We start from the raw sequence: 54181 nt of genomic DNA, 5'->3' as shown, positions 1-54181 counted from the left end.
TGCCGACTATCTCGCCCGGCTGCTGTCTGCGGCCGGTCCCGGCACGCGGCGCGATCTCTATGTGATCGAGGCGGCGCCCGGCGCGCCGCATCTCTCTGCGGGCCATCTCTCTGCGGCACATGGGCCGGGCACGCGCGAGCATGTGGTGGTGATGTGCGGCCGCGCGCGTCTGGGGCCGCGAGGCCGCGAGGTCGAGCTTGCCGCCGGCGACTATGCCGCCTATCCGGCGGACGCCCCTCACACCTTCGAGGCCTTGGTGCCCGACACCCGCGCCGTGCTGATCATCGAGCACAGCTAGGGCCGGCAGATCATCCCTCTATCGCATGGCGCAGGGCGGCGAGCGCCAGCAGCCGCGTCGAATCGAGCGTCGGCAGCGGCGAATTGCCGTCATTCATCAGCAGCGGGATTTCCGTGCAGCCGAGCACCACGGCATCGCATCCGTCCTCGCGCGCCATGCGGCCGATGACCTGCTGGAAATAGGCCTCCGCCGAGGGTTCCAGCCTGCCGCGCACCAGTTCGTCCATGATGATGCGGCCGATCTCGGCCCGCTCCGCCCTTGTCGGCAGCACGGTCGCGATGCCCTGCCTGCCGAGCGCCTGCGGGTAGACGTCGCTCTCCGTCAGCCACACCGTGCCGGTCAGCGCCAGCCGTCGGAAGCCGCGCCGCGCGGCCTCTTCCGCCACCACCTCGGCGATATGGAGAAAAGGCAGGGGCAGGCGCTCCGCCACATGGGCCAAGCCCTGATGGATGGTGTTGTCCGGGCAGATCAGCAGTTCCGCGCCGGACGCCTTGAGCCGCCGGGCGCTGTCGAGCATCAATTCGCCGACGAGATCGGCGCGCCCCGCCTCCAGATGACGGACATACTCAGTGAGCGGCTGCATGTGCAGGCTGACCGGCGGATTGCCATGGGGCCCAAGCAGAGCTTCGGCTTCCGCGCACAGGGTGCGGTAGCACTCCGCCGCCCCTTCCGCCGAACAGGCGATGATGCCGACATGCCGTGCCATTTCCGCGGTCCATCCATTTCTTCGTACAATAGTTCATTATATCGAACGATAGTACCGGTCAATGGGGCGGGGCGGATCTGCGCTCACACCTTCCGGGCGACAGCGCGGAAAACGAGTTCCCACAGGCAGGTGGCGCCGCTCGCCTGCCGCTCCTGGCGCAGCCGCTCGTCCAGCGTGTCCGGATCGGCGCTGGCCATGTCGGTAATGCCGAAGCGCTCGAGCCGGGGCATCACCGCGCGCACGATCATGCCGACCGGATAGCTGCTGTCCGGCGTCAAAAGGTTCGCCTCCGCCCGCAGGCTCTCGACGGCAAGGCCCGCCGCGCTCATCACCTCGTGCAGCGTCAGCCCCATGTCGAGCCGCGCGCCTTCCCGCCGCAGCATCTGCGCCAGCCAGTCGCGCACCTCGTCATGCAGGGGCAGGGGATGGCGCCCCGGCACCAGCTTCGAGGCGTCGTGCTCGTGAAAGGCGACGACCCCGCCGGGCTTGAGGGCGCTGCTGATCGCTTCGACCGCCGCGACCGGATCCTGCTGGTATATCAGCACCCTGCGGCCGACGACGGCGTCCAGCGTGCCGTGGCCGGGAAGCTCCGCGTCGAAGCCGCCCTCGATCACCGTGACGTTGGCAAGGCCCTCGTCCGCCGCCATCCGCCGGGTCATCTCCAGCATGGCGGGATCGCGGTCGACGGCCAGCACCCAGCCTTGCGGCCCGACGCGGCGGGCGATCATCCGCGTCACCGCGCCGGTGCCGCAACCGATATCGACCACCGTCCAGCCGGGCGCGATGCCGGCCTCGTCCAGCAGGCGCTCGGTCATCAGGTCGACGGGATTGGTGCTCATGCGGTCGGCTCCTGCGGGGCGGTGCAGCAGGTATCGTCGGCCGCCGCCGCGATATCCGCAAGGCCGACCTCGGCCAGCGGCATGTGCAGGCGCAGCCGGCGCGCAGGCACTCCCGCCTCGTGAATGCCGATCACCGTCTCCACGTCCGGGCAGCCGTCCTCGCCGCAGGCAAGCTCGCTGACCGAGATCACCGCCTCCGCGCCGGGTGCCAGCACCTGACGCACCGCCTGCTTGACCCGCTCGCGCAGGGCGTGCCGTTCCGCCTCCGCCTCCGCGCTGTTTGCGGCCGCTGCGGCGTTGGCGGGGCGCACGCCCTTCGGGGCGAACGGATTGACGAAGAGGCGCATGCGGCGGGATCCTGATTTGTTATGTGATAACGTTTCATCATTGGCGAATGCGGAGGCGCGCGTCAAGCCGCTTGCGGGGGCGGGCGGGATAATGTATCCATATATCCAGAAGGAGAGATAAATGGATAAGTTGTCCGCACTCGCCGCGCTGGCCGCCCTCGGGCAGGAGACCCGGCTGGACATCTTCCGCCTGCTGGTCAAGGCCGGGCCGGAAGGCGTCGCCGCCGGCGAGGTCGCGACCCGTCTCGGGGCGGTGCAGAACACCGTCTCGGCCCATCTCAAGACGCTGGCCCAGGCCGGCCTGGTGCGGGCCGAGCGCGACGGGCGCAGCGTGCGCTACATCGCCGACATGACCGGCTTCCGCGACCTGCTGGCCTTCCTGATGGAGGACTGCTGCAACGGCGCGCCCGAACTCTGCCGCCCGGTGATCGAGGCGGTGACCTGCAATTGCTGATCGTCCGCCGGACGGAGAACGGGCGGACCAAGGAGGGACGAATGAGCGACCGCGTCTTCAATGTGCTGTTCCTGTGCACCGGCAACTCGGCCCGGTCGATCCTCGCCGAGGCGATCCTCAATCGCGAGGGAATGGGGCGGTTCAAGGCCTTTTCCGCCGGCTCGCAGCCCAAGGGCGCGGTGCATCCGCAGGCGCTGGCCCTGCTCGAAAAGCTCAACCACGACACGGGCTTTGCCCGTTCCAAGAATTGGGAGGAGTTCGCGCAGCCCGGTGCGCCGGTGATGGATTTCGTCTTCACCGTCTGCGACAACGCCGCCGGCGAGGCCTGCCCGGTGTGGCCCGGCCAGCCGCTGACCGCCCATTGGGGCGTGCCGGACCCGGCCGCGGTCGAGGGCTTGCCGAGCGAGATCGCGCTCGCCTTCGCCGACACCTACCGCATGCTCGCCAACCGCATCTCGATCTTCACCTCCCTGCCGCTCGCCTCGCTCGACCGCATGACGCTGCAGTCGCGGCTCACGGATATCGGCCGCGACCTGCCCCGGGCGGGTTGAACACTTCAGGACATCACCATGACGGATCATGCCATCGGGGCTGGCGCGCCTGCCGCGCCGCCCATCAGCTTCTTTGAGAAATATCTGACGGTCTGGGTGGCGCTGTGCATCGTCGCCGGGATCGGGCTCGGGCACCTGCTGCCGGGGCTGTTCAGGGTCATCGCTGCTGCCGAGGTGGCACAGGTCAATCTGCCGGTGGCGGTGCTGATCTGGCTGATGATCGTGCCGATGCTGCTGCGGGTCGACTTCGCCTCGCTTGCCCGGGTCGGCACCTTCTGGCGCGGGATCGGCGTGACGCTGTTCATCAACTGGGCGGTCAAGCCCTTCTCGATGGCGCTGCTCGGCTGGCTGTTCATCGGCTACCTGTTCCGGCCCTGGCTGCCGGAAAGCCAGATCGACTCCTATATCGCCGGCCTGATCATCCTGGCGGCGGCGCCCTGCACGGCGATGGTCTTCGTCTGGTCCAACCTGACGCGCGGCGAGCCCAACTTCACCCTGTCGCAGGTGGCGCTCAACGACGTGATCATGATCGTCGCCTTCGCGCCGATCGTCGGCCTGCTGCTGGGCCTGTCCGCGATCACGGTGCCCTGGGACACATTGCTGATCTCGGTGCTGCTCTACATCGTCCTGCCGGTGATCGTCGCGCAGGCGGTGCGGCGGCATCTGCTCCGGATGGGCGGCCAGTCGGCGCTCGACCGGCTGGTGCGCGTCATGCAGCCGATCTCGCTGGTGTCGCTGCTCGCCACCTTGGTGCTGCTGTTCGGCTTTCAGGGCGAGCATATCATCGCCCAGCCGCTGATCATCGCGCTGATCGCCGTGCCGATCCTCATCCAGGTCTATTTCAATTCCGGCCTTGCCTATCTGCTCAACCGGATGACCGGCGAGCGGCACTGCGTCGCCGGCCCGTCTGCCCTGATCGGCGCTTCGAATTTCTTCGAGCTCGCCGTCGCCGCGGCCATCGCGCTGTTCGGGCTGAATTCCGGTGCGGCGCTCGCCACCGTCGTTGGCGTGCTGGTCGAGGTGCCGGTGATGCTGTCGGTGGTTTGGATCGTCAACCGTTCGCGCGGCTGGTACGAGCGGGGCGCCGGAGCGGGCAGCGTGAACTGACGCCTGCGTCCCGCTACCTGCCGACGAAAGCCCTTGCGGGGCCTGCCTGACTGCCGTAAGCCTTGTTCGAGTTTTCTCGAACAAGGCTTACGGCTGATGACGGAGCGGCTGGAGCAGGTGGCGGCCCAATTGCTGGCGCTGGGCAATCCGCTCCGGCTGCGGATCTATCGCATGCTGGTGCGGGCCGGCGCCGAAGGGCTTGCCGTCGGTCGCATCCAGCAGCGGCTGGACATTCCCGCCTCGACCCTATCCCATCACTGCAAGCAGCTTGTCGATGCCGGCCTCGTCACGCGCGAGCGTCAGGCGACGACGCTGATCTGCCGCGCTCATTACCCCGCCATGCGGGCACTGCTCGGCTATCTCGCCGACGAGTGCTGCGCCGACGGCACCCGCCCTTCCGATCTTGCCGATGCGCCTCCCTCCTGCCGGGGCGCATCTGCGTCCGACCCCGCCACCTGACCCTGCCTCCCATCGTCCGGCCATTGTCCGGCGCGCTTTCACGAGGATGACAGAAGACATGTCGCAGCGCCTCCTTGGCGGTGATGCGCCGCCGGCCGCAGCCGGCTGGTTCATCACCGCGCTCGGCATCGCCCAGATCTGTTCCTGGGGCACGCTGTTCTACGGCTTTCCGCTGATCGCCGAGGCGATGCGCGCCGATCTCGGCTGGTCGAAGCCGGTGCTCTATGGCGCGGCGACGCTCGGCGTGGTGCTCGCCAGCCTTGCCGCCTATCCGGTCGGGGCGGCGATCGACCGGGGGCACGGGCGCTACATCATGGCGGGCGCCTCGGTGCTGGCCGGCCTGCTGCTGCTCGCCTGGTCGCAGGTGGAGGAGATCGCCGCCTTCTATGTGGTGCTCGCCGGGCTCGGCATGCTGCAGGCGGCGACGCTCTACGAGCCGGCCTTCGCCGTCATCGCCCGTCGCGTCGGCCCGTTGCGGGCGCGCGGCGGCATCACCACGCTGACCCTGTGGGGGGGCTTCGCCAGCACCGTCTTCATCCCGATCATCCAGCTCCTGATCGAGACGCAGGGCTGGCGCGGGGCGCTGATAGTGATGGCCGCCGTCAACGGCCTCCTGTGCGCTGCGCTGTATTTCGCGGCGATCAACCCGGCGCGCGATGCGCCGGCACCCGTGCATGAGGACGGCAGCGCGCCGCTGTCGGGCCGCCGGGCGGTGGCGGCGGCGATGCGCCGGCCGTCCTATTGGGGGCTGATGCTGGCCTGGGTCTCCTATTCGGCGGCGGTGTCCGCGCTGATCTATCATCTCTATCCGCTGCTGCTGGAGCGGGGGCTGGATGCGGCCGGGGTGGTCATGGTGATGACGGTGATCGGCCCGGCCCAGGTTGCCGGGCGCATCGCCATCCGCGTGCTGGCGCCGGGCGCGCCGGTGCGGCTGATCGGCTCGGCCGTGGTCGCCGTCTTTCCGCTCGCCATCGCCGCGCTTGCCTTCGCCCCGCCCTCGGTGCTGGTGATCGGCGCCATCGCCGCCCTCTATGGCGCGGCCAACGGCATGATCACCATCGTGCGCGGTCTCGCCGTGCCGGAAATGGTCAGCCGCGAGGCCTATGGCGCGGTCAACGGCTCGCTGATTGGGCCGATGAACCTGATGCGGGCGGGCGCCCCGCTGGCTGCCGCGCTGCTGTGGCAGGCGTCGGGCGGTTATGGCGCGGTGCTCGTCGCGGTCTTCGTCGGTGCGCTGGTCCTCTGCCTCGGCTTCTGGTTCGCCGCGCTCAAGGCCCCGCGCTGAAGCGCCTCACGCGTCGCTCCGCAGATCCTCGGCGAGAAAGTCGATCAGCGCGCGCACCTTCGGCAGCAGGTAGCGGCGCGAGGGATAGACCGCATAGACCTGCGTGTCCGCCGGCGCCCAGCCGTCCAGCACGGTCTCCAGCCGTCCGGCGGCGATGTCCTCGCGCACATAAGACGCCGGGATCAGCGACAGGCCGTAGCCGTCCAGCAGCGCCTCGCGCACCGCAAGGCTGGTCGACGCCCGGTAGCGGCTTGCGACCGGCAGCGTCACCCGTTCGCCCTCCCGTTCCAGCGCCCATTCGCTGGCATTGCCCGACAGCGAGAACTGCACGATCCGGTGCGAGGCGAGCTCTTCCGGACGGTGTGGCCGGCCGGCCCCGTCGAAATAGCTTGGCGCGCCGCAGATCACATGGCGCATCGCCATCAGCCGGCGGGCGACCAGGCTGGTGTCCTCCAGCTTCGCCGTGCCGCGGATGGCGACGTCGAAGCCGTCCTTGACGAGATCGACCCGCCGGTCGTCCAGGTGCAGGTCGATCTCCACGTCGGGATAGGCCTGCATGAAGGCGGTGATCGTACGCGACAGGCGGGTGACCGTGAGCGAGATCGGCGCCGCCACCCGCAACAGCCCGCTCGGCCGGTGGCGCAGCGGCTGCATCGAGCCGTCCGCCTCGGTCAGGTCGTCGAGGATGCGCGCCACCTGTTCATGGTAGAGCCGGCCCGGCTCGGTCAGGCTCATGCGCCGCGTCGTGCGGTTGAGCAGGCGCACGCCGAGATGCGCCTCCAGCTCGCCGATATTCTTGCTGATCGCCGCCGGCGACAGCGAGAGGCTACGCGCGGCACCGGCGAAGGAGCCCTCGTCGACCACCCGGCGGAAGACGCGAAGCGCGGTGAGTTGATCCATGATTGTTCACTTTTGGTTGCGAGTGATCGGATAAATAGCCGGATTATCGCGAGAATGGAACGGGAATATCTCTTGGGCACCGACGGGAGCACGGGCTCCCGGCCCACTCACGGAGAGATCCTCGTCATGAGCGCCACCGCTATCGCCACCGACATCGTCACCGTTCTGGAAAATCGCGTCTCGGCCAATCGGTTCGACCCCGACGCCCGTCTCGACCGCGGGCAGATCGAGGAGCTGATCCGCCTCGCCACCCGCGCGCCGAGCGCCTACAACCTGCAGAACTGGCGCTTCATCGCCGTCGCCTCGCCGGAGGCCAAGGCGCGGCTGCGCGCGGCGTCCTATGATCAGGCCAAGGTGTCGGAGGCCGCCGTCACCTTCATCATCGTCGGCAGCCATCCGGACGCAGCCAGCCTCGGCGACCGGCTGCGCCCCTCCGTCGAGGCCGGGTTCATGCCCGCCGACATGGCCGCCGGCTGGGTCGATGCGGTGGCCGGCACCTATGGCGCGGACCCGGTCGCCGCGCGCGACGAGGCCGTGCGCTCGGCGACCCTTGCCGCCTCCTTCCTGATGCTGGCGGCGGCCGCCAGGGGGCTTGCCAGCGGGCCGATGGTCGGCTTCGAGCCGGCCAAGGTCACGGCCGGGTTCGGCCTGGCGGACGGCGAGGTGCCGGTGATGCTGCTGGCCGTCGGCCCGGCCGCGCCCGGCAACTGGCCGCAGAAGCCGCGCCGCCCGCTCCCCGAGGTGCTCTCGCACGCCTGACCGTGCCGGGCGAGGGGCTTGTCTGCCCCTGCCGCTCCCGCCAAGATCGCCGGGCGGCGCGCCTGTCGTCCGGCCCGTTCCCGCCTTCCTCAAACGAGGCCGCCATGTTCCGCGCTTCCGACCTGCTGCTGACCGCGCTTGCCCCGATCGTCTGGGGCAGCACCTATATCGTCACCACCGAGCTGCTGCCGCCCGGTCATCCGGTCTTCGTCTCCGCCGCCCGCGTGCTGCCGGCCGGCCTGTTGCTGCTGCTGATCGTGCGCCAGATGCCGCGCGGGCAGTGGATCTGGCGCGCCTTCGTGCTCGGCGCGCTGAACTTCGCCATCTTCATGGTGCTGCTGTTCATCGCCGCCTACCGGCTGCCCGGCGGCATCGCCGCCACGGTCGGGGCGGTGCAGCCGCTGATCGTCATCTTCGTCGCGGCGATGCTGCTCGGCACGGCGATCCGGCCGCTGGCGGTGGCGGCGGCGCTTGCCGGGCTCGCGGGCGTTGCGCTGCTGGTGCTGCGCAACGAGGCGGCGCTCGATGCCATCGGCCTTGCGGCGGCGCTCGGCGGAGCGGTGTCGATGGCCTTCGGCACGGTGCTGACCCGCCGCTGGCAGCCGCCGGTCTCGCCGCTCGTCTTCGCGGCCTGGCAGCTCACCGCCGGCGGCCTGCTGCTGGTGGTGATGGCGCTGCTGCTGGAGCCGCTGCCGCCGGCGCCGAGCGCGCGCAACATGACCGGCTTTCTCTATATGAGCCTGTCCAGCGCGCTGACCTATGTGCTGTGGTTTCGCGGCATTTCGCGGCTGGAGCCCTCGGCGGTCGCCTCGCTCGGCTTCCTCAGCCCCACCACCGCCGTGCTGCTCGGCTGGGGGCTGCTCGGCCAGGCACTGGCGCCGTCGCAGATCGCCGGGGTGTGTCTCGTTCTTGCAGGGGTCTGGGCGGCGCAGAGGGCGGTGCGGCGGGCGCCGGCACGCGGGCCTGCCCCGGCCTGACGGAAAGACCGCGGGAAGAGACGGATAGAAGACGGAAAGAAGACGGCGGGTTCAGTCCGCCGTCTCGTCGTTCTCGCGCAGGAACTGCACGCCGATCTCGGTCGCCGTGCGCCAGCGCACCAGGGCGGCGACGGCGATCTCCTCGTTGACGATGCGCAGTTCGAACCGGTCGGGAATCTCGGCGGTGCTAGGCAGTTTCAGCAGGGCGCCATCGTCCGACAGGTTGCGGACGCGGCATTCGTGCACCTTCGCCCCGTCGTCGAGGACGATCCGGCCGCTTTTCAGGGTGCGGTGGCGCGGACTGCTCCGCCTGTCGCGAATCGGCATCTCATCCCACCTCCAGGCGCGCGAACTATGAGCCCACCTGCAGTGATTCTCCAAGCCGGTTGCGGCTTGAATTGGTCCGCAATCGGGTTTTTTGCGGATCGGGCGGGCCGGCGGCCCGTCGCCGGGCGACCGTCGCATTCCTGCAACAGTCGCGTCGCCTCCCGGCGGCTTGGCCCTGTGCCGCTTGACCACGCCGCGCGGGCGGTCAACCCTGCGCCGGAAAGAGGGAGATTCCAACGCCATGACCCTGCTCGTTCTGGGACTCGTCGTGTTCTTCGGCGTCCACCTGCTGCCGATGATGACCGGCCTGCGGGAGCGCCTGCGCGCCCGGTTCGGAGCGGGCACCTACCGGATCCTGTTCAGCATCGGCTCCATCGTCGGCTTCGTGCTGCTGGTCTATGGCTATGGCGCGGCGCGGGCGGAAGGCCCGGCGATCCTCTATTATCCGCCGGTCTGGCTGCGTCACCTGACCACGCTGCTGATGCTGCCGGTCTTCGTGCTGCTGGTCGCCTCCGGCGGACCGATCGGGCGGATCAAGATGGTGGTCAAGCACCCGATGGTGCTGGCGGTGAAGATCTGGGCCGTCTCGCATCTGCTGGCCAATGGCGATGCCGCCTCGGTCCTGCTGTTCGGCTCGTTCCTCGTCTGGGCGGTGGTCGACCGGATCTCGCTGAAGCGGCGCCCGGCGACGCTGGGCGGGGCGACGGCCGGCGTACCGTCGCTGGCCAGCGACATCGTCGCCATCGCGGTCGGCCTCGGCCTCTACATCGCCTTCGTGCTGTTCCTGCATGAATGGCTGATCGGCGTGCCCATCTTCTAAGGACAGCCGCCGTCCGGCAGCCAGGGGGCGCGGCGGGCGCGCGCCGGAGCGGACCCGCCGCCTGCCTCACTTGCGCCATGAAGACGCGCAAGGGGAGGGACGCAGAGCCGTCTCCGGCCGTCGTTCCGGGCTCCTGCCGCGCAACCCGTGTCGTTTGCCAGCAGAAGGGCAAATGGATATGGTGGCGCCGCGCCGCGCCGGCAGACCGGGCGGCGTATTGCTCAAGTATCGGGAATTCGCAGCGTATGTCCGACATTTTTCGCGAGGTCGACGAGGAGATCAGGCACGAGCGCTACAAGCGCCTGTGGAACCGTTTCGGCACCTACCTGATCGCCATTGCCGTCCTCATCGTCGCCGGCACGGCCGCCTGGCGCGGCTGGGTCTACTGGCAGCAGACCGCGGGGCGCGAGGCGGGCGACGTCTATGTCTCGGCGGCGCGGCTGGCCGACCAGGGCAGTTTCGCCGAGGCCGAGGCGCGGCTGGCGGAGCTTGCCCGCGGTCCCGGCGGCTATCCGCAACTGGCCGCCATGCGCGCGGCGGCGCTGAAGGCGCAGGCGGGCGATGCGGCCGGCGCCATCGCCGCCTTCGACCAGATCGCCGACGACGGGCGTTCGGAGCGGCTGCTGCGCGACATCGCCCGGCTGCGCGCCGGCTATCTCGCCCTCGACCTTGAAGATCACGCCGGCGCCACCAGCCGGCTCGAAGCCCTTGCCGGCGACGACAACGGCTGGCGCTTCCTTGCGCGTGAGGCGCTGGCGCTGTCGGCCTGGAAGCAGGGCGACACGGCCGCCGCGCGCCGCTGGATCGGCGGCATCGTCGAGCAGGAAGGCGTGCCGGGCGACGTCGCCTCGCGGGCCCGCACCCTGCGCGACCTGATCGACGCCGCCGAAGGCAAGCCGGCCGGGGAGGGGTCGTGATGACCGTCTGCCCGAGCCTTCGCCCCACATCTTTCCGGAGGTCCCGGATGACGTTTACCACCGTCCTGCGTGCGGCGACCCTGTCGCTGGCGGGGTTGGCGCTGGCCGGCTGCGAGACGGTCGCCGACCTCAACCCGTTCTCGAAGGACACGGTGCTGCCGGGCGAGCGCCAGGCGCTGTTCGACACCACGCTTCCGGGCACCGAAAGCGGCGGCCGCGCCGCCAGCATCGGCGCGGCGAGCGGCGTCGAGTGGCGCCAGGGCGGCGGTGATGCCGCCAACAATCCCGGCAATGTCGCGGCCAATGTCACCGGCGGGCGCGCCTGGCGCGCCTCGATCGGCAGTTCCGGCGGCGGCATGTTCTCCGGCAATGTGCGCATTGCCGCGCGCCCCGTTTCCGCCAATGGCCGGATCTTCGTCTACAACCAGAATGGCGAGGTCACGGCGCTGTCGACCAATGGCGGCCGCCTGTGGAGCCGTTCGCTGCGGCCCGAGGGCGAGAGCGGCGTGGCCTCTGGCGGCGGCGTCGCCGCCGAGGGCGGCCGCGTCTTCGTCGCCACCGGCTACAGCCAGCTCGTGGCGCTCGATGCCGGCTCCGGCGCGGTGCTGTGGACGAAGGATATCAATGCGCCGGCCCGTCAGGCACCGGCCGCGGCCGGCGGCCTCGTCGTCGCCGTCACCCAGACCGGCGAGGTCCATGCGGCCTCGCAGGATGACGGCGCCGAGCGCTGGACCTATACCGGCATCGCCGAGAACAGCGGCCTGCTCGCCTTCGCCAATCCGGCGATTTCCGGCGGCACCGTCATCGTGCCCTTCACCTCCGGCGAGGTGATGGCGCTCGACATGAAGAACGGCGAGCCGAAATGGGTTGAGGGCGTCACCCGCTCCTACCGCACCCGCGCCGTCTCCGGCTTTTCCGATGTCGCGGCAAGCCCGGTGGTCAATGGCGACATGGTCTTCGCCTCCGGCGTTTCCGGCCGTCTGGTCGCCTCGCGTCTGCGCACCGGCGAGCGGGTGTGGGAGCAGGATGTCGGCTCGCTGCACACGCCGATCGTCTCCGGCGGCAGCGTCTTCCTGATCGACATCGAGGACCGCATCGTCGCGCTGGAGCGCTCCAGCGGCAAGCCGCTGTGGCGCACCGTGCTGCCCAATGTCGAGGGCAAGAAGAAGAGCCGCATCAACTGGGCCGGACCGGTGCTCGCCAACGGCGTGCTGGTCGCGGTGTCGAGCGATGGCCGCATGGCGCGGGTGGATGCGGCGTCGGGCCGGATCCTCGGCACCTCGTCGACCTCGGAAAACATCTATGTGACGCCGATCGTCGCCGGCGACCGGCTGGTGACGATCACCGCCAAGGGCGACGTCGTCGCGTTCAACTGACGGGGCGCCGGCGCTCCCGCCGGCCCGCTCCCGCGTTTCCCGCATCCCGCGCCGTGCCGGCGCGGGATGCTTCATTTGATCCGGGCCCGCGGCGGGTGTATTCCGCCGGGGCCTTCGCCATTTCCGGGGTTCCAGGACGTGCCTGCCAAGATCGCCATCATCGGACGCCCGAACGTCGGCAAGTCCACCCTCTTCAACCGTCTCGTCGGCAAGCGGCTGGCGCTGGTCGACGACACGCCGGGCGTGACCCGCGACCGCCGGCCGGGCGATGCCCGTCTCGGCGACCTGCGCTTCACCATTCTCGACACCGCCGGCCTCGAGGAGGCCGACGCCGCCAGCCTGGAGGGGCGCATGCGCGCCCAGACCGAGGAGGCGATCGCCGATGCCGACGCGGTGCTCTTCGTCGTCGACGCGCGCGCCGGGGTGACACCGAGCGACAGCCATTTCGCCAACATGCTGCGGCGCGCCGACAAGCCGGTGATCCTGATCGCCAACAAGGCGGAGGGGCGCTCGGGCGAGGGCGGGCTCTACGAGGCGTTCGGCCTCGGCTTCGGCGAGCCGGTGGCGATGTCGGCCGAACATGGCGAGGGCCTTGCCGATCTCTACCAGGCGCTGCGGCCGGTGGTCGACGCGGTCGATGAGCGCGAGGCCGCCGCCGCGGATGCGCAGGTGCGCGCCGCCGAGGCGGCGCTGGCGCCGGCCGAGGTCGCCGAGACCGATGTCGATCTCGCCACCGACGAGGATGGCGAGGTGGTGGAGGAAGAGGACAAGGGCCCGGCCGCCGGCAGCGCCCAGCGTCCCTTGCGCGTGGCCGTCGTCGGCCGTCCCAATGCCGGCAAGTCGACGCTGATCAACCGCTTCCTGGGGGAAGAGCGGCTGCTGACCGGCCCGGAGGCCGGCATCACCCGCGATTCCATCTCCGTCGACTGGGTCTGGCGCGACCGGCACGTCAAGATGTTCGACACCGCCGGCATCCGCCGCAAGGCGCGGGTGCAGGAGAAGCTGGAAAAGCTCTCCGTCGCCGACGCGCTGCGGGCGATCAAGTTCGCCGAGGTGGTGATCGTCACGCTGGACGCAACCATTCCCTTCGAGAAGCAGGACCTGCAGATCATCGATCTGGTCGCCCGCGAGGGCCGCGCCCTCGTCATCGCCATCAACAAGTGGGACCTGATCGAGGACCGCGCCGAGGCGATGCAGCGCATCTCCGATGCCTCGGAGCGCTATCTCAACCAGATCCGCGGCGTGCGCATCGTCACCCTGTCCGGCCTGCACGGGCGCGGCCTCGACAAGCTGATGGAGGCCGCCTTCCAAGCCTATGACATGTGGAACCGGCGCGTCTCCACCTCCCGGCTCAACCGCTGGCTCGACGGCGTTCTCGTCCACCATCCGCCTCCGGCGGTGGCCGGCCGGCGCATCAAGCTGCGCTACGTCACCCAGGTGAAGGCGCGCCCGCCGCATTTCGTCGTCTTCTGCTCGCGCCCCGAGGCGCTGCCGGAAAGCTACACGCGCTACCTCGTCAACGGCTTGCGCGAGACCTTCAACATGCCCGGCACGCCGATCCGCCTCAGCTATCGCAAGGGCGACAACCCCTATGCGGCGAAGGCGAAGAAGCGCAAGATCCACTGACGCCGGATCGCGGCATCCGGATCGCCGGTTGCATCACGAAGTTGCGGCTGCATCTTCCATTGCGTGTCCGGGCGACCCAAATAAGCGCCAGTGCGCGGGGGCGGCCTGCGCACGACCCGTTGCCCGTGCCGTGCGGCGCGGGGACAGCCATCGGCATTGCGGAGACCGGCGACGACAGGCCGGAGGGGTGAGAACATGACAATCAGCGCAAGTCTGGTCGCCGCCGAGGTCATGGAATGGCTGCATGGCGACGCGGTGCGGGTCGAGGAGATCTCGGTGCTGATCGAGATGCTGGCGCTGCGCCTCAACGAGGCCGGCGTGCGCATCGACCGGGTGGTGACCGGCATCACCGTGCTGCATCCCAACGTGCGCACGGAAGGCGTCACCTGGACCCCTGAGAAGGGGCTCGAGCTGCGCCGCTACATGGAAACGCCCGAGAGCCTCAAGGCCTATGACAACAGCCCGTTCAAGGTGGTGTTCTCCGAGCGCCGCAGCGTCCGCATCCGCCTTGCCGCGGGCGGCGAGTTGCCGGACTACGGCATCGTGCCGGAGCTGCTGGAGGCCGGCTATACCGACTATCTCGCGCTGCCGCTGCCGTTTTCCGACGGGTCGGTGAAGGGCGTCACCTTCGCCACCCGCCGCGCCGGCGGCTTCACCGGCGCGCAGATCTCGCTGCTGGAGACCATCGCCCGGCCGCTGGGGCTGTTGTGCGAGCTCTACACCCTGAAGCGCATGAGCCAGACCCTGCTCGACACCTATGTCGGCCGGCGCGCCGGCGCGCGAGTGCTGGCCGGCACGGTGACGCGCGGCGACGGCGAGACGATCTCCGCCGTGGTCGGCTTCTTCGACCTGCGCGGCTTCACCGAACTCTCCAACGCCCTTCCCGGCGACAAGCTGATCAAGCTGCTCAACGCCTATTTCGACGCGGTCACCCGCGCGGTCGAGGCGCATGACGGCGAGGTGCTGAAGTTCATCGGCGACGAGGTGATGGCCGTCTTTCCCTATGGCTGCGACGACAGCGCCCGCACCGCCGCGCGCCAGGCGCTGCTGGCGGCGCGCGAGGCGAGCGCGGCGATCGCCGAGATGAACCGCGACTGCTGCGACGAGAAGCCGCCGCTGCGCGTCGGCATCGCCCTGCATGCGGGCGACGTGTTCTTCGGCAATGTCGGGGCGGAGGCGCGGCTCGACTTCACGGTGGTCGGGCCGGTGGTCAATCTCGCCTCGCGTCTTGCCGGGCTGACCCGCGACCTCGACCAGGAGATTCTCGTCTCCGAGGCCATCGCCGACCTGATGGGCTGCCACGCCGGCGCCCTCGGCCGCTACCGGGTGAAGGGGTTCGAGGCGCCGGTGTCGGTGTTCATGCCGCCGGCCGGCTCGATCGGCGCCGACGGGAGCTGGTGCAGCGAGGCGGCCAGCGCCCTTGCCCGCGAGGCGAACTGACGGCGCACCAGCACGCAGACGACGAAGAACGTCGTCGCCATGAAGACGCGCGGGTCGATGAACCAGCCGAGATAGCCGACCGAGAAGAAGAAGGCCCGCTGGCCGCGGTTGAAGTGGGTGCCGGCGAGCACCATGATCCCGGCGGCGCGCTCGGCGAAGGCGTCGCGGTGCTCCCGCGGCGCGTTTTCCTCCGGCATCGCGCCCATCAGGATCGTCGCGTAGTTGAACAGGCGATAGGCCCAGCCGAACTTGAAGAAGGCATAGGCATAGATCAGCGTCAGGCCGATCACCTTCAGCTCCCAGACGGCCGGGCTGCCGCCGCCCTTCAGGCCGAGGTCGCTCATCATCTTCAGGATCGATTCGGTCGAGGTCAGCAGCGCGAAGCAGCCGCCGATCGCCAGCAGCGAGGTGGAGGCGAAAAAGCCGGTGCCCTGCTGCAGGCCGGCGGCGATGCCGACATCCATGATCCGCACCGGGCGGCGGCTCATCATCTCCATCCAGCCGCGCCGGTGCAGGTTCATCTGGTGCGACAGCGTGCGCGTCTTCAGCGGCGACAGTTCGACGACGACGTTGAAGCCGAGCCAGGCGGCGACGAACCAGGCCAGCGCCGCCAGATCCGTTCCGGCCAGATCGATCATCATGCGGGCCCCTTGAGCTTTCCGTTGCGGTGAGGAAGTCTGGCCCCGCGCGCGGCGCCGATCAACTGCGCCGGTGCCGTGGTCCACTGCTGGCCGCGGGTGCGGAACCTTGCCGGTCGGGCTTCCGGTCCCGTTCGCGATCCCGCTCGAATGCCGAAAACAAGGTTCTTATACGGATATTACCTTACTACTTGGATGTATTTTCATATTGTTTCCTACGTAAGGTTGACGATCGTACTTATTGGATTAAGGTTTTTTAAAACCCTCCCAGGCATGCTTGCGGGTAGAGACCTGGGAGCATGGAAAATAATGTTCGACAATGGGAAGAAGGCGCTCATCGAGGCAATCGGCCGGTCGCAGGCCATCATCGAGTTCACACCCGATGGCACGATCCTCAATGCCAATGAGAATTTCCTGAAGGCGGTCGGCTATCGGCTCGACGAGATCCGCGGCAAGCATCACGGCATGTTCGTCAGGCCGCAAGACCGCGAGAGCGCCGAGTATCGCGCGTTCTGGGCGGGGCTGGCGCGCGGCCAGGCGCTGTCCGGAGAGTTCCGCCGCACGGGCAAGGAGGGGCGCGACATCTGGTTGCAGGCGTCCTACAACCCGGTCCTCGGCCGGGCGGGGCGCATCGTCCGGGTGGTCAAGGTCGCCGCCGACATCACCGAGGCCAAGCGCCGCGCCATCGAGACGGCCGGCGAAATCGCGGCGATCCGCCGCTCCCAGGCAGTGATCAGCTTTGCCATGGATGGCACCATCCTTGAGGCGAACGACAACTTTCTCAAGACGATGGGCTACCGGCTCGACGAGATCGTCGGCCGCAATCACAGCCTGTTCGTCGGCGAGGACCAGGCGCGCAGCCCCGAGTATCGGCGGTTCTGGGACGAGTTGCGGGGCGGGCGGTTCCAGTCGAACGAGTTCCGGCGGTTCGGCAAGGGCGGCAAGGAGGTGTGGATCCAGGGCACCTACAATCCGATCCTCGACGAGGACGGCAAGCCGGTGAAGGTGGTCAAGTTCGCCACCGATCGCACGGAGCAGGTCTCCCTGCGCAGGCACCGGGAGGCTGTGCAGAAGCAGATCGACGCGGATCTGGATTCGGTTGCCGCGGCCATCGCCCAGGCGAGCGGGCGGGCGGTCGATGCCTCCGCCTCCTCGCTGCAGGCGTCCGGCAATGTCCAGGCGGTCGCCTCGGCGACGGAGGAACTGGTCGCCTCGATCAGCGAGATCACCCGGCAGGTCAACCAGGCCATGCAGGTGGCGGGCCGGGCGGTGGACGAGGCGCGCGAGTCCTCCGCCGTGATGAGCGAACTGGCGGCGAATGCCGGAAAGATCGGCGAGGTGCTGGAACTGATCGACAGCATCGCGGCGCAGACCAACCTGCTGGCGCTCAACGCGACCATCGAGGCGGCGCGCGCGGGCGAGGCCGGCAGGGGCTTTGCCGTCGTCGCGGGCGAGGTCAAGAGCCTTGCGGCGCAGACCTCGAAGGCGACCGAGGATATCAGTGCGCGCATCGCCCTGGTGCAGGGGTCGTCGTCGCAGGCGGAAGGCTCGATCCGGTCGATCATGACGATCATCGAGGAGATCAGCGACATTTCGTCGAGCGTCGCCACGGCGATCGAGGAGCAGTCGATCGTCACCCGCGACATTTCGAGCAACATGCAGCAGGCCCATGCGGGCGTCGCGGCGATCAGCTCCAACATGCAGTCGCTGTCGCAGGAGACCGAGCGGGTCGAGCAGGCGACGGTGAAGGTGCGCGAGGCCTCCCGCTCGATCGCGTGAGGCGGCCGGCGGGCCGGTCCGTTCGCGGCCGGCCCCGGCACTTGTCCCCGTTGGCTGCATGTCTCATCGACTGTTTGTCTGCGCCGGCGCTTATCCCCGTTTTCGGCGGCGATGCCGGGTTGCGATTTCGAGACGGGAGTCTCGAAATTTCTCAAAATTTGAGACGGATTTCGGCGAATTTTGAGAGGCTCGTCGCAATTTTCCGGCGCGGTTTCTCGCAAAAATCCCGAGAGGATTGGGGCGGTTCATCAAACTGTCATGCGTGACGTGCAGGTCAGCTTGTCCTTTTTTTGCGCTTGCGAAATTATTGCCAAATCGTTAAATGCCGCCTCGGACCGAACGTGAGCGCGGGGGGCAAACACGCGCCGCAACACTCGGACAACAAGGAACTTCATGGACGAACAGGTTCAGAAATCCTGTTGGGGCGTAACGGCTTGGGTCGTTCTCCTGGCGGGTGGCGCACTTGCGCTGATGTATGTGTTCGGCGGGGATGTCACGCCCGCGACGGTGGCCATCGTCCAATAGGACATGCTGCGCCCGCGAAGGCGGAGGCGCCGGACGGCCACATGAACTGCGAAAATCAAACTGCAGAAATTGCCAGGGGCGCGGAGACATCCGCGCCCTTTCGCGTTTTCCGCCGACGCTTTCGCGCCGCCGCGCGCGGGGACAGGGCTTGTCATTTGCGCAGGGCCCGGCAAACAATGGCGGCCTTGCCGGCGAGCGGCCGGACTGCGAGGAGAGCGCGATGACGGGACGGATCATCAGGGGATACAAGGCCTTGCTCGCCGAGGCCGAGGCCGTGGTCGAGACCCTGGAGGTCGGCGCGGCGGTGGCGCTGCATGGCGATCCCGGCACCGTCTTCGTGGATATCCGCGACATCCGCGAATTGGAGCGGGAGGGGCGTATCCCCGGCGCGGTGCATGCGCCGCGCGGCATGCTGGAGTTCTGGATCGACCCGGAGAGCCCCTATTTCAAGCCGGTCTTCGGCGAGGACAAGCGCTTCGTCTTCTTCTGTGCCGCCGGTTGGCGCTCGGCGCTGGCGACCCGCGCGGTGCAGGAGATGGGGCTGGCCCCGGTCGCCCATGTCGGCGGGGGATTTTCCGCCTGGCGGGAGGCGGGCGGCCCGGTCGAGCTTCCCGGCAGCGCCCCCAAACAGGCAGCCGCATCAATCGGCTAGCGTCTCGACGCCGGGATAGGAGCGGGGCATGCCGGGCGCGCGCGGCCGGGAGCGCGGGGTGAGGGTCTGAAACATCATCTGCCGCAGCACCGGCACCCCGGAGGGGGTGCTGGACAGCAGGCCGCCATAGCTTTCCGGGCTCGTCTCGAAGAGGACAAGCGTTACCGGGCCAAGGTCCGGCCAGATCACCTCGGCGCCCCAGGTGGGCACATCGGCCGCCGTGGCCTGGCCGGACAGGGCGATCGCGTCGTCGCGCGACAGCGCCGTGCCCGTGCCCTGCGGCCAGTCTATGCGCGCGAGCCCGTCCGGAATCTTCCACAATTTCAACCGCGTACCGATGTCGAGCAGCAGGTTCTCGCCGGTCTTGCACAGCGAGATATGGACGATGCGCTGGTCGAGTTCGCCCGGTGTCGCCGTGACCCCGTCGGGCGTGCGGGTCAGCACCGCGGTGTTGGTGACGCGGAACGCCTGGGCGTCGGCGGCGGCGGGGACAGGTTTCGCCAGCGCCGCCGTCAGCGACACCATCAGGGAGAGGGCGACAAGCAGCGCGTAGCCGACCGAAGCCGGTCTGGAGGCTTGCAACGAAACGGCGATCATCGGACCTTGTCGGGACGGGGGGTGCGGGGAGTAAGTGACGAGTCTAGCCCTGTCAGATTTACGAAGGGTTACGTTAGGTCGGCGTTATTTCGCTGTTTTGTACGGGAGCGCATGAATGAGACTGGTGATCGGCAACAAGACCTATTCCTCCTGGTCGCTCAGGGCCTGGGCGGCGGCGAAGCTTTCCGGGCTTGACTTCGAGGAGGTGCTGGTGCCGCTCGACACGCCGGAATTCGCCAGTCGGGTCAAGGCGATCTCTCCGGCGGCGCGGGTGCCGGTGCTGGTCGATGGCAAGCTCGCCGTGTGGGATTCCCTTGCGATCATCGAATATCTGGCCGAGCGGGCGCCGGCCGGTCGGTTGTGGCCGCTGGACGGGGCGGCGCGGGCGCGGGCGCGCTCGCTCTGCGCCGAGTTGCATTCCGGCTTTCCGGACCTGCGCGGGCATTACCCGATGAACCTGCGGCGCACGCCGGCGCCGCATCCGCGCTCGCCCGATGCCATGCGGGACATTGCGCGGATGCGGGAGATCTGGCGGGACTGCCGCGCCGACCATGCCGGGGAGGGGGATTTCCTGTTCGGGCCGTTTTCCGCCGCCGACTGTTTCTTCGCGCCCGTCGTCACCCGGTTTCTGACCTACCTGCTGCCGCTGGGCAAGGTCGAGCGCGCCTATGCGGAGGCGGTCATGGCGCATCCGATCCTGGCCGAGTGGCGGGAGGGGGCGGCGAGCGAACCCTGGGTCGTCGACGCCGACGAGGTCGATTGAGTGAAAAATAACATAATGAAATAAAAGAGAAATACGGATGGTATTGACTAAAACGTAAGCGTCATTCACTGTCCCGCTCAGCAAGAAACCGACAGGTCGGGAGCGGCGATATCCGTCTCATCCCGACAGCAACCGGGGGGATAACCAGGTGGCGATCCTGCGCAGCAATTCCACGACCCACGGGCCGGAGGTGGAGGCGAACCGCGCCGCCTGGGCCGAGCTTCGCGCCGACCTCTTGGGCAAGCGGCATGCGGCGGCGCTCGGCGGCCCCGAGCGGGCGCGCCAGCGGCATCTGGCGCGTGGCAAGTTGCTCCCGCGCGAGCGCGTCGCCCGGTTGCTCGATCCCGGCAGTCCGTTCCTGGAAATCGGCGGCCTTGCGGCCCATGGCCTCTATGACGACGCGATCCACGGGGCCGGGCTTATCACCGGCATCGGCCGGGTTTCGGGCCGCGACTGCATGATCGTGTGCAACGACGCCACCATCAAGGGCGGCACCTACTATCCGCTGACGGTCAAGAAGCACCTGCGGGCGCAGGAGATCGCCATGGAGAACCGGCTGCCCTGCATCTATCTGGTCGATTCCGGCGGCGCCAACCTGCCGAACCAGACCGAGGTGTTTCCCGACCGCGACCATTTCGGCCGGATCTTCTTCAACCAGGCCAACATGTCGGCGATGGGCATCCCGCAGATCGCCGTGGTGATGGGCTCGTGCACCGCCGGCGGGGCCTATGTCCCTGCAATGTCTGACGAAACCATCATCGTGCGGCAGCAGGGCACGATCTTTCTGGCCGGTCCGCCCCTCGTCAAGGCGGCGACCGGCGAGGAGGTTTCGGCCGAGGATCTGGGCGGTGCCGAGGTGCATACCCGCATCTCCGGCGTCGCCGATCACTACGCGGTCGACGACGATCAGGCGCTGGCCCAGGCGCGCCGCATCGTCGCCAATCTCAACAGCAGCAAGGCGCCGGATCTGGCGCTTGCCCCCGCGCGGGCGCCGGTGGTCGATCCGCGCGATCTCGACGCGGTGGTGCCGGTCGACCTCAAGAAGCAATATGATATCCGCGAGGTCATCGCCCGCATCGTCGACGGCTCGGAGTTCGACGAGTTCAAGGCGAATTACGGCACGACGCTGGTGACGGGCTTCGCCCGCATCCAGGGTATCCCCGTCGGCATCGTCGCCAACAACGGCATCCTGTTCTCGGAATCGGCGCTGAAGGGCGCGCATTTCATCGAACTGTGCTGCCAGCGCCGCATTCCGCTCTTGTTCCTGCAGAACATCACCGGCTTCATGGTCGGGCGGGAGTACGAGGCCGGGGGTATCGCCAAGGACGGCGCCAAGCTGGTGACGGCGGTCGCCTGCGCCCGGGTGCCGAAGGTGACTGTGATTGTCGGCGGCTCCTATGGTGCGGGCAATTACGGCATGTGCGGGCGCGCCTACGCTCCGCGCTTCCTGTTCATGTGGCCGAACGCGCGGATATCCGTGATGGGCGGCGAGCAGGCGGCGAGCGTGCTGGCCACCGTCCGGCGCGACAATATCGAGGCCGACGGCGGCAGTTGGAGCGCCGAGGAGGAGGCCGCCTTCAAGGCGCCGATCCGCGAAAAATACGAGGCGGAGGGCCATCCCTATTACGCTACGGCGCGGATGTGGGACGACGGCATCATCCTGCCGGAGGAGACCCGCACGGTGCTCGGCCTTGCCTTCTCCGCCGCGCTCAACGCCCCGGTTCCGGAGACCCGTTTCGGCGTCTTCCGCATGTAATCCCCGTCGCGGGCCGCGCATCCGGCCCCGCGCTCGCCTGCCCTTTCAACGAGGACCCACCCCATGCTGGACTCGGTGCTGATTGCCAATCGCGGGGAAATTGCCTGCCGCATCATCAAGACCGCGCGCCGTCTCGGCCTGCGCACCATCGCCGTCTATTCCGAGGCCGACCGCGACGCGCTGCATGTGCGCATGGCGGACGAGGCGGTCGCCATCGGTCCCTCGCCGAGCTCGGAGAGCTATCTGGTGGTAGCGCGCATCCTGGAGGCGGCCAAGGCGACCGGGGCGGCCTCGATCCATCCCGGCTACGGCTTTCTGTCGGAAAACGCCGCTTTTGCCGAGGCTTGCAAGGCCGCCGGCATCGTTTTCGTCGGTCCGTCGGCGGCGGCGATCCGCGCCATGGGACTGAAGGACGGGGCCAAGGCCTTGATGGAGAAGGCCGGCGTGCCGGTGGTGCCGGGCTATCACGGCGAGCGGCAGGAGGCCGAGTTCCTCAAGCAGAAGGCCTATGAGATCGGCTATCCGGTCTTGATCAAGGCGGTTGCCGGAGGCGGCGGCAAGGGCATGCGCCGCGTGGACAAGGCGATCGAGTTCGAGGCCGCGCTCGCCTCGGCGCAGCGCGAGGCGAAGTCCGCCTTTGGCGATGCCCGCGTGCTGATCGAGAAATTTGTCCTCAACCCGCGTCATATCGAGATCCAGGTGTTCGGCGACGGCAAGGGCAATGCTGTGCACCTGTTCGAGCGCGACTGCTCGGCGCAGCGCCGCCACCAGAAGGTGCTGGAGGAGGCGCCGGCTCCCGGCATGACGCAGGAGACCCGCGCGGCGATGGGCGCGGCCGCGGTCGCGGCGGCCAAGGCCGTCAACTATGCGGGCGCCGGCACCATCGAGTTCATCGCCGACGGCTCGGGGACACTGCGCCCCGACGGGTTCTGGTTCATGGAAATGAACACCCGGCTGCAGGTCGAGCATCCGGTGACGGAGATGATCACCGGCCAGGACCTGGTCGAGTGGCAATTCCGCATCGCCTCCGGCGAGGGCCTGCCGCTGTCGCAGGAGGAGATCACCATCAGCGGCCACGCGGTCGAGGTGCGGCTCTATGCGGAGGATCCGGATACAGGATTTCTGCCCTCCACCGGGCGGCTCGATCTGCTGGAACTGCCTGAAAGCGAAGGCGTTCGCATCGACACCGGCGTCGAGACCGGGGCGGAAATCTCCGCCTTCTACGATCCGATGATCGCCAAGCTGATCGCCTACGGCCCCGACCGGCAGACGGCGCTCGCCCGGCTTGCCGCACAGTTCGACCGTTCGCTGATCGCCGGTCCGAAGAACAATCTCGCCTTCCTGGCGGCGCTGGTCGCCCATGAGGATGTGCGCCGAGGCGGCTTCGATACCGGGCTGATCGACCGCGACCTTGCCCGGCTGACGACCGGGCGGGTTGGCGAGGCGACGATCGAGGCGGCGGTGGCGGCCCTGGTGCTGCCTGAGACGGCGTCGGACGCGCCGGCCGACACCGCCGGCTGGCAGGATCCTTTCGCGGCGACCAGCGGGTTCGAACTGGCCGGCATCCGGCGCATCGGCGTCGGCGTCGAGGTCGACGGCGAGCTGCGCGAGGTGACGATCTCCTGGTGGGGCGGCGAGGCGAGCGTTTCGGGCCCCAGCCATGACGCCCCCCGGACGGGAGCCGGCCGGGTGGTGCGCAGCGACCGGGGCATTTACGCGGTGGAGGGCGGGCGCGCCGTGCTGGTGACCTTGGTCGACCATCTCGCCCGGGTGGCGGAGGACGCGGAAGCCGCGTCCGCCGTCAAGGCGCCGATGCATGGCAAGGTCATTGCCGTCGATGTCGCGCCCGGCGACCGGGTGGAAAAGGGCGACCGGCTGGCGGTGGTCGAGGCGATGAAGATGGAACACGCCATCACCGCGCCGCGCGACGGTACGGTCGAGGCGGTCTTCGTCACCGAAGGCGCGCAGGTCGACCAGGGCGCGCCGGTGGTGGCGCTGGCCGACGAGGACTGACACCAAGCGCCCTGATCGGACCGGCGCATCGCCTGTGCATAGCGGGCAAGGCCGGCGCCTTGCGGGTTTGCCGGCGCGTGCTGAGCCCTATAACAGGGGATCATGTCGCTTCATCTGCTCAAGCTCTGCGTCGGCGTCGACGCCATCGAGGATCTCCAGGCCTGGATCGATTTCCGCCTGGAGGAGAAGCGGACGCGCGGCGAGCCGGTCGAGCAGTATCACACCACGCGGATGATCCCGACCCGGCGCGACGAGCTGCTGGGCGGCGGCTCGCTCTACTGGGTGATCAAGGGCACGATCCAGGCGCGCCAACACCTCCTCGACATCCGCCCCTTCACCGACACGTCCGGGGTCAAGCGCTGCCATCTGGTGCTGGAGCCGGTGCTGCATCCGACGCGGCCGCAGCCGCGCCGGCCGTTCCAGGGCTGGCGCTATCTCACCGACGAGGACGCACCGGCCGATATCCGCCGGTTGTCCGGCGGCGGCGACATTCCCGAGGCGATGCGCCGGGAACTCGCCGAGCTCTGCCTGATCTGATTGGTTTTCTTGCGAAACTCGCAGTCCGCTCAGGCCCAGCCCGAGGCCGGGCGGGCGACCGCCATGTTGTCGATCAGCCGCGTCGAGCCGAGCCTTGCGGCGACCAGCAGGCGGGCGCTGTCGCTCTGCGGCCCGACGGGGGCCAGCGTCGCGGCGTCGCGCAGGTCCAGATAGTCGACGGCAAAGCCGCTTTTGGCGAGCTGCGCCGTGCCCTCGGCGAGCACCGGTGCCGCCGGCTCGCCGGCCTCGATGCGCGCGATCGCCTGCGTCAAGACCTGCGGGATCAGCGCGGCCGTCCGGCGGGCGCCGGCGTCGAGATAGCGGTTGCGCGAGGACATGGCGAGCCCGTCCGCCTCGCGCACGGTCGGCGCGCCGAGAATCTCGGTCGGAATGCCGAGATCGGTGACGAAGCGGCGCACCACGGCGAGCTGCTGGTAGTCCTTCTCGCCGAACACCGCGACATCGGGGAGGGCGGCGAGCAGCAGCTTGGTGACGACGATGGCAACGCCGTTGAAGAAGTGCGGGCGGGTGACGCTTTCCAGCCCCTGCGAAGGACCGCCGACAGTGACACCAGTGGCAAAGCCTTGCGGGTACATCTCTGCCACGGAGGGCAGGAACACGCCTTCCACCGAAAGATCCGCGAGCATGCGGATGTCGGCCTCATTGTCGCGGGGATAGGCGTCGAAATCCTCCGTCGGGGCGAACTGGGTGGGATTGACGAAGATCGAGACGACCACGTGTTCGGCCCGCGCGCGGGCGGCGCGCACCAGCGACAGGTGGCCCTCGTGCAGGGCGCCCATGGTCGGCACCAAGGCGATGCGGCGTCCGGCGGCGCGCGCCGAGGCGATGCCCTGGCGCAGGTCGGCAACGGTCTCGTGAACCTTCGGCCTGGTCATGTCTTGCGGTATCCTCCAGCCTTCGACGCCGCTCCCGTGCCGGCGCCGGATACGGTGTTTAGCGCCTTTTGCGGTTGGCGTTTGGATTTTTCCGCAATGGGCGCCATATCAATTGCGACTGACTGAAATGCATGGCGGAACCGTAAGGAGCACTGGTGGACGAGGACCGCAGGATCGAGGCGACACGCAGCCGCAGCCCGGCCGGAACGAGTGAGGGCAAGGCCCCGGCGACCTCCGCCAAGAGCGCGATTTCCGCCTTCCTCGGCGCGGCGCAGGCGACCCGCAACGTCGCCACCGCGGGGCGGCTGGTGATCGCGCTGGACGCGACGATGAGCCGCCAGCCGACCTGGGACCGGGCCTGCGCCATCCAGGCGGAGATGTTCACCGCCGCCGGCAAGGTCGGACGGCTTGCCATGCAGCTCGTCTATTTCCGGGGCTTCGGCGAATGCGCCGCCTCCAGATGGGTCGACGACGGCGAGACGCTCGCCGGGTTGATGACGCGGATCGACTGTCGCGGCGGCCAGACCCAGATCCGCAAGGTGCTGCGCCATGCCATCGACGAGACCCGCCGGCGCAAGGTGCAGGCGCTGGTCTATATCGGCGACTGCGTCGAGGAGGATGTCGACGCGCTCTGTGCCAGGGCGGGGGAACTCGGCCTGCTCGGCGTGCCGGCCTTCATCTTCCAGGACGGGGCGGACGCCCATGCGCAGACCGCCTTTCGCGAGATCGCAAGGCTGACGCGCGGCGCGCATTTCCGCCTCGACGGCTCGTCGGCACGGGAACTCGCCGAGTTGCTGAAGGCGGCGGCGGTCTATGCGGCGGCGGGGCGCGAGGGACTGGAGCGGCTGACGCGCGGCGGCGACGGCGGCGCGAAGCGGCTGCTGCGGCATATGGGGTGAACCGACGAGTATGAGGCGGTGGGGCGCTCGTTTGCCGCCTCGGAGGGGTACGACCGGCTCTTTACAGTGCCGATGATTGCACGATTTGCGAAGACGGGGACTGGTATGGGATTTCTGCTGCTCGGCGTGGGGACGCTTGCCCTGCTGCTGGCGCTCGCGCACTACATGACACGGGCCAATCCGGGCGATCTTGCCCGCCAGCTCAAGACGGCCGGTGGCGTCGCCCTTCTGGCGCTGGCGGCGGTGCTGCTGGTGGCGCGGCGGATCGACCTGGCGCTGCTGGCCGGCGGATTAGGGCTGACGCTGCTCGGGCTGCGGCAGGCCCATGGCTTCAAGCCGGCGGGCGAGGGGCAGAATGGGGAAAGCGGAGCGACCTCGACGGTGCGCTCCGCGTTCCTGGAGATGCGCCTCGACCACGATAGCGGGGCCATGGCGGGCGAGGTTCTGGTCGGCCACTTCGAGGGGCGCAGCCTCGACAGCCTGTCGCGCGGGGAGCTTGCGACGTTGTATCGGGAGCTGTCCGGCGACGCGGACAGCCGCGCCTTATTTGAGGCTTATCTCGACCGCCGGGAGCCCGGCTGGCGTGTAGACTTCGAGGCGGATGCCGCAGCGGGGCATGGAAGCCCGCCGGGCACGGGCGCCATGACCGAGCAGGAGGCCTACGAGATTCTGGGGCTTGCGCCCGGCGCCGGCGAGGCGGAAATCCGGGCGGCGCACCGCAGATTGATGAAGCGCGTCCATCCCGATCAGGGGGGGAGCGGATTTCTCGCTGCCAAACTCAACGAGGCGAAGGCCCTGCTTCTCGATCGTCATTGAACTCACCAGTACGCGTAACAAGTTGATCTGGGTTTCAGACGGTCCGTCCCACTACTGATACACGGCGTAGCAGTTGAACCGCTTCTGCTTCAGGTCGCGGCAGGCGTTCCAGGCCGCGGTCTTGGTCTCGAACCCGACGAAGCGGGCGCGATAGAGGGTGGAGCCGCCGGAATCGACCGGCTCGGTATAGGGGTCGTAGCCGCGCAGCTTCGGCCCGAGCGCGCCCTGCGCCCGCTTCAGCATGGCGACGGCGGCATCCTCGCTTTCGGCGGCGGCGATCTGCACCTGCCAGCCCGGCGCCGGGTCGGCGGCGTTGTTGGCGGCGACGGTCACCGAGGAATTGGCCGGCGCGTCGGGCAGATCGGCGGTCACGGCTGCCGGCGCCGGGTCGGGCAGGGCGGTGGCGACCACCTCGTCGCCGAGCGCGGCAACGCGGATGGTCTGCGTGCGCACCGTGCGCACGGCCGGTGTCGGCGCGGGAACCGCCGGTTGCGATGCGACGACTTGCGGAGCCGAGCCCTGCGGAACCATGTCGGCGGCGGCCACTTCCATCGCCTTGCGGTGCAGGATCGCCTTGAGGTCGGGCTTCTGCGGCACCGGCGCGATCGAGCCGGTGACGATGTCGGCGCTGGCGTCGGAGGCGCGGGCAGCCGGAACGGCAGGCGCAGCCGCGGGAGCTACTGCAGGGGCGACGCGGGCGGCGGGCGCCGCCACCGGTACGGCGCGGGTGGCCTGGCTGAGCGCCGCCACCTGCATCACCTGTTCCTGCGGCTTCAGGCCGGGCACGGGCACGTTGCGCAATTCGGCGAAGGCGAGCGGCTTGGGCGTGACCTTCGGCGTGGCGGCAGCCTGGCCGCGAGGTGCCGGGGCGCTGGCCGCCGGAGCGCTGGCGACCAGCATCGGCGCGGTGCGGTTGCCGCGGGTCGCCTTGGGCAGGTACTGGGCGATCAGCTTTTCCATCTGCGCATTGCGCGAGGCGCCGGTGCGCCCACCCATCACCACGGCGACGATGTGGCGGCCATCGGTGTTGACGTTGGTGACCAGGTTGAAGCCGGAGGCGCGGATGAAGCCGGTCTTGATGCCGTCGACGCCCTTGACCCGGCCGAGCAGGCGGTTGTGGTTACCGTAGCGCTGGCCCTTATAGGTATAGACCCGGGTGTTGAAGTATTTGTAATACTTCGGGAAACGCTCCTGGATCGCGCGGCCGAGCAGGGCCATCTCACGGGCCGTCGTCTTCTGCGCATTGTCCGGCAGGCCGGACGGGTTGCGGAAGGTGGTGTTCTTCATGCCGATCTGGCGGGCGGTGCGGGTCATCCGCTGGGCGAAGGCCGGCACGGAACCGCTGACATTCTCGGCGATGACCACGGCAACGTCATTGGCCGACTTGGTCACCAGCGCCAGGATCGCGTCCTTCGCGGTGATGGTGCTGCCCGGCTTCAGGCCGAGCTTGGAGGGCGGGCGGCTCGCGGCATATTGCGAGACCTTGAGCGGGGTCTGCAGCGACATGCGGCCGGCCTCCAACTCCTCGAACAGGACGTAGAGCGTCATGATCTTGGTGAGCGAGGCCGGATAGCGGGCCGTGTCGGCCTTGTAGCTGTACAGGGTCCGCCCCGACTTCACGTCGACGACGATGCCCGAGTATTTCGGATTGGCGAAAGCAGGAGCGGACAGCATCGCGGTCAGCGCCAGGGCCATGGCGGCCAGAAGCAATCCACGGGATCCGATTGCAAGGGCGCACCCGACGCGCCGCACACCTTTACTCAGCACAATTTCACCCCACTCGGGTCCAGGTGTTTCGTTTGCGGTGCGATCCGGATCCCCGCCAGCCCCGGCCGGATGTCCCGCGTGTTGCCTCATGATGCCCGAAATACGGTTACGAATGTCCAAACGCAGTCGTACAGCGAAACCGATTTTCGAGATTTTTAGCCGCGTTGTCGTCGGCTTTCACGGTAACGAAGAGTCGCAAAAGGCGGTTAATGCGCCGTTACCGAGCGTCTCCACCCTATGGCAAATGTCGTGGGAAACGGAAGCGGCGAGCTGCGCCTGGCAAAAACGCAAGGCGGCGCGGGGACTTGCCCCGCAAGGACCGGATCGGGCCTGCCGCTGCGGCAGGCCGAGGTCCTGCGCCGGCTATGTTGCACTGCAAAATGACTCTTGACAAAATTTGTGCATTGCATATATCTCAAACTGTTATTGCAAGGCTCGACGTTGTGGCGTGCTTCGGGAAAGTCCCTGATGGATCTTCCTCTGAACGCCCGGACATTCGGGCACATCGCAGCCGGAACCGGCACGCCCGGTCCGGACCGGAGCACCGGGGCAATCAAGAGGCCGCAAGGCCGCAAGGCAAACGTTCAGGGAACACCATCATGAACAATTTCGAAGACATCCAGAAGCTCGGCAAGGACAACATGGACGTCGTCATGCAGAGCTTCGGCGCCATGACCAAGGGCTTCCAGGCGATCGCCTCGGAAGTGGCCGACTACCAGAAAAAGTCCTTCGAGGAGAGCTCCGCCGCGGTGGAGAAGCTGGTCGCCGCCAAGTCGCTCGACAAGGCTTTCGAGGCCCAGAGCGAATTCGTCAAGACCGCCTATGAGGGCTTCGTCGGCGAAGTCACCAAGATCGGCGAGATGTACAGCGACCTGGCCAAGGACGCTTACAAGCCTTACGAGGCCGCCTTCTCCAAGGCCGGCAAGTAAGCTTTCGTCTCCCAAGACGATCCCGGCGGCGTGCCGCCGGGCTTTCGACCCGCGGACCCCGTCCGCGGGTTTTTGCGTGCCTGCGCCGTTCCGTCGCGGCTGCGGCCGTTTCCGGCAGCAGGTCGCGACTCTCCCTCCCAACAATTCGGCGTGTTGCGCGTGCGAATGCACATCGCCGCCATTGAGCTTGGCGCAGGATGCCATACATTAGATGGACGCGCGGGCAGGTCGCCGAAACGGCTGTCCCGAGGGGCGGCGTGCCCGGGCTGTCGCGAGGGGTGGCGTGCTTGGGGCGCAGCGGCCGTGCCGCGGTCGTCGCAGGGGCCATCTCCCAGCAGGACTGCAGGCGCTCGCCGGCCGAACCTTGCGGGCCAGACGTTGCTGGTCAGGCCGTTCGGGCCAGACCTTGCGGCTTTCCGAGGGACAGGTCCGCCGCAGGACAGGCGATTGCGGAACAGGCGGTTGCGAAACAGCCGATTGCGGGACAGGGCGATGGAGAGCCAATGACCAAGGGACCTCAGCGCGGCAACGGCGACGACACGGGCAACCTGGTCGTTACCAAGACGCGGACTGTCGCCAAACGGCCGAACCTGTACCGTGTCCTGTTGCTGAACGACGACTACACGCCGATGGAATTCGTCGTGCACGTGGTGGAGCGGTTCTTCCAGAAGAACCGCGAGGAAGCTACGCGCATCATGTTGCACGTCCATCACCACGGCGTCGGGGAGTGTGGTGTTTTTACCTATGAGGTGGCGGAGACCAAGGTCACTCAGGTCATGGACTTTGCCCGCAAACACCAGCATCCTCTGCAATGCGTGATGGAAAAGAAATAGGGGTCGCCCGTGCCGTCATTCTCCCGAAGCCTTGAAAAGGCCCTGCACCAGGCGCTCTCGTTCGCGAACGAGCGTCAGCAGGAATACGCGACCTTGGAGCACCTGCTCCTCGCGTTGATCGACGACCAGGACGCCGCCGCGGTGATGCGTGCCTGCAATGTCGATCTCGACGTGCTGAAACGCAATCTCGTCGAATATATCGATACCGAACTCGAGAACCTGGTGATCGAGGGCGACGACGATTCCAAGCCGACGGCCGGATTCCAGCGCGTCATCCAGCGCGCCGTGATCCATGTCCAGTCGTCGGGCCGGGAGGAGGTGACGGGCGCCAACGTGCTCGTCGCCATCTTCGCCGAGCGGGAAAGCCATGCGGCCTATTTCCTGCAGGAACAGGACATGACCCGCTACGACGCGGTCAACTACATCTCCCATGGCATTGCCAAGCGCGCCGGCATGTCCGAAGCACGTCCCGTTCGCGGCGCCGACGAGGAAGCGGCGACGGAGGAAGGCGTGGAAAAGCCTAAGCAGAAGACGGATGCGCTTGAGGCCTACTGCGTCAACCTCAACGAAAAGGCCAAGTCCGGCCGTATCGATCCGCTGATCGGACGCGATGCCGAGATCTCGCGCACCATCCAGATCCTGTGCCGCCGGTCGAAGAACAACCCGCTCTTCGTCGGTGATCCGGGCGTCGGCAAGACCGCCATCGCCGAAGGGCTTGCCAAGCGGATCGTCGACGGCGACGTGCCGGAGGTGCTGCTGGACGCGACGATCTTCTCGCTCGACATGGGCGCGCTGCTCGCCGGCACCCGCTATCGCGGCGACTTCGAGGAGCGGCTGAAGCAGGTCGTCAAGGAGATCGAGGACTATCCCGGCGCGGTGATGTTCATCGACGAGATCCACACGGTGATCGGCGCCGGCGCCACCTCGGGCGGAGCGATGGACGCCTCGAACCTGCTCAAGCCGGCGCTCGCCTCCGGGACGATCCGCTGCGTCGGCTCGACCACCTACAAGGAGTATCGCCAGTTCTTCGAGAAGGACCGCGCCCTGCTGCGCCGGTTCCAGAAGATCGACGTCAACGAGCCGACCATCTCGGACACGGTGGAGATCCTCAAGGGGCTGAAGCCCTATTTCGAGACCTTCCACAAGGTCCGCTACACCAATGAGGCGATTAAGACGGCGGTGGAGCTGTCGGCCCGCTACATCAACGACCGCAAGCTGCCGGACAAGGCCATCGACGTGATCGACGAGTCCGGCGCCTCGCAGAAGCTGGTTCCCGAGGGCCGTCGGCGCAAGACCATCGGCGTCAAGGAGATCGAGACCACGGTCGCCTCGATGGCGCGCATCCCGCCGAAGTCGGTGTCCAAGTCCGACGAGGAGGTGCTGTCGAACCTGAACGCCACCTTGAAGCGCATGGTCTACGGCCAGAACGACGCCATCGAGACGCTGGCGAGCGCCATCAAGCTGGCCCGTGCCGGCCTGCGTGAGCCGGACAAGCCGATCGGCAACTACCTGTTCTCCGGCCCGACCGGCGTCGGCAAGACCGAGGTCGCCCGTCAGCTCGCTTCCTCGCTCGGCGTCGAGCTGCTGCGCTTCGACATGTCGGAATACATGGAGCGCCACACCGTCTCGCGGCTGATCGGCGCGCCTCCCGGCTATGTCGGCTTCGACCAGGGCGGCTTGCTGACCGACGGCGTCGACCAGCATCCGCATTGCGTGCTGCTGCTCGACGAGATCGAGAAGGCGCATCCGGACCTGTTCAACATCCTGCTGCAGGTGATGGACCACGGCCGGCTGACCGATCACAACGGCAAGCAGGTCGACTTCCGCAATGTCATCCTGATCATGACGACCAATGCGGGCGCCTCGGACATGGCAAAGCCGCCGATCGGCTTCAACCGGGTCAAGCGTGAGGGCGAGGACCAGGAGGCGATCAACCGCCTGTTCACGCCGGAGTTCCGCAACCGTCTCGACGCGGTCATCGCCTTCGGCAGCCTGCCGATGGAGGTCGTGCACCGCATCGTCGAGAAGTTCGTCATGCAGCTCGAGGCGCAGCTTGCCGACCGCGGCGTGACCTTCGAACTGACCGAAAACGCCGTCGCCTGGCTGGCCGACAAGGGTTATGACGAGCGCATGGGCGCCCGCCCGCTCGCCCGGGTGATCCAGGAGCACATCAAGCGGCCGCTGGCCGACGAGGTGCTGTTCGGCAAGCTCAAGAAGGGCGGCACGGTCAAGGTGTCGGTGTCGGAGGACGCGGCCGGCCTGCTGCTGGAGACGGTCGAGGACACGCCGGTCAAGCCGAAGGCGGAAAAGCCCAAGGCCGCCCGCCCGAAGCGGCGGCGCAAGCCGGCGGCGAAGAAGGTCGAGGTCGCCGCTCCGTCGAAGAAGGGCGGCTCGGCCAAGAAGAGCCTCGTTCCGAAGGTGCCGCTGGCCGACTGAGGACCGTGGACGATCCTTGCCGCGCCTGCGCGCGGCCTCGCGGAACGGCGCCCCTGCGGCGCCGTTTTGCATTTTTGCCTCGACCTGCTAGGTAGGAAGTCCCCTGGCCGGCCCGCCTCCCTGTGGCCGGCGCCCTGTCTTGCGGTTTCGTTTCATGCCGACGCCCCCGTCCGCACCCCCCGAACCTTTGCCCGGCCATCACCCGGACGGCGGCGATCCGCTGCCCTCTCGCGTGTGGGTTCTGCGCGGTGTCCGGGCGGCGGTTTCCATCCCCGCGCTGATCCTTGCCGCCGCCTTTGTCGGCTATGCCGGCCTTGCCCGCGAAAGCGGCTTCACCCTCGGCGAGACGCTGGCGATGGCTGGCCTCGTCTGGGCGCTGCCAAGCGTCGTCGTGCTGACCGGTGCGATCACCGCCGGCATGGGCCTGGTGCCGGCGGCCATCGCCGTGGCGCTCGCCTCGGTGCGCCTGATGCCGATGACCATGGCCTTGATGCCGATCCTGCGGGTGGACGGCAAGACGCCGCGCTGGCAGTTGCTGATCGCCTCGCATTTCGTGGCCGTCACCGCCTGGGTCTGGGCCATGCGGCATCTGCAGGACCATCCGCGCGAGGCGCGGCTGCCGTTCTTCCTCGGCTTCGGCGCCAGCCTGACCCTCTTCGTCTTCGTCATGACCGGCGTCGCCTATCTGCTGGTGGAGGGCATGCCGGCGCTGCCCTCGGCAGCGCTGTTCCTGCTGACGCCAGTCTATTTCCTGTGCTCGCTGTGGGGCGCGGCGCGCATTTCCGCCGACAAGGCGGCGATGGCGGCCGGGCTGCTGCTCGGGCCGCTGTTCCACATGCTGCTGCCCGGCCTCGACCTGTTGTGGACCGGGCTGGTCGGCGGCACGCTCGCCTATCTCGGCACGCGCATCGCGCGGCGGGGGTGGCGATGACCGGCGCCGAGGCCTGGTGGTGGCCCTATGTGATGATCGTGGTGGCCGGCTGGCTCGCCACCGACATCTGGCGCTGGCTCGGGGTGCTGGCCAGCGGCCGGCTGCGCGAGGACAGCGAGGTGATGATCTTCGTGCGCGCCGTCGCGACAGCTCTAGTCGCCGGCGTCATCGCCAAGCTGATCCTGTTTCCCGCCGGCGCGCTGCAGACCACGCCGATGGCCTTGCGGATCCTGGCCGCCGCCTGCGGCTTTGCCGCCTTCTTCGCTTCCCGGCAGAAGGTGGTGGTGGGCGTTGCCGTCGGCGAGGTCGTGCTGATCGGCGGCTGGCTGCTGCTCGGCCTTGGCTGAGGACAACCCATCTGACAGGATGGGCTGCTGACACGAGGCTGTCAGCAGGGGGCTGCTAATCCACGGATGCGACGGCGCGAGACCGCGCCGCCGGTTTGACCTCAAGGAGACCGCATGTCCGACACACGTTCCGCCGACAAGCTGACGCTGCACTACGCCCCGCGCAGCCGCGCCAGCACCACCCGCGTGCTGCTCGACGAGCTCGGCGCGCCCTACGACCTGCATGTTCTGAACATGCGCGCCGGCGAGCTGAAGTCGCCCGACTATCTGGCGATCAATCCGCTCGGCAAGGTGCCCGCGCTGACCCATGGCGACACGGTGGTGACCGAATCCATCGCCATAGCGCTCTATGCCGGCGATCTCTTTCCGCAGGCGGGGCTGACCCCGGCCATCGGCGATCCGCGCCGCGGCGCCTATCTGCGCTGGATGGTGTTCTATGCCGCCAGTTTCGAGCCGGCGGTGGTGGACAAGGCGCTCGGCCACGATCCCGGCCCGCAGTCGCCCTATGGCACCTACGACAAGGTGATGGAGACCCTGGCCGAGCAGCTCGGCAAGGCGCCCTACATTCTCGGCGACAAGATCACCGTTGCCGACATCCAGTGGGGCTCGGCGCTGCGCTGGACGCTGATGTTCAAGCTGGTGCCGGACCTGCCGGTCTTCACCGACTATGCCCAGCGCATCACCGCCCGGCCGAGCTTCCGGCGCGTCCACGAGGACGAGGGCCGGCTCGACGCCGAGCACGAGGCCGCCGCCGCGCAGGCGAGCGGCGGCAACTGATCCTCAGCGTTCGCTCAGGCGAGGGCGGCGCGGATCTTGTCGGCATTGGCCGCCAGCACCGCCTGGTCGGCCATGTCGCCCGTGTGCGGGCGCAGCGCCACGCCGGCAAAGCGCGGGATGACATGGACATGGGTGTGGAACACCACCTGTCCGCCCGCGCTTTCCGAAAACTGCTGGATGGTGGTGCCGTCGGCGTCGAAGGCGCGCACCACCGCATGCGCCATCTTCTGCACGGTCTTCATCACCGCGTTGAGATCGTCCTCGGCGATGTCGAGGATGTTGCGCGAGGGCGCCTTCGGAATCACCAGCACATGGCCGTCGCCGCGCGGCATGATGTCCATGATGACGAGGGTCCTGTCGTCCTCGTACACCTTCTGCGCGGGCAGTTCGCCGCGCAGGATCTTGGCGAAGACATTCTGGTCGTCATAGGCGGCAGCTTCGATCGGCATGGTGGTCTCCGGTAGGGCCCTGGCGGGCAAACTTGGTGCCTTCTTGGCAGCACAGCCGCCGCCGGCGTTCAAGTTCAGAATCAGATTCAAGCTGAGAAATCGATTCAACGGCGGCTCGCGGGTGGCTCCAAGGCCGCCTGAGCCGGCCTCGCATCTCGATTCAACGGCGGCGAAAAGACGAGTCGGCAGAATCGCTTGGGCCAGGGTCTTCAGGCTTTCCTGAAGGGCGAATGCTCGTCGCGGATATAGGCGCCTTCCTGCTCCACCGCCCGGCGCTCGCGCGCCAGATAGTCGGCGACCGCATCCCGCAATCCGGGATGGGCGATATAATGGGCGGAGCGCGTCAGGCTCGGCAGATAGCCGCGCGCCAGCTTGTGGGCGCCTTGCGCTCCGGCCTCGACGCGGGGCAGGCCGTGCTCGATCGCATGGTCGATCGCCTGATAGTAGCAGACCTCGAAATGCAGGAACGGGTGCTCCTCGGTGCAGCCCCAGTTGCGCCCGAACAGGGCGTGCGAGCCGACGAGGTTCAGCGCGCCGGCGATGTAGCGCCCCTGGCGCCGCGCCATCACCAGCAGCACCCGTCCGCCCAGCCGCTCGCCGAGCAGCGAGAAGAAGCGGCGGTTGAGATAGGGGCGGCCCCATTTGCGCGCGCCGGTGTCCTCGTAGAAGGCATGAAAGGCGTCCCAATGCGCCTCCGTGAGGTCGCTGCCGGTCAGCCGCTCGATCTCGATGCCGCCGGCCAGCGCCTCGCGCCGTTCCTTGCGGATCTGCTTGCGCTTGCGTGAGGCGAGGTCTTCCAGGAACCCCTCGAAATCGGCATAGCCCCGGTTCTCCCAGTGGAACTGCTGGTCGGTGCGCAGCAGATAGCCGTGCTCGCCCGCAGCCCCCCACTCGTCCTCTTCCATGAAGGTGATGTGGGCGGAGGAGGCCTCGCGCAGCGCGCAAAGGTCCTGGAGCCCCTGTGCCAGCGCGGCGATGGCCGCCGGCCGGTCGATGTCCGCGCCGGTCAGGAAGCGCCGGCCGGTCGCCGGGGTGAAGGGCACCGCGCATTGGAGCTTGGGATAGTAGCTGCCGCCGGCCCGCTCATAGGCATCGGCCCAGGCGTGGTCGAAGACATATTCGCCCATCGAGTGGGACTTCAGATAGCAGGGCAGGGCGGCGACGGCGCGCCCCTCCGGGTCTTCCAGGACGAGGTGCTGCGGCAGCCACCCGGCGCGCCGGCCGACGCAGCCGGCTTCCTCCAGGATCGACAGGAAGTCGTGCGAAATGAAGGGGTTGAAGGCGGTTTGCGGAGAAACTGAGTCAGCGCCTGCAGAATCAGATTCAAGTGGGGCGGGCGACAGCTTGCCGCCCGGCTCCAGCCGCCAGCCGGGATTGGCGAGCGCGTCCCACTCTTCGCGCGGAATGTCGGAAAGCCCGCCGATCGCCTTCAGGCGGAACGTGCGGGTGTCGTCGTCGCATGCGCTCACTTGGCAGGCCTTCAACGCTTGCGGCCCGCGTGGGAAGAGGCGCTGCGGGCCGGGTGGGGAACTCGCCCGTCAAATCTAGTGCGCTGCACGCGTGCTGCAAAGGCGGCGTGTCAGGTGCCGCGTCAGGAGGAGACGGCGGCGTCCGGGTCGAAGCCTTCGAAGACGATCTGGTCGGCGAAGGCGCGGGCGCGGGCAAGATCGTCCGGGGTGCGCACCGTCCAGGCGATCAGCGGCAGGCCGAACGCCTTGCGCAGCACCGTCGGGGCGAGCGCCGGGAGGTCCTTCACCCAGTAGGAGACGAAGCTCGGCCGCGTGCGGACGCTGTGCAGAAAGTGGCGCAGGGCGAAGCGCTCGACGCGGCTGGCATGGCCCCAGTCCTTCAGGTCGCGGGCGCCGTCGCCGAGCGCGCCGCGCGGAATGTCGGGAGCGGCCTCGCGCATCAGGGCGAGCATTTCCGGGTCGAAGGACTTCACCGCGACCGGGCCGGAATAGCCGGCAAGGCTGGCGGCGATCGCGGCGATGAAGGCGCGCTCGGGCCGGCGGCCGAAGCGCGACTTGATCTCGATGCACAGGCCCGCCTTGCCGCCCACCTGGTCGAGCAGGTCGTCCAGCGTCCACAGCCGGTCGTCGGTACCGCGCAAGGCGATGCGGGTGAGCTCGGCGGCGCTGCGCTGGCGCACCGGCCCGCTTTCGAAGGTCAGCCGGTCGAGCGTGTCGTCGTGGAAGACGATCGGCACGTCGTCGGCGCTCTGCTGCAGGTCGACCTCGATGGCAAAGCCCTTGTCGACGGCCGCCTGCACGGCGCTCTGGCTGTTCTCGATACAGCCGCGCGATTTGTCGTGATAGCCGCGATGGGCAATGGGACGGCTGGTCAGCCAGGAAATGTCACGCATCGTGGTGTCCCCCGTCCCGCCACCGCTACTCGACCTCGAAGATCGCCTCGACCTCGACGGCGACGCCGAAGGGCAGGCCGGCGACGCCGACGGCCGAACGGGCATGGCGGCCGCGCTCGCCAAGCGCCTCGACGAGGAAGTCGGAGGCGCCGTTCATCACCTTCGGCTGGTCGCCGAAGTCGGGAGCGGAGTTGACGAAGCCGACGATCTTGACGAGGCGCACGACCTTGTCGAGGTCGCCGAGCGCGGCCTTGGCCTGGGCCAGCAGGTTGATCGCGCACAGGCGCGCCGCCGCCTGGCCGTCCTCGACCGAGGTGCCGGCGCCGAGCTTGCCCTGGAACTGGATGCCGTCCGGACCCATCGGGATCTGGCCGGAGATGAAGAGCTGGTTGCCCGTGCGCACGAAAGGCACGTAGTTGGCCGCCGGCGCCGCCGCCTTGGGAAGGGTGACGCCCAGTTCGGCGATGCGTGCCTCGATCTGACCCGACATTGCGGTCCTCCTTTGGATTGTCGGCGGCGACATTGGCGCAAATCCCGTGTGGCATCAAGCCGCCTGCCGGGCGGGAGGGGAGAAACGGGTGGATGATCGGCGCGGCCACCGCGCGCATGCGATAAATGGGTCTGGTCGGCGCGCGCCGGATCGGCAAGACTAGGGTTCGGATTGCTCCAAGGAGACAGGCTTCATGTTTCATACCCACTGGACGCGCCCGCTTCCCCTGGCCGGGCTCGGCGTCCTGCTGGCGCTGGCCGGAGCGCCTGCGACCGCGCTCGCGGGAGCGCCGCTGCAGCCGCACCGCGCCGTCTACGACCTCGGCCTGACCGACAGCGCGGCCGCCGCCGGCATGGCGACCGTGCGCGGGCGCATGGTCTACGAGTTCACCGGCAATGCCTGCGAGGGCTACAGCATCTCCTTTCGCTTCGTCACCCAGATGGCCGACGAGAGCGGCGGCACGCGGGTCACCGACCTGCAGACCAGTTCCTTCGAGGAGCCGGCCGGCAAGAGCTTCCAGTTCCTCTCCAAGACCTTCATCAACCAGCAGCTCAGCGAGGAAACGCGGGGCCGGGCCGAGCGGACGCCGCAGGCCATCGCCATCGACCTGAAGAAGCCGAAGGACCATGCGGTGACGCTGGCCGGCTCGGCGCTGTTCCCGACGGAGCATCTGATGACCCTGCTGGAGCGGGCGCGCGGCGGCGAGACGATCTTCGTCGCCGACCTGTTCGACGGCTCGGAGACCGGCGAGAAGATCTACGGCACCACGGCGGTGATCGGCCCGCGCCGGGAGGGCGCAGGCGATGTCGGCCGCGACGATCCGGCCGCCGTCGGGGCCATCGGGGCGGGCGCCCACTGGCCGGTGACGATCTCCTATTTTGACGAGAGCAAGGGCGACGGCGGCGAGGGCACGCCGATCTATCAGCTCAGCTTCCTGCTCTATGACAACGGCGTCAGCCGCCGCCTGGTGCTCGACTACGGCGATTTCGAGCTGCGCGGAAACCTTGTCGAACTGACGCCGATGCAGGCCAGCGCCTGCGACCGGTAGGCGGCGTTTCGAGGTGGGGGGTGCGGGCGGAAGAACCCGTCCGCACCCGGTTGCGTCAGCGGTCGATCAGCGGATCGGCGGAGCGAACTGGATGCCGCCCTGCGACCACAGCGCGTTGACGCCGCGCGGGAGCTGCATCGGGCTACCGGCGCCCAGGTTCCGGTCGAAGGACTCGCCGTAATTGCCGACATGGCGGACGATCCGGGCGACCCAGTCGTTGGTCAGGCCGAGGTTCTTGCCGAACTCGCCTTCCAGGCCGAGCAGCCGGCGGATCTCCGGATTGTCGCTGGTCTCGGCGATTGCGTCGACATTGGCCTTGGTGACACCGAGTTCCTCCGCATTGACCATCGCGAACACCGTCCAGCGGACGATGTCGAACCAGACGTCATCGCCCTGGCGGACATAGGGGCCGAGCGGCTCCTTGGAGATGACGCCGGGCAGCAGCATATGCGCGTCCGGCTCGGCCATCTTCAGGCGGTAGGAGACGAGCTGCGACATGTCCGTCGTCAGCGCGTCGCAGCGCCCGCTTTCATAGGCCTTCACCGTGTCGTCGATGCTCTGGAAGGTGACGAGCTGATAGGTCATGCCGTTGACGCGGAAATAGTCGGCAAGGTTCAGCTCGTTGGTGGTGCCCTGCACGGTGCAGATCGAGGCGCCGTTCAGCTCGCGGATCGTCTCCACGCCGAGATCGCGGCGCACCTGGAAGCCCTGGCCGTCGTAGTAGTTGACGGCGGTGAAATCGAGGCCAATGCCGGCATCGCGGCCGAGCGTCCAGGTCGTGGTGCGCGGCAGCACGTCGATCTCGCCGGTCTGCAGCGCCACGAGGCGGTCCTTGCTCGACAGCGGCACGAAGTCCGCCTTCTGCGGATCGTCGAAGATCGCCGCCGCCAGCGCCCGGCAGACGTCGACGTCGAGGCCGGTCCATTCGCCCTTGTCGTCGGCCATGCTGAAGCCGGCGATGCCGGTGCTGGTTCCGCAGACCAGCCGCCCGCGCTCCTTGACGATGTCGAGCGTGTCCTTCGCCAGCGCCGCATTGCCGAGCAGCAGCGTTCCCGCCACTGCGGCCATCGCCAGCCTGATGCCAGATGATGCCATTCCATGTTCTCCGGTTGGGTCGTATTTTCAGGTCAAGGACGCGGGCCTGTCCCGCGCCCTTCCGCTGGCGGCACGCGCTACAGGTCCATGACCTCGTAGCGGCCATGCGCCGTTGGCCTCGGTGTCGGGTCGTCGCTGATGGCGATGAGTTCCGCCGGTTCGGCGTGGGGGGCGGCGTCGCCCTCGCGCCAGATCCAGTAGTGGTTCTCGGGCAGTCCGTTGACCGCGACGACCTTGTGACCTCCCTGCGCGTCGATGGCGTGGATGGTGACGCGGCCGATCAGCCCGCCGACCAGCCGGCGCATGTCCTCGACCGCCTCGTAGACGGCGTCCGCGACCGAAAACCCCATCTTCATGTAGAGAACGACGGCCCGCGACGTGCCGGCGCGGATGGTCATCTCGCCAACGCCGGTGCAGGCGCAGGCGCCGAAGCGGCTGTCCGCATAGGAGCCGGCGCCGATCACCGGGCTGTCGCCAAGGCGTCCGGGATATTTCCAGCCCCAGCCTGAGGTGCTGGTCGCCGCGGCGATGTCGCGGTTGCGGTCCTGTCCGAGAAACACCGTCGTGTCGCGGCCAAGCTCCGGGTCGATCGCCTGCTTGCACAGTTCGCGCATCGGCACGTTCGGCCAGTTCCGGCGGTCGGCCTCGCCGACTTCGGTGGCGAACCAGCGCTTCCAGGCGTTTTGCGCGTGCGGCATCAGCAGCTCGCCGGCCTCCGCGCCGATCTCGGCGGCAAAGCGGCGCGCGCCGTCGCCGACGAGGACCTCGTGCGGCAACTGCTCCATCACCTGACGGGCGATGCTGACCGGATGCAGGAAGCCGGTGAGGGCGCCCACCGCGCCGGTGCGGAATGTCGTTCCGTCCATGACCGAGGCATCGAGCTCGACGGTGCCCAGAAGATTGGGCCAGCCGCCGCGGCCGACGGTGCGCACGCTCTCGTCCGCCTCGACCAGGCGCAGGCCCGCCTCGAGCGCGTCGAGCGCGGAGCGGCCCTCGGCCAGGAGCCGCGCCGTCGTCGGAATGCCGCACCCCCCCTCGTTGTTGGAGACGACGATCATGCCGGCCTTGCCTGTGTGTGAGCGGTCTGTTGACTCATTTTGTATCCAGTTATTTGAGAGCCATACGGCCTATTTTTTGGCGGTTTATCGCCGAATTTTTCAAGACTCGCCAGGTGCGAAGAGCGATAGTATGGCAGATTATCTGAGAGATTGGATTCAATTTTTTCGAGGGCGAAAGGCTGCTATCATCGCGGCGGGCGACGGGCTATGCCTTGCCCGACCGACACCGCAACAGAGGCGCGTTCTGCCGATGACATCGACTGCAGCATCAGGAACCCTGGCGGGGCCCGCATCGAGCGAAGCCTCGACCGGGCGCCGCAAGACGACGAGCGCCCAGGTGGTCGACCGGCTGCGCGAGCGCATCCTCAGCGGGGACCTGCCGGAGGGCGCGCAGTTGCGGCAGGAGAAGCTGGCGAGCGAACTCGGTGTCAGCCGCGTGCCGGTGCGCGAGGCGCTGCATCAGCTTGAGGCGGAAGGGCTGGTGACGCTGGTCACCCACAAGGGCGCGGTGGTCTCGGGGCTCTCGGTCGACGATCTGGAGGAGACCTACGAGATCCGCGCCCAGCTCGAAGGCTGGCTGCTGGAGCAGGCCATGCCGATCCTCAGCGAGCGGGACTATGCCCGCGCCGAAGCGCTGGTCGCGGAGATGGAGAGCGACCTGCGCGACGAGAGCTGGTCGGATCTCAACTGGCGCTTCCACGCGACGCTCTATGCGCCGGCGAACCGGCCACGCACGCTGGAGCTGGTGCATAAGCTCTATCGCAATGCCTATCGGCATTTTCCCTTGCCGATCCGGCTGACCGGCGGGCGCGAGCGGATGAGCCGCGAGCACCGGATGCTGGTCGAGCTGTGCCGCAAGGGCGATGTCGCTGCCGCCCGCGAGCATCTGACGACGCATATCCTGCTCGGCGCGCGGACGCTGATTTCCCGGCTGAAGGCCTTGCGGCAGAAGGAAGCGGCGGACGAGAGCGGCCGTTAGCGGTCGCGCTGGCGGCGCGGGTCGCCGGCCTTGGTGAGGCCGAGTTCGACCGCTTGGCTGCCGAATTTCGAGCGCAGCGCGTCGATGGCCCGCTCGGCCCTGGCGCGCTGGCCGGCGGCCGGGTCGACGAGGTCGTCCGGGTCGGCCCGCGTGCCGTCGCTCAGTTCCGACAGGCCGATGCCGATCAGGCGGAAGCGGCGGCCGTCCGCGGCGCCCTTCAGCAGCTCCTCGCCGGTGCGGAAGATCCGGTCGGCGAGCTGCGTCGGATCAGCGAGGCTGCGCGAGCGGGTGAGGATGCGGAAGTCCGGCGTCTTCAGCTTCAAGGTTACGGTGCGCCCCGCGAGATCCGCCGCCTTCAGCCGCGCCGAGACCTCTTCCGCGAGGCGCCGCAGGATGGCGCGCAGCGTCCCCAGATCGGAAATGTCGGTGTCGAAGGTCGTCTCGCTCGACACGCTCTTGGTCTCGCGGCTCGCCGAGACCGGCCGCTCGTCGCGGCCATGGGCAAGGCTCGCCAGCCGCAGGCCCATTGCGCCGTAGCGGCGGGCAAGGTCCACCGGGTCCATCATCTGCAACTGGCCGATGGTGGTCAGCCCGTCGGCGGCGAGCTTCTGCTGGAACACCTTGCCGACGCCCCAGATCAGCCCGATCGGCTGCCCGGCAAGGAAGCTTTTCGCCTCCGCCGCGCCGATCACCGAGAAGCCGCGCGGCTTGTCGAGATCGGAGGCGATCTTGGCGAGGAACTTGTTGGGCGCAAGCCCGACGGAGACGGTGACGCCGACCTCCTCCTCGATGGAGCGGGCGAAGCGGGCGAGCGTTTCCGCCGGGCTCGCGTGGTGCAGCCGCTCGGTGCCGGTCAGGTCGAGAAACGCCTCGTCGATCGACAGCGGCTCGACCAGCGGCGTCAGCGCCCGCATCCGCTCGCGGATGTCGCGGCCGACGCGGGCATATTTCGCCATGTCCGGCTTGATCACCACCGCGTCGGGGCACAGTTCGCGCGCCTTGAACATCGGCATGGCCGAGCGCACGCCGCTGATCCGGGCGATGTAGCAGCAGGTCGAGACGACGCCGCGGGTCCCGCCGCCGACGATCACCGGCCGGTCGGTCAGCTCCGGATTGTCGCGCTTTTCCACCGAGGCATAGAAGGCGTCGCAGTCGATATGGGCGATCGACAGGCTGTCGAGCTCGGGATGGGAGAGCACGCGCGGACTGCCGCAGGCGCGGCAGCGCAGAAAGCTGCCGCGCATTGCCGCCGGCGCCCGGGTCAGGCAGTCGCGGCACAGCACGGTGCCGGCGCGGGGGGCTTGCGCGCCGTCCGCTCGATCTCCCCCAACAGGCGCTGCGCCCGACATGTCCCGCGGCTCCGGTCCTTCGGCGGCGGGGTGGGCTCTCAGCCGCCGATCACCTGGCGAATATACGTTGCCGCCGTGTCCCAGTCATGGGTCTTGAGGCCGGTTCCCTCGATATCCTCCGCCCCGGCGAAGAAGCGCCTGTCGGCGATGAAATGCACCAGCGTGCTGCCCGCATGGCTGTCGCGCACCGAGCGGATATTGGCGGGGCTGTCGTCGATGAAGACGACCGGCGCGCTGCGCCCGGCGGCAAGCGCTGCCACCGCGCCGCCCTTGGGGCCGGAATTGGTGATGAGCGGATAGGTCATGCCGTGGCTGGTGAGGGTGCGGATGCGGCCCTCGCGGTTCCAGGCGCCGGGCAGGTTGGTGAGGAACACCACGTCGGCGGCGCCGGCAAGGCCGGCCAGAGCGTCGGCAGCGCCCGGCACCGGCTGTTGCCGCTCGACCCATTCGTCGAAGAAGGCCTGGATCAGCGCCCGCACCACCACCGCCTCCAGCAGCGTGCCGGCGGCATCGGCGATGTTGCCGGTGAGCTTGTAGTCGTGGCTGAGGAAGCGGTGGCCGGAGCGGCCCATATGCTCCTCCAGATGGACGAGGAACAGCAGCGCCACCTCGTCGACATCGCAGATGACCAGCGGCCGGGCAGGGCGCGCGGGCTGTGCCGCGTGCAGCCGGCGGATCTGGTCGAGCGTTGCCGGCAGCACCGGGGTCGGCGCGCTCATGCGCCGCCGTCCCCGAATCCGTCCCCGAAGCCGTCCCCGCCATGGGCCGTGTCGAGCGCGTGGCGGGCGGTGGCGATGGTGGTCGGGCGCAGCCCGCGCGCCTCGCAGAAGGCGAGCAGCAGGGCCTCGTGGCCCATGTAGAATTCCAGCACGCCGATCAGGAAGCCGGGCTCGTTTGCCGCCTGGCGCAGCTCCGCCGGACCGATGCCGGCGAGAGCCAGGAAACGGCCGAGATGCTCCATGTCGGAGGCGAGATAGCCGAGCGCGTCGGTGGCGACCGCCTCCGCCTCCTCGGGTCCCAGCCGGGATGAATGCCGCGCGATCATTCGCGTTTGCCTTTCCGAAACGAATTCCCTCTACGATATATGGTACCTATCGTGGGTAAGGGGCCGACGCCAGTCACGCTCTCGCCAAGCCGGCACGGGTCTCGTGCCGGCATGTGAGCCGCGGGTAGGCCGGGCGCGGGGACGAAGGCGAATACTATGGCTAAAACCGTGCTGATTGTTGAGGATAACGAACTCAACATGAAGCTGTTTCACGATCTTCTCGAGGCGCATGGCTATCAGACGCTGCAGACCCGCACGGGGATGGAAGCGCTGGAGCTGGCGCGCGAGCATCGTCCGCAACTGATTCTCATGGACATCCAGTTGCCGGAGGTCTCCGGCCTCGAAGTCACCAAGTGGATCAAGGAAGACGACGACCTCAAGGCGATCCCGGTCATCGCCGTCACCGCCTTCGCCATGAAGGGGGACGAGGAGCGGATCCGCCAGGGCGGCTGCGAGGCTTATATCTCCAAGCCGATCTCGGTCGCCAAGTTCCTGGAAACCGTTCGTTCCTATCTGGGCGACTGACCGACGGACGGGGGCCAACGGGCGGGCATGAGCGGGCGCATTCTCGTCGTCGACGACGTCAAGGCGAATGTGAGGCTTCTGGAAGCCCGGCTCGGCGCCGAGTATTTCGAGGTCCGCTCCGCCGTGAGCGGCGCCCAGGCGCTGGAGATCCTCGCCGGCTGGCCCTGCGACATCGTGCTGCTCGACGTGATGATGCCCGGCCTCGACGGGTTCGAGGTCTGCCGGCGGATCAAGACCGACCCGCGCAGCGCCCATATCCCGGTGGTGCTGATCACCGCGCTGGACGGGGCCGAGGACCGGATCCGCGGCCTGCGCGCCGGGGCCGACGAATTTCTCACCAAACCGGTCAACGATGTCGCGCTGGTGGCACGGGTGCGCAACCTGATCGGCCTCAAGCGGCTCAGCGACGAGTTGCGCCTGCGCGCCCAGACCGGATCGCACTTCGGCCTTGCCAGCGACTTCGACCCGGCCGGCGAGGCGCCAGCCTGCGTGCTCGTCGTCGATGACCGGCCCGCCTCGGCCGAGCGGCTCGCCGCCGCGCTCGCGCGCGACTACGACGTGGTGGTCGAGCCCTCCGCGCCGCAGGCGCTCTTGGGCGCCGCCGATGGCAGCTACGACACGATCCTGATCAACCTGCGCATGGCCGGCTACGATGCCCTGCGCCTCGTCTCGCAACTGCGGTCGCTGGAGCGCACGCGGCTGGTGCCGATCGTGCTGATCGCCGATGCGGACGACACCGCGCGGGTGACGCGGGGGCTCGATCTCGGCGTCAACGACCATGTCGCGCGGCCGATCGACAAGACCGAACTGCTGATCCGGGTGCGCACCCAGGTCAGCCGCAAGCGGGCGATGGACCGGCTGGCGGCGGATGTCGAGCAGACCCTGGCGATGGCGGTCACCGATCCGCTGTCGGGCCTGCGCAACCGGCGCTATCTGGAGACGCATCTGGCGAGCGAGTTGCGCCAGGCGGCGGAGGCCGGTCTGCCCTTGGCCCTGATGCTGGTCGATATCGACCATTTCAAGCGGATCAACGACCTGCACGGCCATGACGCCGGCGACAGGGTGATCCGCGACGTGGCGCGGCGGCTGCGCTCGCACACCCGCAGCCTCGATCTCGCCTGCCGGTTCGGCGGCGAGGAATTCGTCATGCTGATGCCGGAGACGGACCTGGACAAGGCCGCCGGCATCGCCGAGCGGCTGCGCAAGGTCATCGAGGCCGAACCCTTCCATCTGCCGTCCGACGACGAGATGCTGGTGACCGTCAGCATCGGCGTCGCCAGCTATCGGGGAACCGGCGACAGCGGCCCGAAGATGCTCAAGCGCGCCGACCAGGCGCTGTACCGGGCCAAGGGCGAGGGGCGCAACCGCGTGGCGCTGGAGCAGGCCGGGGAGCAGTCCGGGGAGCAGACCCGAATGGAGCAGGCCGAGGCGCAGACCCGAATGGGGCATGCGCCGGCCGGCCGTCCCGACAGCGCTCCGGCGGGCGAGGCCGCTCCGGCGCCGTCGTCCGGCCGCGGCGCCCGCACCGGCTGAGCCCCAGGCGTCCTCCTAGCGGTAGCCGGGGATCGTGCGGCGGGCTTCCTCCTCCACCTGCCACCTGGTCGCTTCATAGTCGCGGCGCCGGTCGTTCAGCTCGAAACGGGCTTCCTGGATGTTGAAGCGGGCGTCCTGCACCTTCTGGCGCAGGTCGTTCTGGCGGTTGCGGCAGGTGGTCAGCTCGTCGCCCGACTTGTCGCTGCAGTTGACCCGGCCAAGGTCGGCGTTGAGGCGGTCGATCTCGCGCTGGCGCTCGTCGATGCGCCGTTCCAGACTGGTGAGGCGGTCGCGCGAGGACCACAGCCGCTGGCCGAGCCGGTGGGCGCGCTCGGCCTCGCCGGCAAGGTTCGGCGGGCAGATCGGCGACAGGCTGGTGTTCTGCTGGCCGAGGTTGAAGCCGTTCAGCGGGGTGCAGTAGAGCAGCACGCCTTCGCTCCAGCCGCTCATATAGGCCTGCGGATCGGGGGTGACGCCGTGGCGGCCGCAATCCTTGGTCACGTCCTCGAAACGCGAGGACGGGTAGCCCTGGGCGGCGTGAGCGCGGCCGATCTCGCTCCAGTCGCCGGCAAGGCATTGTTCCTTGGAAACGGTTTCGCAGCCGGCGAGAAGGCCCGCGCCGAGCAGCAGCAAGGCTGCGTGAAGAACATATTTCATGACATGCACCCGTGTGAGCCAAGACGTGCCGACCGGGTGTTTGCCCCCCCAACGGCATGTTCTCCTTACAGGACCGGGCGGGGCGGGCGCAACGGCCCTGAGGCTGCGACCCGCCGCCGCTTCGCGTCACGCCCTTCTGCTGGTGCCCCCGCCGCACCCTGCCGCTGCTTCGCTTACCCCCTGCCGCTGCTTCGCTCACCCCCCTCTCGGGCGTCTTCCCGGACGGCGCGCCAGCGCCGAGCCGGGATCGGGGAGCTGAGGGCGGTTGGGGAGCATCCGAGCGGCCCCCGCCGCACCCTGTTGCCGCGCGTCGCCGTGCCGCCCTTGACCCGCCTCGTCGGAAAGGTCATTTGACAGCGGCCATAGATTTGAGGGATCGTCCCGCGTCAGTCGCGCAGGCCGTATCCGTTGCAAGGCGCCGTCCAGACGGGTCGGCGCACCCGTTTTCCTGTTTGGGGTCTCATGAATATCGTCATTGTGGAATCGCCGGCCAAGGCCAAGACCATCAACAAGTATCTTGGCTCGGATTATCAGGTCCTCGCCTCCTACGGCCATGTCCGCGACCTGCCTCCCAAGGACGGTTCCGTGCTGCCCGACGAAGATTTCGCGATGACCTGGGATGTCGATGCGAAGTCGCAGAAGCGCCTCAACGACATCGTCCGCGCCGTCAAGGATGCCGACCGCCTGATCCTCGCGACCGACCCCGACCGCGAGGGCGAGGCGATTTCCTGGCACGTGCTTGAAGTGCTGCGGCAGAAGAAGGCGCTGAAGGACAAGCAGGTCCAGCGCGTCGTCTTCAACGCCATCACCAAGAAGTCGGTGCTCGACGCGATGGCCAACCCGCGCGAGCTCGACGAGCCGCTGGTCGATGCCTATCTGGCCCGCCGCGCGCTCGACTATCTCGTCGGTTTCACCCTGTCGCCGGTGCTGTGGCGCAAGCTGCCGGGCGCCCGCTCGGCCGGCCGGGTGCAGTCGGTCGCCCTGCGCCTCGTCTGCGACCGCGAGGCCGAGATCGAGCGCTTCGTGCGCCAGGAATACTGGTCGGTGCTGGCCAATCTGACGACGGCGGGCGGCGCTGCCTTCCAGGCGCGCATCGCCGCCTTCGACGGCAAGAAGCTCGGCCGCCTCGACATCGCCAACGAGGACCAGGCGAACAAGATCGCCGCCTTCCTGCGCGCCGCCTCGCTGAAGGTCGCGAGCGTTGAATCGAAGCCGCAGCGCCGTCATCCGGCCGCGCCCTTCACCACCTCGACCCTGCAGCAGGAAGCCTCGCGCAAATACGGCTTCGCCGCCGCCCGCACCATGCAGATCGCCCAGAAACTCTATGAAGGCGCCGATATCGGCGGCGAGACCGTCGGCCTCATCACCTATATGCGGACCGACGGCGTGCAGATCGCCGGCGAGGCCATCGCCTCGGCCCGCAAGGTGATCGGTAAGGACTACGGCGACACTTACGTTCCGGAAAAGCCGCGCCACTACTCCTCCAAGGCGAAGAACGCCCAGGAGGCGCACGAGGCGATCCGGCCGACCGATCTGACCCGCCGCCCGCGCGACGTCGCCCGCTATCTCGATCCCGATGCCGCCCGGCTCTACGAGCTGGTGTGGAAGCGCACCATCGCCTCGCAGATGGAATCCGCCGTGCTGGAGCGCACCACGGTCGATATCGACGCGAGCGGCGCTGGTGGGTCGGCGACCCTGCGCGCCACCGGCTCGGTCGTGCGTTTCGACGGCTTCCTCGCGCTCTATCAGGAGGGCCGCGACGACGAGGAGGACGAGGACGCCCGCCGGCTGCCGGCCATGAGCGAGGGTGAGAAGGTGGAGCGCCAGTCGATCGAGACCGCGCAGCACTTCACCGAGCCGCCCGCCCGCTTCACCGAGGCGACCCTGGTCAAGAAGATGGAAGAGCTCGGCATCGGCCGTCCCTCGACCTATGCCTCGACGCTGCAGACCCTGCGCGACCGCGACTATGTCACGCTCGACGGCAAGCGCCTGATCCCGCAGGACAAGGGCCGGCTCGTCACCGCCTTCCTGGAAAGCTTCTTCAACCGCTATGTCGAATACGACTTCACGGCGGAACTGGAGGAAAAGCTCGACCGCATCTCGGCCGGCGAACTGTCGTGGAAGGATGTCTTGCGCGATTTCTGGAAGGACTTCTCCCTCTCGGTGCACGACACCAAGGACCTGCGCGTGTCGCAGGTGCTGGACGCGCTGAACGAGATGCTGGCCGCCCATGTCTTCCCGGACACGGGCAATGGCGAGGATCCGCGCAAGTGCCCGGTCTGCGGCTCCGGCCGCCTGTCGCTGAAGGTCAGCCGCTTCGGCGCCTTTGTCGGCTGCTCGAACTACGACAAGGACAAGCTGGAGGGCAAGGTTCCCAACGAGAACCCGCCGCATTGCGGCTACACCCGCCAGCTTTCGGCCGCCGGCGGCGGCGAGGAGGGCGATGCGGAGATCGCCGACGGGCCGAAGCTGCTCGGCCAGGACCCGGCGAGCGGCCTCGACGTCACCCTGCGCTCCGGGCGGTTCGGCCCCTATGTCCAACTCGGCGAGGAGGCCAAGCCGAAGCGCGCCTCGCTGCCGCGCGGCTGGCAGGTCGCCGACATGGACCTCGACAAGGCCTTGCAGCTTCTGTCGCTGCCGCGCGAGGTCGGCCCGCATCCCGAGGACGGCAAGATCATCTCCGCCGGCATCGGCCGCTACGGCCCCTTCGTGCTGCATGACGGCACCTATGCCAATCTGGAAAGCGCCGACGAGGTGTTCTCCGTCGGCATCAACCGCGCGGTTGATGCGCTGGCCCAGAAGCGCGCGAAGTCGACGCGCGGCGGCGCTGCCGCCGCTCCGCTGAAGGAGCTCGGCGCGCATCCGGACGGCGGGCCGATCACCGTGCAGGACGGCCGCTACGGACCTTACGTCAAGTGGGCGAAAGTCAACGCCACCCTGCCCAAGGGCAAGGACCCGATGACGGTGACGCTGGAAGAGGCGATCGAGATCGTCAATGCCAAGGCCGGCAAGTCGGGGGCCGACAAGTCGGGCAAGGGCGCCAAGAAGGCTGCGCCCAAGAAGGAGCCCGCCGCCAAGAAGGCACCTGCGAAGAAGCCCGCCGCGAAAACGACAGCGGCCAAGAAGCCGGCCGCCAAAAAACCGGCGGCGAAGCCGAAGAAGGCGACTGCCGCCGCGGATGGCGCTTCTTGAGCACCAAGGCGCCGAAACGTCCGCGCGCGGCAAAAAAGGGCGAAAAGACCAAGGGCACGGCGGAACTGCCGGGCCGTGACGCGATCATGGCCTTCCTCGCCGACAATCCCGGCATGGCCGGCAAGCGCGAGATCGCCCGCCATTTCGGCATCACCGGCGGCGCCCGCATCTATATGAAGCGGCTGCTGCGCGAGATGGCCGACGACGGGCTGCTGGAAAAGCGGCAGAAGCGCCTGTCGCGCCCCGGCGACCTGCCGCCGGTGCTGGTCGTCGTCGTCACCGGGCGCGACAGCGACGGCGAGTTGCTGGCCGAGCCGGCAAGCTGGGACGAGGACGAGCACGGGACGCCGCCGCGCCTCCTGGTGCTGCCCGATCCGCACAAGTCCGACGTGCGCGTGCCCGGCCTCGGCGACCGGCTCCTGGTGCGCGTCACCGGCGATCCGACGGGGGACGAGGCGTCCCGCGCGGGCCGCATCATCAAGCTGCTCGAACGCCAGTCCTCCAGCGTTCTCGGCATCCTGCGCCAGGCGCGTGGGCGCACCTTCCTGGAGCCGATCGACCGCAAGCAGAAGGAACTGGAGATCGACACCAGCGATCTCAAGGGCGCGGTAGACGGCGATCTCGTCGGCGCCCAGGTCACCAAGGTCGGCCGCTACGGGCTGCCGCGCGGGCGCATCGTCCGCCGCATCGGCGCCATGCATTCGGAAATGGCGGTCTCCGAGATCGCCCTGCACACCCACGGCATCCCGCATGACTTCCCCGACCGGGTGATCGAGGCGGCGGAGGCGGCGACGCCGGCGACCCTGTCGGGCCGCGAGGACTGGCGCAAGCTGCCGCTGATCACCATCGACCCGGCCGACGCCAAGGACCATGACGACGCGGTGCATGCGGTCGCCGACGACGACCCGGCCAACGAGGGCGGCTATATCGCCACCGTCGCCATCGCCGATGTCGCCTATTACGTCCGCCCCGGCGAGCCGCTCGACCGCGAGGCGCATCTGCGCGGCAATTCGGTCTATTTCCCCGACCGGGTGATCCCGATGCTGCCCGAGGCGCTGTCCAACGGGCTGTGCTCGCTGAAGGAGGGCGAGGAGCGCCCGGCGATGGCCGTGCGCATGGTCTTCGACGGGGAGGGGCGCAAGCTGCGCCACAGCTTCCACCGGGTGATGATGCGCTCGGCGCTGAAGATCTCCTACGACAAGGCACAGGCGGCGATCGATGGCGAGCCGGGCATCGTCGCCGACGCGGTGCTGGACGATGTCCTGAGGCCGCTGTGGGCCGCCTATGCCTGCCTGAAGCGCGGCCGCGAAGCGCGCGAGCCGCTCGACCTCGACCTGCCCGAGCGCAAGATCCGCCTGAAGCCGGACGGCACCGTCGACGGCGTCCATGTGCCGGCCCGCCTCGACGCGCACAAGCTGATCGAGGAATTCATGATCCAGGCCAATGTCGCGGCGGCCGAGACGCTGGAGAAGCACGGCGTTCCGCTGCTCTACCGCGTCCACGACGCGTCGAGCCCGGAAAAGCTGGAGGCGCTGAAGGAGTTCCTGGGGACGCTCGGCATCCGCCTTGCCTCGAGCGGCGGCATCCGCCCGTCGGCCTTCAACGGCATCCTGCGGAAGGTCGAGGGCACGCCGGAGGCCGAGCTGGTCAACCAGGTGATCCTGCGCAGCCAGGCCCAGGCGGAATATTCGCCGCAGAACATCGGCCATTTCGGCCTCAACCTGCGCCGCTACGCCCATTTCACCTCGCCGATCCGCCGCTATGCCGATCTCATCGTCCATCGCGGGCTGATCCGGGCGCTGAAGCTCGGCGACGACGGGCTGCCGGACGGCATGGAGGGGCGGCTGGAGATGATCGGCGCCGACGTCTCGGCGGCCGAGCGGCGGGCGATGCTGGCCGAGCGCGACACGATCGACCGGCTGATCGCCCTGTGGCTGGCCGACCAGGTCGGCATGCGCTTCGCCGGGCGGATCTCCGGCGTCGTCAAGTCGGGCCTGTTCATCCGCCTCGACGACACCGGCGCGGACGGGTTCGTGCCCGCCTCGACCCTTGGCGCCGACTATTACCATTACGACGAATCGTCGCATTCGATGAGCGGGCGAACCACCGGGGAAACCTTCGCTCTTGGCGACCGGGTCGAGGTCCGGCTGGTCGAGGCGGCCCCTTACGCGGGGGCGCTGCGGTTTGAACTTTTGAGCGAAGGTCACTATCACAAGCGAAGGAATGCGCGTGAGCGCACCATCGCGCGCAGCCGCAAGCACAAGAGCGGCGGTGCCGGTGTCCCGGGCAAGACCGGGCAGCCGCCGAGGGGGCGGCCATCGAAAGGACGGCGCACATGACAGTCACCTATGCAGGATCGCCCGAGCTTGTGGGCACCGCCGCGGCCAGGGCCTCCCTGGACGCCAAGCCCAAGCGCGAGGTCGGCCGCGCCATGCTGCTGGGTGCCAAGGGGCGCTGCCCGGCCTGCGGAACGGGGCGCCTTTACGGCAAGTATCTCAAGGTCGAGCCGGTCTGCGCCTCCTGCGGCGAGGAGCTCCACCACCACCGCGCCGACGACGCGCCGCCCTATTTCACCATCTTCGTGGTCGGCCACGTGGTGCTGCCGATCGCGCTCGCGGTCGAGGTGATGACGGTGCCGCCGATGTGGGTGCACATGGCGCTGTGGCTGCCGCTGATCGTGCTGCTGACGCTGGTCTGCCTGCCGCCGATCAAGGGCGCGCTGATCGGCCTGCAATGGGCCAATTACATGCACGGCTTCGACCCCAACGCCATCGGCGACGACCAGCCGGCCTATGATTTCGGCGGAGACGGCACCCGTTCATGAGCGAGTTTCTGGTCCGCCGGCTGTCGGAAGCCGAGCGCTACATGGACAATCCCAACCTGCGGCCGAAGGATGCGGCGACGCTCTTGGTGCTCGACCGCAGGGACGACGGCAATCACCGGGTGCTGATGGGCCGCCGCCACATGCGGCACCGCTTCATGCCCGGCATGTTCGTGTTTCCCGGCGGCCGGGTCGACCCGGCCGACAGCCGCGTGCCGGTCGTCGGCGACTACCATCCGGTGGTCGCCAGCAAGCTTGCCCATGCGATGAAGGGACCGAAGACGGACGCCCGCACCCGCGCCTTCACCGTGGCGGCGATTCGCGAGACCTATGAGGAGGCCGGCCTGTTGGTCGGCTCCCGCTGCGACATCGACTGGCAGGGCGCCGGCGACATGGCCGCGTTTTCCGAGCGCCATCTGCTGCCGGACCTGTCGCCGGTGCGGCTGATCGCCCGCGCGATCACTCCGCCGCGCCGGCCGCGCCGCTTCGATACGCGCTT

Annotated in this window: 54 protein-coding genes and 1 pseudogene (2 of these 55 running past the window's edge); 36 read left to right on the top strand and 19 right to left on the bottom strand. The window is 68.5% G+C overall.

Annotated features, from left to right (window positions below):
- Nucleotides 1-298, top strand: the 3' portion of a protein-coding gene (locus TSB10GB4_RS08175) for a helix-turn-helix domain-containing protein (RefSeq protein WP_208984576.1). 293 nt of this gene lie to the left of the window's left edge; 298 of the gene's 591 nt are visible here — the last part of the coding sequence; its start codon lies off the left edge, out of view; it ends in the stop codon at nt 296-298.
- A 10-nt stretch (nt 299-308) separates the two neighbouring features.
- Here the strand turns inward: TSB10GB4_RS08175 and TSB10GB4_RS08170 are convergent, their stop codons facing one another.
- The 3 genes from TSB10GB4_RS08170 to TSB10GB4_RS08160 all read right to left on the bottom strand — a co-directional run bounded on the left by TSB10GB4_RS08170 (nt 309) and on the right by TSB10GB4_RS08160 (nt 2190).
- Entirely contained in the window at nt 309-1004 is a 696-nt protein-coding gene (locus tag TSB10GB4_RS08170; RefSeq protein WP_186395324.1) for an aspartate/glutamate racemase family protein, read from the bottom strand.
- 83 nt (nt 1005-1087) lie between these two features.
- Complete coding sequence (locus tag TSB10GB4_RS08165) at nt 1088-1843, bottom strand: class I SAM-dependent methyltransferase (RefSeq protein ID WP_186395323.1); 756 nt, start codon at nt 1841-1843, stop codon at nt 1088-1090.
- The gene (locus TSB10GB4_RS08160) at nt 1840-2190 is read right to left on the bottom strand and encodes a hypothetical protein (protein ID WP_186395322.1); all 351 of its coding nucleotides are present in this window, start codon (nt 2188-2190) and stop codon (nt 1840-1842) included. Before TSB10GB4_RS08160 ends, TSB10GB4_RS08165 begins: the two co-directional genes overlap by 4 nt.
- A gap of 121 nt (nt 2191-2311) precedes the next feature.
- On the opposite strand from TSB10GB4_RS08160, the gene TSB10GB4_RS08155 reads away from it, so the two are divergent.
- The 5 genes from TSB10GB4_RS08155 to TSB10GB4_RS08135 all read left to right on the top strand — a co-directional run bounded on the left by TSB10GB4_RS08155 (nt 2312) and on the right by TSB10GB4_RS08135 (nt 6046).
- A complete protein-coding gene (locus tag TSB10GB4_RS08155; protein ID WP_186395321.1) occupies nt 2312-2644 on the top strand; it encodes a helix-turn-helix transcriptional regulator in 333 nt (110 codons plus the stop codon).
- A 41-nt stretch (nt 2645-2685) separates the two neighbouring features.
- Entirely contained in the window at nt 2686-3195 is a 510-nt protein-coding gene (locus TSB10GB4_RS08150; protein ID WP_186395320.1) for an arsenate reductase ArsC, read from the top strand.
- A gap of 63 nt (nt 3196-3258) precedes the next feature.
- The gene (gene arsB / locus TSB10GB4_RS08145; RefSeq protein WP_186395343.1) at nt 3259-4302 is read left to right on the top strand and encodes an ACR3 family arsenite efflux transporter; all 1044 of its coding nucleotides are present in this window, start codon (nt 3259-3261) and stop codon (nt 4300-4302) included.
- A gap of 96 nt (nt 4303-4398) precedes the next feature.
- Entirely contained in the window at nt 4399-4761 is a 363-nt protein-coding gene (locus TSB10GB4_RS08140) for a helix-turn-helix transcriptional regulator (RefSeq protein WP_186395319.1), read from the top strand.
- 58 nt (nt 4762-4819) lie between these two features.
- The gene (locus TSB10GB4_RS08135; protein ID WP_244570851.1) at nt 4820-6046 is read left to right on the top strand and encodes an MFS transporter; all 1227 of its coding nucleotides are present in this window, start codon (nt 4820-4822) and stop codon (nt 6044-6046) included.
- 6 nt (nt 6047-6052) lie between these two features.
- Here TSB10GB4_RS08135 and TSB10GB4_RS08130 read toward each other — a convergent pair whose 3' ends face one another.
- On the bottom strand, nt 6053-6946 hold the full coding sequence (locus TSB10GB4_RS08130; protein WP_186395317.1) for a LysR family transcriptional regulator: 894 nt from the start codon (nt 6944-6946) through the stop codon (nt 6053-6055).
- Between the two features lie 126 nt (nt 6947-7072).
- On the opposite strand from TSB10GB4_RS08130, the gene TSB10GB4_RS08125 reads away from it, so the two are divergent.
- Nucleotides 7073-7705, top strand: coding sequence for a nitroreductase family protein (locus TSB10GB4_RS08125; protein ID WP_186395316.1), 633 nt, complete (start codon nt 7073-7075; stop codon nt 7703-7705).
- Between the two features lie 104 nt (nt 7706-7809).
- Nucleotides 7810-8682 (top strand): EamA family transporter, encoded by an 873-nt coding sequence (locus TSB10GB4_RS08120; RefSeq protein ID WP_186395315.1) that lies wholly within the window; start codon nt 7810-7812, stop codon nt 8680-8682.
- 51 nt (nt 8683-8733) lie between these two features.
- On the opposite strand, the gene TSB10GB4_RS08115 is transcribed toward TSB10GB4_RS08120, so the two are convergent.
- Nucleotides 8734-9009 (bottom strand): PilZ domain-containing protein, encoded by a 276-nt coding sequence (locus TSB10GB4_RS08115; RefSeq protein ID WP_186395314.1) that lies wholly within the window; start codon nt 9007-9009, stop codon nt 8734-8736.
- 241 nt (nt 9010-9250) lie between these two features.
- Here TSB10GB4_RS08115 and TSB10GB4_RS08110 point away from each other — a divergent pair, with 241 nt between their 5' ends.
- The 5 genes and pseudogenes from TSB10GB4_RS08110 to TSB10GB4_RS24035 form a co-directional block, all read left to right on the top strand.
- Nucleotides 9251-9829: an NnrU family protein gene (locus tag TSB10GB4_RS08110; protein WP_186395313.1), complete on the top strand. Its 579-nt coding sequence runs from the start codon at nt 9251-9253 to the stop codon at nt 9827-9829.
- A 245-nt stretch (nt 9830-10074) separates the two neighbouring features.
- Entirely contained in the window at nt 10075-10746 is a 672-nt protein-coding gene (locus tag TSB10GB4_RS08105; RefSeq protein ID WP_186395312.1) for a tetratricopeptide repeat protein, read from the top strand.
- 47 nt (nt 10747-10793) lie between these two features.
- Nucleotides 10794-12122, top strand: a complete 1329-nt coding sequence (locus TSB10GB4_RS08100; RefSeq protein ID WP_186395311.1) for a PQQ-binding-like beta-propeller repeat protein — start codon at nt 10794-10796, stop codon at nt 12120-12122.
- Nucleotides 12123-12260: 138 nt separating this feature from the next.
- Nucleotides 12261-13748, top strand: coding sequence for a ribosome biogenesis GTPase Der (der, locus tag TSB10GB4_RS08095; protein WP_186395310.1), 1488 nt, complete (start codon nt 12261-12263; stop codon nt 13746-13748).
- A gap of 195 nt (nt 13749-13943) precedes the next feature.
- A pseudogene (locus tag TSB10GB4_RS24035) lies at nt 13944-15023 on the top strand (adenylate/guanylate cyclase domain-containing protein); the annotation flags it as partial.
- 44 nt (nt 15024-15067) lie between these two features.
- On the opposite strand, the gene TSB10GB4_RS08090 reads toward TSB10GB4_RS24035, so the two are convergent.
- A complete protein-coding gene (locus TSB10GB4_RS08090; protein ID WP_244570850.1) occupies nt 15068-15829 on the bottom strand; it encodes a DUF599 domain-containing protein in 762 nt (253 codons plus the stop codon).
- Between the two features lie 306 nt (nt 15830-16135).
- Here TSB10GB4_RS08090 and TSB10GB4_RS08085 point away from each other — a divergent pair, with 306 nt between their 5' ends.
- From TSB10GB4_RS08085 to TSB10GB4_RS08080, 3 genes are all read left to right on the top strand, one after another.
- Complete coding sequence (locus tag TSB10GB4_RS08085; protein WP_186395309.1) at nt 16136-17605, top strand: PAS domain-containing protein; 1470 nt, start codon at nt 16136-16138, stop codon at nt 17603-17605.
- 393 nt (nt 17606-17998) lie between these two features.
- Nucleotides 17999-18130 (top strand): hypothetical protein, encoded by a 132-nt coding sequence (locus TSB10GB4_RS23955; RefSeq protein ID WP_256376565.1) that lies wholly within the window; start codon nt 17999-18001, stop codon nt 18128-18130.
- A 220-nt stretch (nt 18131-18350) separates the two neighbouring features.
- Nucleotides 18351-18782 carry a rhodanese-like domain-containing protein gene (locus TSB10GB4_RS08080; protein WP_186389085.1) on the top strand — a complete coding sequence of 144 codons (432 nt, stop codon included), beginning with the start codon at nt 18351-18353 and terminating at the stop codon, nt 18780-18782.
- Here the strand turns inward: TSB10GB4_RS08080 and TSB10GB4_RS08075 are convergent.
- On the bottom strand, nt 18771-19379 hold the full coding sequence (locus TSB10GB4_RS08075) for a hypothetical protein (protein ID WP_186395308.1): 609 nt from the start codon (nt 19377-19379) through the stop codon (nt 18771-18773). The two genes, TSB10GB4_RS08080 and TSB10GB4_RS08075, sit on opposite strands and share 12 nt — an antisense overlap.
- 115 nt (nt 19380-19494) lie before the next feature.
- Here TSB10GB4_RS08075 and TSB10GB4_RS08070 point away from each other — a divergent pair, with 115 nt between their 5' ends.
- The 4 genes from TSB10GB4_RS08070 (at nt 19495) to TSB10GB4_RS08055 (ending at nt 24448) form a co-directional block, all read left to right on the top strand.
- Complete coding sequence (locus TSB10GB4_RS08070) at nt 19495-20142, top strand: glutathione S-transferase family protein (RefSeq protein WP_186395307.1); 648 nt, start codon at nt 19495-19497, stop codon at nt 20140-20142.
- A 148-nt stretch (nt 20143-20290) separates the two neighbouring features.
- Nucleotides 20291-21898: a carboxyl transferase domain-containing protein gene (locus TSB10GB4_RS08065; protein ID WP_186395306.1), complete on the top strand. Its 1608-nt coding sequence runs from the start codon at nt 20291-20293 to the stop codon at nt 21896-21898.
- Between the two features lie 63 nt (nt 21899-21961).
- The gene (locus TSB10GB4_RS08060) at nt 21962-23911 is read left to right on the top strand and encodes an acetyl-CoA carboxylase biotin carboxylase subunit (protein WP_186395305.1); all 1950 of its coding nucleotides are present in this window, start codon (nt 21962-21964) and stop codon (nt 23909-23911) included.
- 102 nt (nt 23912-24013) lie between these two features.
- Nucleotides 24014-24448 carry a DUF1489 family protein gene (locus TSB10GB4_RS08055; protein ID WP_186395304.1) on the top strand — a complete coding sequence of 145 codons (435 nt, stop codon included), beginning with the start codon at nt 24014-24016 and terminating at the stop codon, nt 24446-24448.
- Nucleotides 24449-24477: 29 nt separating this feature from the next.
- Here the strand turns inward: TSB10GB4_RS08055 and panC are convergent, their stop codons facing one another.
- Nucleotides 24478-25344 carry a pantoate--beta-alanine ligase gene (gene panC / locus TSB10GB4_RS08050; RefSeq protein ID WP_186395303.1) on the bottom strand — a complete coding sequence of 289 codons (867 nt, stop codon included), beginning with the start codon at nt 25342-25344 and terminating at the stop codon, nt 24478-24480.
- Nucleotides 25345-25499: 155 nt separating this feature from the next.
- Between panC and TSB10GB4_RS08045 the strand changes: the two genes are divergently transcribed.
- Nucleotides 25500-26243, top strand: coding sequence for a VWA domain-containing protein (locus TSB10GB4_RS08045; RefSeq protein WP_371328874.1), 744 nt, complete (start codon nt 25500-25502; stop codon nt 26241-26243).
- Nucleotides 26244-26348: 105 nt separating this feature from the next.
- Nucleotides 26349-27059: a DnaJ domain-containing protein gene (locus TSB10GB4_RS08040; protein ID WP_186395302.1), complete on the top strand. Its 711-nt coding sequence runs from the start codon at nt 26349-26351 to the stop codon at nt 27057-27059.
- 51 nt (nt 27060-27110) lie between these two features.
- Here the strand turns inward: TSB10GB4_RS08040 and TSB10GB4_RS08035 are convergent, their stop codons facing one another.
- Complete coding sequence (locus TSB10GB4_RS08035; protein WP_208984574.1) at nt 27111-28769, bottom strand: serine hydrolase; 1659 nt, start codon at nt 28767-28769, stop codon at nt 27111-27113.
- Nucleotides 28770-29425: 656 nt separating this feature from the next.
- Between TSB10GB4_RS08035 and TSB10GB4_RS08030 the strand changes: the two genes are divergently transcribed.
- From TSB10GB4_RS08030 to TSB10GB4_RS08005, 6 genes are all read left to right on the top strand, one after another.
- Entirely contained in the window at nt 29426-29755 is a 330-nt protein-coding gene (locus TSB10GB4_RS08030; RefSeq protein ID WP_208984572.1) for a phasin family protein, read from the top strand.
- Between the two features lie 503 nt (nt 29756-30258).
- Nucleotides 30259-30588, top strand: a complete 330-nt coding sequence (gene clpS, locus TSB10GB4_RS08025) for an ATP-dependent Clp protease adapter ClpS (protein WP_186395301.1) — start codon at nt 30259-30261, stop codon at nt 30586-30588.
- A gap of 9 nt (nt 30589-30597) precedes the next feature.
- Complete coding sequence (clpA, locus tag TSB10GB4_RS08020; protein WP_186395300.1) at nt 30598-33024, top strand: ATP-dependent Clp protease ATP-binding subunit ClpA; 2427 nt, start codon at nt 30598-30600, stop codon at nt 33022-33024.
- A gap of 154 nt (nt 33025-33178) precedes the next feature.
- Nucleotides 33179-33955 (top strand): AzlC family ABC transporter permease, encoded by a 777-nt coding sequence (locus TSB10GB4_RS08015; RefSeq protein WP_186395299.1) that lies wholly within the window; start codon nt 33179-33181, stop codon nt 33953-33955.
- On the top strand, nt 33952-34302 hold the full coding sequence (locus TSB10GB4_RS08010; protein ID WP_186389074.1) for an AzlD domain-containing protein: 351 nt from the start codon (nt 33952-33954) through the stop codon (nt 34300-34302). Before TSB10GB4_RS08015 ends, TSB10GB4_RS08010 begins: the two co-directional genes overlap by 4 nt.
- A 114-nt stretch (nt 34303-34416) precedes the next feature.
- Nucleotides 34417-35079, top strand: coding sequence for a glutathione S-transferase family protein (locus TSB10GB4_RS08005; RefSeq protein ID WP_186395298.1), 663 nt, complete (start codon nt 34417-34419; stop codon nt 35077-35079).
- Nucleotides 35080-35093: 14 nt separating this feature from the next.
- On the opposite strand, the gene TSB10GB4_RS08000 is transcribed toward TSB10GB4_RS08005, so the two are convergent.
- The 4 genes from TSB10GB4_RS08000 to TSB10GB4_RS07985 all read right to left on the bottom strand — a co-directional run bounded on the left by TSB10GB4_RS08000 (nt 35094) and on the right by TSB10GB4_RS07985 (nt 38380).
- Nucleotides 35094-35522 (bottom strand): HIT family protein, encoded by a 429-nt coding sequence (locus tag TSB10GB4_RS08000; protein WP_186395339.1) that lies wholly within the window; start codon nt 35520-35522, stop codon nt 35094-35096.
- Nucleotides 35523-35737: 215 nt separating this feature from the next.
- Entirely contained in the window at nt 35738-36997 is a 1260-nt protein-coding gene (locus TSB10GB4_RS07995; protein WP_186395297.1) for a GNAT family N-acetyltransferase, read from the bottom strand.
- Between the two features lie 122 nt (nt 36998-37119).
- Complete coding sequence (locus TSB10GB4_RS07990) at nt 37120-37890, bottom strand: glycerophosphodiester phosphodiesterase family protein (RefSeq protein ID WP_186395296.1); 771 nt, start codon at nt 37888-37890, stop codon at nt 37120-37122.
- 25 nt (nt 37891-37915) lie between these two features.
- Nucleotides 37916-38380 carry a RidA family protein gene (locus TSB10GB4_RS07985; protein ID WP_186395295.1) on the bottom strand — a complete coding sequence of 155 codons (465 nt, stop codon included), beginning with the start codon at nt 38378-38380 and terminating at the stop codon, nt 37916-37918.
- Nucleotides 38381-38573: 193 nt separating this feature from the next.
- Here TSB10GB4_RS07985 and TSB10GB4_RS07980 point away from each other — a divergent pair, with 193 nt between their 5' ends.
- Complete coding sequence (locus TSB10GB4_RS07980; RefSeq protein ID WP_186395294.1) at nt 38574-39428, top strand: cell envelope integrity EipB family protein; 855 nt, start codon at nt 38574-38576, stop codon at nt 39426-39428.
- Nucleotides 39429-39494: 66 nt separating this feature from the next.
- Here TSB10GB4_RS07980 and TSB10GB4_RS07975 read toward each other — a convergent pair whose 3' ends face one another.
- Both TSB10GB4_RS07975 and TSB10GB4_RS07970 read right to left on the bottom strand, forming a co-directional pair.
- Nucleotides 39495-40523, bottom strand: coding sequence for an amino acid ABC transporter substrate-binding protein (locus TSB10GB4_RS07975; RefSeq protein WP_186395293.1), 1029 nt, complete (start codon nt 40521-40523; stop codon nt 39495-39497).
- A 77-nt stretch (nt 40524-40600) separates the two neighbouring features.
- On the bottom strand, nt 40601-41581 hold the full coding sequence (locus TSB10GB4_RS07970) for a N(4)-(beta-N-acetylglucosaminyl)-L-asparaginase (RefSeq protein ID WP_186395292.1): 981 nt from the start codon (nt 41579-41581) through the stop codon (nt 40601-40603).
- Nucleotides 41582-41831: 250 nt separating this feature from the next.
- Between TSB10GB4_RS07970 and TSB10GB4_RS07965 the strand changes: the two genes are divergently transcribed.
- On the top strand, nt 41832-42560 hold the full coding sequence (locus tag TSB10GB4_RS07965; protein ID WP_186395291.1) for a GntR family transcriptional regulator: 729 nt from the start codon (nt 41832-41834) through the stop codon (nt 42558-42560).
- On the opposite strand, the gene TSB10GB4_RS07960 is transcribed toward TSB10GB4_RS07965, so the two are convergent.
- From TSB10GB4_RS07960 to TSB10GB4_RS07950, 3 genes are read right to left on the bottom strand one after another with little or no spacing between them, the layout of a single operon-like run.
- Nucleotides 42557-43909 carry a DNA polymerase IV gene (locus tag TSB10GB4_RS07960; protein WP_186395290.1) on the bottom strand — a complete coding sequence of 451 codons (1353 nt, stop codon included), beginning with the start codon at nt 43907-43909 and terminating at the stop codon, nt 42557-42559. The two genes, TSB10GB4_RS07965 and TSB10GB4_RS07960, sit on opposite strands and share 4 nt — an antisense overlap.
- Nucleotides 43910-43947: 38 nt before the next feature.
- Complete coding sequence (locus TSB10GB4_RS07955; RefSeq protein ID WP_186395289.1) at nt 43948-44628, bottom strand: hypothetical protein; 681 nt, start codon at nt 44626-44628, stop codon at nt 43948-43950.
- Nucleotides 44625-44954: a DUF3572 domain-containing protein gene (locus TSB10GB4_RS07950; RefSeq protein WP_186395288.1), complete on the bottom strand. Its 330-nt coding sequence runs from the start codon at nt 44952-44954 to the stop codon at nt 44625-44627. Before TSB10GB4_RS07950 ends, TSB10GB4_RS07955 begins: the two co-directional genes overlap by 4 nt.
- 156 nt (nt 44955-45110) lie before the next feature.
- Here TSB10GB4_RS07950 and TSB10GB4_RS07945 point away from each other — a divergent pair, with 156 nt between their 5' ends.
- Nucleotides 45111-45479 carry a response regulator gene (locus tag TSB10GB4_RS07945; protein WP_186389062.1) on the top strand — a complete coding sequence of 123 codons (369 nt, stop codon included), beginning with the start codon at nt 45111-45113 and terminating at the stop codon, nt 45477-45479.
- A gap of 27 nt (nt 45480-45506) precedes the next feature.
- The gene (locus TSB10GB4_RS07940) at nt 45507-47012 is read left to right on the top strand and encodes a PleD family two-component system response regulator (RefSeq protein ID WP_186395287.1); all 1506 of its coding nucleotides are present in this window, start codon (nt 45507-45509) and stop codon (nt 47010-47012) included.
- A 15-nt stretch (nt 47013-47027) separates the two neighbouring features.
- Here TSB10GB4_RS07940 and TSB10GB4_RS07935 read toward each other — a convergent pair whose 3' ends face one another.
- Entirely contained in the window at nt 47028-47669 is a 642-nt protein-coding gene (locus tag TSB10GB4_RS07935) for a DUF2799 domain-containing protein (protein WP_186389060.1), read from the bottom strand.
- A gap of 462 nt (nt 47670-48131) precedes the next feature.
- Between TSB10GB4_RS07935 and topA the strand changes: the two genes are divergently transcribed.
- The 4 genes from topA to TSB10GB4_RS07915 form a co-directional block, all read left to right on the top strand.
- Nucleotides 48132-50861 carry a type I DNA topoisomerase gene (gene topA / locus TSB10GB4_RS07930; RefSeq protein WP_186395286.1) on the top strand — a complete coding sequence of 910 codons (2730 nt, stop codon included), beginning with the start codon at nt 48132-48134 and terminating at the stop codon, nt 50859-50861.
- Nucleotides 50862-50947: 86 nt separating this feature from the next.
- Nucleotides 50948-53200, top strand: a complete 2253-nt coding sequence (gene rnr, locus TSB10GB4_RS07925) for a ribonuclease R (protein ID WP_186395338.1) — start codon at nt 50948-50950, stop codon at nt 53198-53200.
- A complete protein-coding gene (locus TSB10GB4_RS07920; protein WP_186395285.1) occupies nt 53197-53685 on the top strand; it encodes a DUF983 domain-containing protein in 489 nt (162 codons plus the stop codon). Before rnr ends, TSB10GB4_RS07920 begins: the two co-directional genes overlap by 4 nt.
- Nucleotides 53682-54181, top strand: partial view of an NUDIX hydrolase gene (locus tag TSB10GB4_RS07915; protein WP_186395284.1) — the 5' portion only. Its footprint extends 244 nt past the window's final position; the window shows 500 of its 744 coding nt (coding positions 1-500); its start codon is at nt 53682-53684; its stop codon lies off the right edge, out of view. The genes TSB10GB4_RS07920 and TSB10GB4_RS07915 overlap by 4 nt, the downstream gene beginning before the upstream one ends.

Origin of the sequence: Stappia sp. TSB10GB4 (assembly GCF_900185745.1) — a bacterium.
GTDB lineage: Bacteria > Pseudomonadota > Alphaproteobacteria > Rhizobiales > Stappiaceae > Stappia.
The sequence above is the reverse complement of the archived record's forward strand: the minus strand, read 5'-3'. Positions and strand labels throughout refer to the sequence as shown.

What these genes read in the sequence shown, in the direction of transcription:
- TSB10GB4_RS07920 (WP_186395285.1), top strand. Translation starts at nt 53,197, where the DNA reads ATGACAGTCACCTATGCAGGATCGCCCGAGCTTGTGGGCACCGCCGCG.
- TSB10GB4_RS08085 (WP_186395309.1), top strand. Translation starts at nt 16,136, where the DNA reads ATGTTCGACAATGGGAAGAAGGCGCTCATCGAGGCAATCGGCCGGTCG.
- TSB10GB4_RS07955 (WP_186395289.1), bottom strand. Translation starts at nt 44,628, where the DNA reads ATGAGCGCGCCGACCCCGGTGCTGCCGGCAACGCTCGACCAGATCCGC.
- TSB10GB4_RS07985 (WP_186395295.1), bottom strand. Translation starts at nt 38,380, where the DNA reads ATGTCGGGTCAGATCGAGGCACGCATCGCCGAACTGGGCGTCACCCTT.
- TSB10GB4_RS07945 (WP_186389062.1), top strand. Translation starts at nt 45,111, where the DNA reads ATGGCTAAAACCGTGCTGATTGTTGAGGATAACGAACTCAACATGAAG.
- TSB10GB4_RS08120 (WP_186395315.1), top strand. Translation starts at nt 7,810, where the DNA reads ATGTTCCGCGCTTCCGACCTGCTGCTGACCGCGCTTGCCCCGATCGTC.
- TSB10GB4_RS08105 (WP_186395312.1), top strand. Translation starts at nt 10,075, where the DNA reads ATGTCCGACATTTTTCGCGAGGTCGACGAGGAGATCAGGCACGAGCGC.
- TSB10GB4_RS08070 (WP_186395307.1), top strand. Translation starts at nt 19,495, where the DNA reads ATGAGACTGGTGATCGGCAACAAGACCTATTCCTCCTGGTCGCTCAGG.
- TSB10GB4_RS08075 (WP_186395308.1), bottom strand. Translation starts at nt 19,379, where the DNA reads ATGATCGCCGTTTCGTTGCAAGCCTCCAGACCGGCTTCGGTCGGCTAC.
- TSB10GB4_RS08030 (WP_208984572.1), top strand. Translation starts at nt 29,426, where the DNA reads ATGAACAATTTCGAAGACATCCAGAAGCTCGGCAAGGACAACATGGAC.
- TSB10GB4_RS07940 (WP_186395287.1), top strand. Translation starts at nt 45,507, where the DNA reads ATGAGCGGGCGCATTCTCGTCGTCGACGACGTCAAGGCGAATGTGAGG.
- TSB10GB4_RS08170 (WP_186395324.1), bottom strand. Translation starts at nt 1,004, where the DNA reads ATGGCACGGCATGTCGGCATCATCGCCTGTTCGGCGGAAGGGGCGGCG.
- panC (WP_186395303.1), bottom strand. Translation starts at nt 25,344, where the DNA reads ATGACCAGGCCGAAGGTTCACGAGACCGTTGCCGACCTGCGCCAGGGC.
- TSB10GB4_RS08080 (WP_186389085.1), top strand. Translation starts at nt 18,351, where the DNA reads ATGACGGGACGGATCATCAGGGGATACAAGGCCTTGCTCGCCGAGGCC.
- TSB10GB4_RS08005 (WP_186395298.1), top strand. Translation starts at nt 34,417, where the DNA reads ATGTCCGACACACGTTCCGCCGACAAGCTGACGCTGCACTACGCCCCG.
- TSB10GB4_RS08015 (WP_186395299.1), top strand. Translation starts at nt 33,179, where the DNA reads ATGCCGACGCCCCCGTCCGCACCCCCCGAACCTTTGCCCGGCCATCAC.
- TSB10GB4_RS08090 (WP_244570850.1), bottom strand. Translation starts at nt 15,829, where the DNA reads ATGATGATCGATCTGGCCGGAACGGATCTGGCGGCGCTGGCCTGGTTC.
- TSB10GB4_RS08010 (WP_186389074.1), top strand. Translation starts at nt 33,952, where the DNA reads ATGACCGGCGCCGAGGCCTGGTGGTGGCCCTATGTGATGATCGTGGTG.
- TSB10GB4_RS07965 (WP_186395291.1), top strand. Translation starts at nt 41,832, where the DNA reads ATGACATCGACTGCAGCATCAGGAACCCTGGCGGGGCCCGCATCGAGC.
- TSB10GB4_RS07950 (WP_186395288.1), bottom strand. Translation starts at nt 44,954, where the DNA reads ATGATCGCGCGGCATTCATCCCGGCTGGGACCCGAGGAGGCGGAGGCG.
- clpS (WP_186395301.1), top strand. Translation starts at nt 30,259, where the DNA reads ATGACCAAGGGACCTCAGCGCGGCAACGGCGACGACACGGGCAACCTG.
- TSB10GB4_RS08115 (WP_186395314.1), bottom strand. Translation starts at nt 9,009, where the DNA reads ATGCCGATTCGCGACAGGCGGAGCAGTCCGCGCCACCGCACCCTGAAA.
- TSB10GB4_RS07990 (WP_186395296.1), bottom strand. Translation starts at nt 37,890, where the DNA reads ATGCGTGACATTTCCTGGCTGACCAGCCGTCCCATTGCCCATCGCGGC.
- TSB10GB4_RS08125 (WP_186395316.1), top strand. Translation starts at nt 7,073, where the DNA reads ATGAGCGCCACCGCTATCGCCACCGACATCGTCACCGTTCTGGAAAAT.
- TSB10GB4_RS08150 (WP_186395320.1), top strand. Translation starts at nt 2,686, where the DNA reads ATGAGCGACCGCGTCTTCAATGTGCTGTTCCTGTGCACCGGCAACTCG.
- TSB10GB4_RS23955 (WP_256376565.1), top strand. Translation starts at nt 17,999, where the DNA reads ATGGACGAACAGGTTCAGAAATCCTGTTGGGGCGTAACGGCTTGGGTC.
- TSB10GB4_RS08140 (WP_186395319.1), top strand. Translation starts at nt 4,399, where the DNA reads ATGACGGAGCGGCTGGAGCAGGTGGCGGCCCAATTGCTGGCGCTGGGC.
- TSB10GB4_RS08100 (WP_186395311.1), top strand. Translation starts at nt 10,794, where the DNA reads ATGACGTTTACCACCGTCCTGCGTGCGGCGACCCTGTCGCTGGCGGGG.
- TSB10GB4_RS08135 (WP_244570851.1), top strand. Translation starts at nt 4,820, where the DNA reads ATGTCGCAGCGCCTCCTTGGCGGTGATGCGCCGCCGGCCGCAGCCGGC.
- TSB10GB4_RS07960 (WP_186395290.1), bottom strand. Translation starts at nt 43,909, where the DNA reads ATGTCGGGCGCAGCGCCTGTTGGGGGAGATCGAGCGGACGGCGCGCAA.
- TSB10GB4_RS08165 (WP_186395323.1), bottom strand. Translation starts at nt 1,843, where the DNA reads ATGAGCACCAATCCCGTCGACCTGATGACCGAGCGCCTGCTGGACGAG.
- topA (WP_186395286.1), top strand. Translation starts at nt 48,132, where the DNA reads ATGAATATCGTCATTGTGGAATCGCCGGCCAAGGCCAAGACCATCAAC.
- TSB10GB4_RS08130 (WP_186395317.1), bottom strand. Translation starts at nt 6,946, where the DNA reads ATGGATCAACTCACCGCGCTTCGCGTCTTCCGCCGGGTGGTCGACGAG.
- TSB10GB4_RS07980 (WP_186395294.1), top strand. Translation starts at nt 38,574, where the DNA reads ATGTTTCATACCCACTGGACGCGCCCGCTTCCCCTGGCCGGGCTCGGC.
- TSB10GB4_RS08155 (WP_186395321.1), top strand. Translation starts at nt 2,312, where the DNA reads ATGGATAAGTTGTCCGCACTCGCCGCGCTGGCCGCCCTCGGGCAGGAG.
- TSB10GB4_RS08055 (WP_186395304.1), top strand. Translation starts at nt 24,014, where the DNA reads ATGTCGCTTCATCTGCTCAAGCTCTGCGTCGGCGTCGACGCCATCGAG.
- TSB10GB4_RS08110 (WP_186395313.1), top strand. Translation starts at nt 9,251, where the DNA reads ATGACCCTGCTCGTTCTGGGACTCGTCGTGTTCTTCGGCGTCCACCTG.
- rnr (WP_186395338.1), top strand. Translation starts at nt 50,948, where the DNA reads ATGGCCTTCCTCGCCGACAATCCCGGCATGGCCGGCAAGCGCGAGATC.
- TSB10GB4_RS08040 (WP_186395302.1), top strand. Translation starts at nt 26,349, where the DNA reads ATGGGATTTCTGCTGCTCGGCGTGGGGACGCTTGCCCTGCTGCTGGCG.
- TSB10GB4_RS07935 (WP_186389060.1), bottom strand. Translation starts at nt 47,669, where the DNA reads ATGAAATATGTTCTTCACGCAGCCTTGCTGCTGCTCGGCGCGGGCCTT.
- TSB10GB4_RS07970 (WP_186395292.1), bottom strand. Translation starts at nt 41,581, where the DNA reads ATGATCGTCGTCTCCAACAACGAGGGGGGGTGCGGCATTCCGACGACG.
- TSB10GB4_RS08160 (WP_186395322.1), bottom strand. Translation starts at nt 2,190, where the DNA reads ATGCGCCTCTTCGTCAATCCGTTCGCCCCGAAGGGCGTGCGCCCCGCC.
- TSB10GB4_RS07975 (WP_186395293.1), bottom strand. Translation starts at nt 40,523, where the DNA reads ATGGCATCATCTGGCATCAGGCTGGCGATGGCCGCAGTGGCGGGAACG.
- TSB10GB4_RS08060 (WP_186395305.1), top strand. Translation starts at nt 21,962, where the DNA reads ATGCTGGACTCGGTGCTGATTGCCAATCGCGGGGAAATTGCCTGCCGC.